This window comes from Acidovorax sp. (assembly GCF_016783915.1).
Classification (GTDB): domain Bacteria; phylum Pseudomonadota; class Gammaproteobacteria; order Burkholderiales; family Burkholderiaceae_C; genus Acidovorax.
In genome coordinates this window covers 1-55,057 of the sequence record NZ_JADHVT010000010.1, presented here as the reverse complement: position 1 = coordinate 55,057, position 55,057 = coordinate 1, and the positions used below count along the sequence as shown (strand labels likewise).

The 55,057-nt window shown below is 65.4% G+C and carries 55 protein-coding genes and 3 pseudogenes (1 of these 58 cut by a window edge); 32 read left to right on the top strand and 26 right to left on the bottom strand.

What is annotated here, in order from left to right; genetic code table 11:
* From ISS20_RS04110 to ISS20_RS04100, 3 genes are all read right to left on the bottom strand, one after another.
* A protein-coding gene (locus tag ISS20_RS04110) for a sulfurtransferase (protein ID WP_291433951.1) crosses the window boundary here: on the bottom strand, positions 1-528 show its 5' portion. It extends 375 nt beyond the left edge of the window; the window shows 528 of its 903 coding nt (coding positions 1-528); the start codon lies at positions 526-528; the stop codon falls past the left edge of the window.
* Positions 529-629: 101 nt separating this feature from the next.
* Positions 630-1,541 carry a DMT family transporter gene (locus ISS20_RS04105; RefSeq protein ID WP_291433949.1) on the bottom strand — a complete coding sequence of 304 codons (912 nt, stop codon included), beginning with the start codon at positions 1,539-1,541 and terminating at the stop codon, positions 630-632.
* Positions 1,542-1,680: 139 nt separating this feature from the next.
* Entirely contained in the window at positions 1,681-2,835 is a 1,155-nt protein-coding gene (locus tag ISS20_RS04100; RefSeq protein WP_291433948.1) for an aromatic ring-hydroxylating dioxygenase subunit alpha, read from the bottom strand.
* Positions 2,836-3,110: 275 nt separating this feature from the next.
* On the opposite strand from ISS20_RS04100, the gene xseB reads away from it, so the two are divergent.
* The 4 genes from xseB (at position 3,111) to ISS20_RS04080 (ending at position 7,640) form a co-directional block, all read left to right on the top strand.
* Complete coding sequence (xseB, locus tag ISS20_RS04095) at positions 3,111-3,353, top strand: exodeoxyribonuclease VII small subunit (protein ID WP_015015266.1); 243 nt, start codon at positions 3,111-3,113, stop codon at positions 3,351-3,353.
* 11 nt (positions 3,354-3,364) lie between these two features.
* Positions 3,365-4,324, top strand: a complete 960-nt coding sequence (locus ISS20_RS04090; protein WP_291433946.1) for a polyprenyl synthetase family protein — start codon at positions 3,365-3,367, stop codon at positions 4,322-4,324.
* 91 nt (positions 4,325-4,415) lie between these two features.
* Complete coding sequence (gene dxs, locus ISS20_RS04085) at positions 4,416-6,311, top strand: 1-deoxy-D-xylulose-5-phosphate synthase (RefSeq protein WP_291433944.1); 1,896 nt, start codon at positions 4,416-4,418, stop codon at positions 6,309-6,311.
* Between the two features lie 246 nt (positions 6,312-6,557).
* Positions 6,558-7,640: a TRAP transporter substrate-binding protein gene (locus tag ISS20_RS04080; protein ID WP_015015263.1), complete on the top strand. Its 1,083-nt coding sequence runs from the start codon at positions 6,558-6,560 to the stop codon at positions 7,638-7,640.
* A 540-nt stretch (positions 7,641-8,180) separates the two neighbouring features.
* Here the strand turns inward: ISS20_RS04080 and ISS20_RS04075 are convergent.
* The 3 genes from ISS20_RS04075 to ISS20_RS04065 all read right to left on the bottom strand — a co-directional run bounded on the left by ISS20_RS04075 (position 8,181) and on the right by ISS20_RS04065 (position 11,913).
* Entirely contained in the window at positions 8,181-9,968 is a 1,788-nt protein-coding gene (locus ISS20_RS04075) for a TRAP transporter large permease subunit (RefSeq protein ID WP_291433940.1), read from the bottom strand.
* A gap of 14 nt (positions 9,969-9,982) precedes the next feature.
* Positions 9,983-10,603: a TRAP transporter small permease subunit gene (locus ISS20_RS04070; protein WP_291433938.1), complete on the bottom strand. Its 621-nt coding sequence runs from the start codon at positions 10,601-10,603 to the stop codon at positions 9,983-9,985.
* A 182-nt stretch (positions 10,604-10,785) separates the two neighbouring features.
* Positions 10,786-11,913, bottom strand: coding sequence for a substrate-binding domain-containing protein (locus ISS20_RS04065; protein ID WP_291433936.1), 1,128 nt, complete (start codon positions 11,911-11,913; stop codon positions 10,786-10,788).
* Between the two features lie 63 nt (positions 11,914-11,976).
* On the opposite strand from ISS20_RS04065, the gene ISS20_RS04060 reads away from it, so the two are divergent.
* The 4 genes from ISS20_RS04060 to ISS20_RS04045 are packed head-to-tail and all read left to right on the top strand — an operon-like array spanning position 11,977 to position 15,115.
* On the top strand, positions 11,977-12,714 hold the full coding sequence (locus tag ISS20_RS04060; RefSeq protein WP_291433934.1) for an ABC transporter permease: 738 nt from the start codon (positions 11,977-11,979) through the stop codon (positions 12,712-12,714).
* On the top strand, positions 12,711-13,439 hold the full coding sequence (locus ISS20_RS04055) for a phosphate ABC transporter ATP-binding protein (protein ID WP_291433932.1): 729 nt from the start codon (positions 12,711-12,713) through the stop codon (positions 13,437-13,439). Before ISS20_RS04060 ends, ISS20_RS04055 begins: the two co-directional genes overlap by 4 nt.
* A complete protein-coding gene (locus ISS20_RS04050; protein ID WP_291433930.1) occupies positions 13,436-14,272 on the top strand; it encodes a substrate-binding domain-containing protein in 837 nt (278 codons plus the stop codon). Before ISS20_RS04055 ends, ISS20_RS04050 begins: the two co-directional genes overlap by 4 nt.
* A gap of 9 nt (positions 14,273-14,281) precedes the next feature.
* Positions 14,282-15,115: a molybdate ABC transporter substrate-binding protein gene (locus ISS20_RS04045; protein ID WP_291433929.1), complete on the top strand. Its 834-nt coding sequence runs from the start codon at positions 14,282-14,284 to the stop codon at positions 15,113-15,115.
* 87 nt (positions 15,116-15,202) lie between these two features.
* On the opposite strand, the gene ISS20_RS04040 is transcribed toward ISS20_RS04045, so the two are convergent.
* Genes ISS20_RS04040 through ISS20_RS04020 form a run of 5 tightly spaced genes read right to left on the bottom strand, consistent with a single transcriptional unit; the run spans position 15,203 to position 20,623 of the window.
* Positions 15,203-16,900, bottom strand: a complete 1,698-nt coding sequence (locus tag ISS20_RS04040; RefSeq protein WP_291433927.1) for an AarF/UbiB family protein — start codon at positions 16,898-16,900, stop codon at positions 15,203-15,205.
* Positions 16,901-16,915: 15 nt separating this feature from the next.
* Positions 16,916-17,410, bottom strand: a complete 495-nt coding sequence (locus ISS20_RS04035) for a DUF2269 domain-containing protein (protein ID WP_291433925.1) — start codon at positions 17,408-17,410, stop codon at positions 16,916-16,918.
* Positions 17,407-17,796 carry a DoxX-like family protein gene (locus ISS20_RS04030; RefSeq protein WP_291433923.1) on the bottom strand — a complete coding sequence of 130 codons (390 nt, stop codon included), beginning with the start codon at positions 17,794-17,796 and terminating at the stop codon, positions 17,407-17,409. Before ISS20_RS04030 ends, ISS20_RS04035 begins: the two co-directional genes overlap by 4 nt.
* Positions 17,793-18,920 (bottom strand): saccharopine dehydrogenase NADP-binding domain-containing protein, encoded by a 1,128-nt coding sequence (locus tag ISS20_RS04025; RefSeq protein ID WP_291433921.1) that lies wholly within the window; start codon positions 18,918-18,920, stop codon positions 17,793-17,795. The genes ISS20_RS04030 and ISS20_RS04025 overlap by 4 nt, the downstream gene beginning before the upstream one ends.
* A 5-nt stretch (positions 18,921-18,925) precedes the next feature.
* A complete protein-coding gene (locus ISS20_RS04020; RefSeq protein WP_291433919.1) occupies positions 18,926-20,623 on the bottom strand; it encodes an EAL domain-containing protein in 1,698 nt (565 codons plus the stop codon).
* A gap of 200 nt (positions 20,624-20,823) precedes the next feature.
* Between ISS20_RS04020 and ISS20_RS04015 the strand changes: the two genes are divergently transcribed.
* Genes ISS20_RS04015 through arsB form a run of 4 tightly spaced genes read left to right on the top strand, consistent with a single transcriptional unit; the run spans position 20,824 to position 23,263 of the window.
* Positions 20,824-21,150 (top strand): metalloregulator ArsR/SmtB family transcription factor, encoded by a 327-nt coding sequence (locus ISS20_RS04015; RefSeq protein WP_291433916.1) that lies wholly within the window; start codon positions 20,824-20,826, stop codon positions 21,148-21,150.
* A gap of 32 nt (positions 21,151-21,182) precedes the next feature.
* Positions 21,183-21,686: an ArsI/CadI family heavy metal resistance metalloenzyme gene (locus ISS20_RS04010; RefSeq protein ID WP_291433915.1), complete on the top strand. Its 504-nt coding sequence runs from the start codon at positions 21,183-21,185 to the stop codon at positions 21,684-21,686.
* A gap of 9 nt (positions 21,687-21,695) precedes the next feature.
* Complete coding sequence (locus tag ISS20_RS04005) at positions 21,696-22,202, top strand: arsenate reductase ArsC (protein ID WP_291433914.1); 507 nt, start codon at positions 21,696-21,698, stop codon at positions 22,200-22,202.
* Positions 22,199-23,263, top strand: coding sequence for an ACR3 family arsenite efflux transporter (gene arsB, locus ISS20_RS04000; RefSeq protein ID WP_291433913.1), 1,065 nt, complete (start codon positions 22,199-22,201; stop codon positions 23,261-23,263). Before ISS20_RS04005 ends, arsB begins: the two co-directional genes overlap by 4 nt.
* A 4-nt stretch (positions 23,264-23,267) precedes the next feature.
* Here the strand turns inward: arsB and ISS20_RS03995 are convergent, their stop codons facing one another.
* The 3 genes and pseudogenes from ISS20_RS03995 to ISS20_RS03985 form a co-directional block, all read right to left on the bottom strand.
* On the bottom strand, positions 23,268-23,501 hold the full coding sequence (locus tag ISS20_RS03995) for a DUF2798 domain-containing protein (protein ID WP_291433912.1): 234 nt from the start codon (positions 23,499-23,501) through the stop codon (positions 23,268-23,270).
* A pseudogene (locus ISS20_RS03990) lies at positions 23,498-24,121 on the bottom strand (flavodoxin family protein); the annotation flags it as partial. The pseudogene ISS20_RS03990 and the gene ISS20_RS03995, both read right to left, overlap by 4 nt.
* Positions 24,122-24,146: 25 nt before the next feature.
* The gene (locus ISS20_RS03985) at positions 24,147-24,644 is read right to left on the bottom strand and encodes a DUF2938 domain-containing protein (RefSeq protein WP_291433911.1); all 498 of its coding nucleotides are present in this window, start codon (positions 24,642-24,644) and stop codon (positions 24,147-24,149) included.
* An 83-nt stretch (positions 24,645-24,727) separates the two neighbouring features.
* Between ISS20_RS03985 and ISS20_RS03980 the strand changes: the two are divergent.
* A pseudogene (locus ISS20_RS03980) lies at positions 24,728-25,174 on the top strand (helix-turn-helix domain-containing protein).
* Between the two features lie 150 nt (positions 25,175-25,324).
* On the opposite strand, the gene ISS20_RS03975 reads toward ISS20_RS03980, so the two are convergent.
* Entirely contained in the window at positions 25,325-26,473 is a 1,149-nt protein-coding gene (locus tag ISS20_RS03975) for a helix-turn-helix domain-containing protein (protein WP_291433909.1), read from the bottom strand.
* Positions 26,474-26,650: 177 nt separating this feature from the next.
* On the opposite strand from ISS20_RS03975, the gene ISS20_RS03970 reads away from it, so the two are divergent.
* From ISS20_RS03970 to ISS20_RS03940, 7 genes are all read left to right on the top strand, one after another.
* Complete coding sequence (locus ISS20_RS03970) at positions 26,651-27,121, top strand: (2Fe-2S)-binding protein (RefSeq protein WP_056748178.1); 471 nt, start codon at positions 26,651-26,653, stop codon at positions 27,119-27,121.
* Positions 27,122-27,167: 46 nt separating this feature from the next.
* Positions 27,168-29,555, top strand: coding sequence for a xanthine dehydrogenase family protein molybdopterin-binding subunit (locus ISS20_RS03965; RefSeq protein WP_291433902.1), 2,388 nt, complete (start codon positions 27,168-27,170; stop codon positions 29,553-29,555).
* A gap of 11 nt (positions 29,556-29,566) precedes the next feature.
* On the top strand, positions 29,567-30,358 hold the full coding sequence (locus ISS20_RS03960) for a xanthine dehydrogenase family protein subunit M (RefSeq protein ID WP_291433900.1): 792 nt from the start codon (positions 29,567-29,569) through the stop codon (positions 30,356-30,358).
* A gap of 109 nt (positions 30,359-30,467) precedes the next feature.
* The gene (locus tag ISS20_RS03955) at positions 30,468-31,394 is read left to right on the top strand and encodes a MoxR family ATPase (protein WP_291433898.1); all 927 of its coding nucleotides are present in this window, start codon (positions 30,468-30,470) and stop codon (positions 31,392-31,394) included.
* 10 nt (positions 31,395-31,404) lie between these two features.
* A complete protein-coding gene (locus ISS20_RS03950) occupies positions 31,405-32,619 on the top strand; it encodes a VWA domain-containing protein (protein WP_291433972.1) in 1,215 nt (404 codons plus the stop codon).
* A 94-nt stretch (positions 32,620-32,713) separates the two neighbouring features.
* Positions 32,714-33,346, top strand: a complete 633-nt coding sequence (locus ISS20_RS03945) for a CoxG family protein (RefSeq protein ID WP_291433897.1) — start codon at positions 32,714-32,716, stop codon at positions 33,344-33,346.
* 29 nt (positions 33,347-33,375) lie between these two features.
* A complete protein-coding gene (locus ISS20_RS03940; protein ID WP_291433896.1) occupies positions 33,376-34,449 on the top strand; it encodes an XdhC family protein in 1,074 nt (357 codons plus the stop codon).
* An 18-nt stretch (positions 34,450-34,467) separates the two neighbouring features.
* On the opposite strand, the gene ISS20_RS03935 is transcribed toward ISS20_RS03940, so the two are convergent.
* From ISS20_RS03935 to ISS20_RS03915, 5 genes are all read right to left on the bottom strand, one after another.
* Positions 34,468-34,971 (bottom strand): low molecular weight protein-tyrosine-phosphatase, encoded by a 504-nt coding sequence (locus ISS20_RS03935; RefSeq protein ID WP_291433895.1) that lies wholly within the window; start codon positions 34,969-34,971, stop codon positions 34,468-34,470.
* A 24-nt stretch (positions 34,972-34,995) separates the two neighbouring features.
* Positions 34,996-35,685, bottom strand: a complete 690-nt coding sequence (locus ISS20_RS03930) for a glutathione S-transferase (RefSeq protein WP_291433893.1) — start codon at positions 35,683-35,685, stop codon at positions 34,996-34,998.
* A gap of 73 nt (positions 35,686-35,758) precedes the next feature.
* Complete coding sequence (locus ISS20_RS03925) at positions 35,759-36,526, bottom strand: MHYT domain-containing protein (RefSeq protein ID WP_291433891.1); 768 nt, start codon at positions 36,524-36,526, stop codon at positions 35,759-35,761.
* A gap of 241 nt (positions 36,527-36,767) precedes the next feature.
* Positions 36,768-37,481, bottom strand: coding sequence for a response regulator (locus ISS20_RS03920; RefSeq protein ID WP_291433970.1), 714 nt, complete (start codon positions 37,479-37,481; stop codon positions 36,768-36,770).
* Positions 37,482-37,499: 18 nt separating this feature from the next.
* Complete coding sequence (locus ISS20_RS03915) at positions 37,500-38,141, bottom strand: response regulator (protein ID WP_291433889.1); 642 nt, start codon at positions 38,139-38,141, stop codon at positions 37,500-37,502.
* Positions 38,142-38,322: 181 nt separating this feature from the next.
* Here ISS20_RS03915 and ISS20_RS03910 point away from each other — a divergent pair, with 181 nt between their 5' ends.
* The 4 genes and pseudogenes from ISS20_RS03910 to ISS20_RS03895 all read left to right on the top strand — a co-directional run bounded on the left by ISS20_RS03910 (position 38,323) and on the right by ISS20_RS03895 (position 42,886).
* Entirely contained in the window at positions 38,323-38,694 is a 372-nt protein-coding gene (locus ISS20_RS03910) for a response regulator (RefSeq protein ID WP_291433887.1), read from the top strand.
* Between the two features lie 77 nt (positions 38,695-38,771).
* Positions 38,772-39,468, top strand: a pseudogene (locus ISS20_RS03905) (HD-GYP domain-containing protein).
* A gap of 72 nt (positions 39,469-39,540) precedes the next feature.
* Complete coding sequence (locus ISS20_RS03900) at positions 39,541-40,350, top strand: ABC transporter substrate-binding protein (RefSeq protein WP_291433885.1); 810 nt, start codon at positions 39,541-39,543, stop codon at positions 40,348-40,350.
* Positions 40,351-40,399: 49 nt separating this feature from the next.
* Complete coding sequence (locus tag ISS20_RS03895; protein WP_291433968.1) at positions 40,400-42,886, top strand: PAS domain S-box protein; 2,487 nt, start codon at positions 40,400-40,402, stop codon at positions 42,884-42,886.
* Positions 42,887-42,971: 85 nt separating this feature from the next.
* On the opposite strand, the gene ISS20_RS03890 is transcribed toward ISS20_RS03895, so the two are convergent.
* The 6 genes from ISS20_RS03890 to ISS20_RS03865 form a co-directional block, all read right to left on the bottom strand.
* Positions 42,972-43,142: a hypothetical protein gene (locus ISS20_RS03890; protein WP_015015224.1), complete on the bottom strand. Its 171-nt coding sequence runs from the start codon at positions 43,140-43,142 to the stop codon at positions 42,972-42,974.
* Between the two features lie 116 nt (positions 43,143-43,258).
* Entirely contained in the window at positions 43,259-44,146 is an 888-nt protein-coding gene (locus tag ISS20_RS03885; RefSeq protein ID WP_291433966.1) for a transglutaminase family protein, read from the bottom strand.
* Positions 44,147-44,435: 289 nt separating this feature from the next.
* On the bottom strand, positions 44,436-45,098 hold the full coding sequence (locus ISS20_RS03880) for a histidine phosphatase family protein (protein ID WP_291433881.1): 663 nt from the start codon (positions 45,096-45,098) through the stop codon (positions 44,436-44,438).
* Positions 45,076-46,044, bottom strand: coding sequence for an MBL fold metallo-hydrolase (locus ISS20_RS03875; protein WP_291433879.1), 969 nt, complete (start codon positions 46,042-46,044; stop codon positions 45,076-45,078). Before ISS20_RS03875 ends, ISS20_RS03880 begins: the two co-directional genes overlap by 23 nt.
* A gap of 196 nt (positions 46,045-46,240) precedes the next feature.
* The gene (locus ISS20_RS03870) at positions 46,241-46,609 is read right to left on the bottom strand and encodes a hypothetical protein (RefSeq protein WP_291433877.1); all 369 of its coding nucleotides are present in this window, start codon (positions 46,607-46,609) and stop codon (positions 46,241-46,243) included.
* A gap of 147 nt (positions 46,610-46,756) precedes the next feature.
* On the bottom strand, positions 46,757-47,509 hold the full coding sequence (locus tag ISS20_RS03865) for an IclR family transcriptional regulator (protein WP_291433876.1): 753 nt from the start codon (positions 47,507-47,509) through the stop codon (positions 46,757-46,759).
* Between the two features lie 89 nt (positions 47,510-47,598).
* On the opposite strand from ISS20_RS03865, the gene ISS20_RS03860 reads away from it, so the two are divergent.
* From ISS20_RS03860 to ISS20_RS03825, 8 genes are all read left to right on the top strand, one after another.
* Positions 47,599-48,429, top strand: coding sequence for an SDR family oxidoreductase (locus ISS20_RS03860; RefSeq protein WP_291433874.1), 831 nt, complete (start codon positions 47,599-47,601; stop codon positions 48,427-48,429).
* A gap of 15 nt (positions 48,430-48,444) precedes the next feature.
* Entirely contained in the window at positions 48,445-49,806 is a 1,362-nt protein-coding gene (locus ISS20_RS03855; protein WP_291433872.1) for an NAD(P)-binding domain-containing protein, read from the top strand.
* Between the two features lie 13 nt (positions 49,807-49,819).
* Positions 49,820-50,755, top strand: coding sequence for a bile acid:sodium symporter family protein (locus ISS20_RS03850; RefSeq protein WP_291433871.1), 936 nt, complete (start codon positions 49,820-49,822; stop codon positions 50,753-50,755).
* Positions 50,752-51,762: an SDR family oxidoreductase gene (locus ISS20_RS03845; RefSeq protein ID WP_291433869.1), complete on the top strand. Its 1,011-nt coding sequence runs from the start codon at positions 50,752-50,754 to the stop codon at positions 51,760-51,762. The genes ISS20_RS03850 and ISS20_RS03845 overlap by 4 nt, the downstream gene beginning before the upstream one ends.
* Positions 51,759-52,676: an EamA family transporter gene (locus ISS20_RS03840; RefSeq protein ID WP_291433868.1), complete on the top strand. Its 918-nt coding sequence runs from the start codon at positions 51,759-51,761 to the stop codon at positions 52,674-52,676. The genes ISS20_RS03845 and ISS20_RS03840 overlap by 4 nt, the downstream gene beginning before the upstream one ends.
* A 90-nt stretch (positions 52,677-52,766) precedes the next feature.
* Entirely contained in the window at positions 52,767-53,327 is a 561-nt protein-coding gene (locus ISS20_RS03835) for an ATP-binding cassette domain-containing protein (protein ID WP_291433866.1), read from the top strand.
* Positions 53,328-53,742: 415 nt separating this feature from the next.
* Positions 53,743-54,384 carry a LysE family transporter gene (locus ISS20_RS03830; protein WP_291433863.1) on the top strand — a complete coding sequence of 214 codons (642 nt, stop codon included), beginning with the start codon at positions 53,743-53,745 and terminating at the stop codon, positions 54,382-54,384.
* A gap of 150 nt (positions 54,385-54,534) precedes the next feature.
* The coding region (locus ISS20_RS03825; RefSeq protein WP_291433861.1) for a biotin/lipoyl-binding protein at positions 54,535-55,057 on the top strand (523 nt) is incomplete at its 3' end.

The window sequence follows — 55,057 nt, the reverse complement described above, 5'->3', positions numbered from 1 at the left end:
CGTGGCCAGCTGGCGCAAGGGGGCGCCCAGTTGGAAGTTGGTCTGGAAGTGGGCGGGCTCTTTGCCGCTGTTCACCGCCCCGCCGGCGGCCTGCCAGGCTTGCAGCCCACCGTCGAGCACGGCCACGGCGTCATGACCGGCCCACTTGAGCATCCACCACAGGCGGCCGCAATAGTTGGCGCCCTGGCGGTCGTACACCACGGCCTGCATGCCGTTGGCAAAACCCACGCTGGACAGCCACATGGCAAAACGTTCGCGGCTGGGCAGCGGGTGGCGGCCGCCGGATGCGGGCTGGTCGGCCTCCTGCGCCGTCAAAGTGCCGGTGGCGCCGGGTGCACCGTGCTTGGCGCTCAGGTCGTTGTCGAGGTTGGCGTACACCGCGCCGGGAATATGGGCTTGCGCATATTGCTGCGCGCCAGCCGTGGGTTGCATGAGTTCGAAGCTGCAGTCAAACACCATCAGCGGCGCACCGCTGGCGATGAGGGCTTGGAGGTCGGGGGCAGAGATGAGCGTGGTGTGGGTGGTCATCGGCAGAGGTGGTGCGAAGCAACCTGTAGGACGGGTAGGCCTCCATTGTGGCCATCCCGATGGGGTCTGTCCTCGCCAGTGCGCATTGGTTTTTGTATCGGTCAATGTTCTTCTGCCGGTGCGCCGGGCGCAGCCCGGGCCCGCAAGATGGTGGCCACGATGCCGCTGCCTACGATGAGGGCCATGCCGACCCAGCCGATGGGCGGGATCTTGTCGCCAAACAACAGTACGCTGTAGACGGCGGCAAACACGATGCCCGAATACTGCAGATTGGCCACCACCAGCGTGCCGCGCTGGGTCTTGGCGCTGGCGTAGGCCCGGGTCATGCACAGCTGCCCGCCTGCAGCCAGCACGCCGATGGGCAGCAGCCACAGCGCCTGCCAGCCCGGCCAGTCCGACATGCCGGTGAACAGCATGGCCACGCCGCCCGCCACCGCGGAGCCCACCGCAAAGTAGAAGACGGTGCGCGACTCAGGCTCGCCCAGGCGCGACAGTGCCACCACCTGCATGTAGGCAAATGCTGCCGACAAGCCGGACATGAGTCCGATCATCCCGGCGAAGGCCTGGTTCTGGTCCAGGCTAGGGCGCAGCATCAGCACCACGCCCACAAACCCGGTGAGCACAGTGAGTACCAGCGGACCTTGCAGGGCAGGCCGGGGCGTTGCCACAGAGGGGCGCCAGGCCAGCAGCGTGCCGCCGACCAGGAAGGCCGCGATCCACACGCTGCTCATGTAGTTGAGCGTCATGGCAGTGGCCAGCGGCAGGTGGGCAATCGCATAGAACCAGGCGCCCAGCGACGCCACCCCCACCAGGCTGCGCCAGGCGTGCATGCCGGGGTATTGGGTGGCTAGCGTCACTTTTTGCGAGCGTGACAGTAGCCAGAGGATGAACATGCCGATCAGCCCCCGGTAGCACACCAGCTCGGCCGAGTTGAAGAAGTCCGAGGCGATCTTGACGCACACGCCCATGCTGGCAAAAAGAAACGCGGCCAACACCATCCAGAGGGCTTGCATCGGGTTGTGATCTTTTGATGAGCACCGGGTGGTGCAGAAACGAAAATAGCTGCCAGCGCTTATTTTTAAGCACTGGCAGCTATTGTAATGAGAGCAAGCCCAGGCGGGCCTGCGGATTGGCGGGGTTTTGCCGCGGTATTCAGCGTTTTGACGCAGCCGGGTCGATGGTGTCGCCGCCCATGGTCTGGCGGTACCACTCGTGGAAGTGCTGCATGCCATCTTCCATGGGGCTCTGGTAGGGGCCCACCTCGTTGTCGCCGCGTGCCATCAGGGCCTTGCGGCCTGCGTCCATGCGTTCACCGATCTCATCGTCCTCAATGCAGGTCTCCATGTAGGCGGCCTTCTGTGCCTCGACGAACTCGCGCTCGAACGCAGCGATCTCTTCGGGGTAGTAGAACTCCACCATGTTCAGCGTCTTGGTCGGGCTGATGGGGTGCAGCGTGGACACGGTGAGCACATGCGGGTACCACTCCACCATGATGTGCGGGTACAGCGTGAGCCAGATGGCGCCATGCTTGGGCGGCTTGCCCTCGCGGTAGGCCAGTAGGGCTTCGTGCCAGCGTTCGTACACGGGGCTGCCTGCCTTGCCCAGGCGGTTGGCCACGCCCACGGTCTGCACGGAGTAGTTCTTGCCGAACTCCCAGCGCAGGTCGTCGCAGGTCACGAAGCTGCCGAGGCCCGGGTGGAAGGGCCCGACGTGGTAATCCTCCAGATAGACCTCGATGAAGGTCTTCCAGTTGTAGTTGCACTCGTGCAGCTCCACGTGGTCGAGCACGTAGCCGTCAAAGTCCAGATCGGCGCGTGGTCCCATCTGGGCCAGGTCCGCCGCAACGTCGTAGCCGTTGTCTTCAAACAGAAGACCGTTCCACTCGCGCAGCTTGTAGTTGTTGAGGTTCAGGCATGGGTCGTGCGCGAAATGCGGTGCGCCCAGCAGTTCGCCCTTGGGGTTGTACGTCCAGCGGTGCAGCGGACACACGATGTTGCCGCCCGCGCTGCCCTTTTGCTGGGTGTTCAGCGACCCCTTGCCCTTGAGCATGACCGCCTGCCGGTGGCGGCAGACGTTGGAGACCAGCTCGATACCGCCCTGGGCGTTGCGCACCAGCGCGCGGCCCTCGCCCTCCTGGGGCAGTGCGTAGTAGTCGCCCGCGTTGGGCACAGCCAATTGATGCCCCACATAGCGGGGCCCGCGCTGGAAGATGGTCTCCAGCTCGCGCTGGAACAGCGCATCGTCAAAGTAGCTCGAAACTGGTAGTTGGCTTGCGGCCTGCTGCAGTTGAAGACTTAAATCAGACATGGGTGACCTGACCTAAAGACTCCCCACAGAAAGAGTGCGGGAGGTGCGCCAGAGAAGGCACATCTGGAAAAAGAAAACCGGCTAGGGTGGGTAGCCGGCTCGACGGGAATGGGATTATAGGCGGTGGGGTTATTCCCGCACCCCCGCTACGTGAATAGAAAACACCGGTTCCGGAAAAATAGGGGCGCCCCACGGATCGGCCCCTGTCTGACACGGGCGCCACAGCGCTGCGCCTAAAATCATTGGTTTTTCACCCGCGCACTGCCGCCCCCTTCATGCCCAAGGCCCCCGCAACCCCCGCTCCTCCCGCCGAACCTGCCAGCTACGAGGCGGCCCTGGAGGAGCTGGAGCAACTCGTGGCCCGCATCGAGTCGGGCCAGCTGCCGCTGGACCAGATGCTGGCTGGCTATCAGCGCGGCGCCACTTTGCTGGCCTTCTGCCGCCACCGGCTCGATGCCGTGCAGGACCAGATCAAGGTGCTGGACGACGGCCAGCTGCAACCATGGAATCAGGAATGAGCGCGTTGCCAATGACCCCTTCGACGGTGGGGGGGCAGCCCCTGGATACGAACCTCTGGAGCCAGAACCACCTGGCCAATGTGGAACAGGCCTTGTCCCGTTGGGTGGGAGACGGCGCCCCGGCAGGGCTCGGCGACGCCATGCGCTACGCCGTGCTGGATGGCGGCAAGCGCCTGCGGCCTCTGTTGGTACTGGCGGCGTATGAGGGCGCGCGCAGCGGCGCGTTGGATTCGGTGGCGTCTGATGTTGCGGTGGTTCACGCGGCCTTGGATGAAGCTGCCCTGCGTGCCGCGTGCGCGGTCGAATTGATTCACGCCTACTCGTTGGTCCACGATGACATGCCTTGCATGGACAACGACGTGCTGCGCCGTGGCAAGCCCACGGTGCATGTGCAGTTTGGCGAAGCCCAGGCTTTGCTGGCGGGTGATGCGCTGCAGGCCTTTGCGTTTGAATTGCTGACCCCCGACAACACCCTCATCCCCGCCGCCACGCAGGCAGCCCTGTGCAGGCTGCTAGCGCGGGCTGCGGGCTCGGCCGGCATGGCGGGCGGTCAGGCGATAGACCTGGCCAGCGTGGGCGTGGCGCTGACCGAGACGCAACTGCGCCAGATGCACCGCCTGAAGACCGGCGCGCTGCTCCAGGGCAGCGTGCTCATGGGGGCACTGTGTGGTCACGCGGCACCCACCGCCTACCAAGCCCTGTCAGACTATGGTGCTGCCATGGGTCTGGCGTTCCAGGTGGTGGACGATATCCTGGATGTGGTGGCCGACTCGGCCACCCTGGGGAAAACGGCGGGCAAGGACGCTGCTGCAGACAAACCCACCTACGTGTCTTTGCTCGGGCTGGAGCGTGCACAGGTCTTTGCGCAGGAGCTGCTGGCCGAGGCCCATGCGGCCCTGGGGCGCAGTGGTTTGCCCGACACCCGTGCCCTGGCAGCCCTGGCGGACATGGTCGTGCGCCGCTCTCACTGAGCCTGGCCCTGGTCCCTGGCGACTCTCTCAATGTCCAAATGCCTGCTGGTGCTTGAATTTCTTGCGCTGGTAGCTATCAAAAGAATAGTCAATGTCCACGACATCCTTTCCTCTGCTGCAGACCATCAATGACCCGGCAGACCTGCGCCGGCTCTCGCGTGCGGACCTCAAGGTGCTGGCGACCGAGTTGCGCGAGTTCGTGCTGCAGAGCGTCTCCCAGACCGGTGGCCACCTCAGTTCCAACCTGGGCACGGTGGAGCTGACCGTGGCCCTGCACCATGTCTTCAACACCCCCGAAGACCGCCTGGTGTGGGATGTGGGCCACCAGACCTATCCCCACAAGATTCTGACGGGCCGTCGCGACCGCATGCACACGCTGCGCCAGATGGGCGGTATCTCGGGCTTTCCGCAGCGGGCCGAGAGCATTTACGACACCTTTGGCACGGCGCATTCCAGCACCAGCATCTCGGCGGCGCTGGGCATGGCTCTGGCCGCCAAGCGCAAGGGCGACAACCGCCATGCGGTGGCCATCATCGGCGACGGCGCGATGAGCGCTGGCATGGCTTTCGAGGCGCTCAACAACGCGGGCGTGGCCGACTGCAACCTGCTGGTGGTGCTGAACGACAACGACATGAGCATCAGCCCGCCCGTAGGCGCGCTCAACCGCTATCTTGCGCAGCTGATGAGCGGTCAGTTCTACGCCGCCGCCAAGAACGTGGGCAAGACCGTGCTGCGCCCCGTGCCGCCCCTGCTCGAATTTGCCAAGCGCTTCGAGCAGCAGGCCAAGGGCATGGTGGTGCCCGCCACGCTGTTCGAGAAATTCGGCTTCAACTACATCGGCCCCATCGACGGGCACGACCTCGATTCGCTGATCCCCACGCTCGAGAACATCAAGAGCTTGAAGGGCCCGCAGTTCCTGCACGTGGTCACCAAGAAGGGCCAGGGCTACAAGCTGGCCGAGGCCGACCCCGTGGCCTACCACGGGCCCGGCAAGTTCGACCCCTCCGTGGGCCTGACCAAGCCCGCCACGCCCCCCAAGCAGACCTTCACCCAGGTGTTCGGCCAGTGGTTGTGCGACATGGCGGCGCAGGACCCGCGCCTGGTGGGCATCACGCCCGCCATGCGCGAAGGCTCGGGCATGGTCGAGTTTGAAAAACGCTTTCCGGACCGCTACTACGACGTGGGCATTGCCGAGCAGCATGCCGTCACGTTTGCCGCAGGCATGGCCTGCGAAGGCGTCAAGCCCGTGGTGGCCATCTACTCCACCTTCTTGCAGCGGGGCTATGACCAATTGATCCACGACGTGGCCCTGCAGAACCTGCCTGTGGTGTTTGCGCTGGACCGTGCTGGCCTGGTGGGTGCCGACGGTGCCACGCACGCAGGCGCTTATGACATCCCGTTCGTGCGCTGCATTCCGAACATGAGCATGGCCTGCCCCGCCGACGAGCGCGAATGCCGCCAGTTGCTCAGCAGTGCGTTTGAACAGGACCACCCAGTGGCCGTGCGTTACCCGCGTGGTAGCGGCGCGGGTGTGGCGCCGCTGGCAGCGCTCGATGGCCTGCCGTTCGGCAAGGGCGAGATCCGCCGCGAGCGCAAGGGTGATGCGGACGGCAAGGCGCCCCGTATTGCCATCCTGGCGTTTGGTACCTTGCTGTATCCCGCGCTGGAGGTGGGCGAGGCGATCGATGCCACCGTGGTCAACATGCGCTGGGCCAAGCCCATCGATGAGGCCTTGCTGCGCGAGGTGGCGGAGCGCCACGACGCTCTCGTGACGGTGGAAGAGGGGGCCATCATGGGCGGCGCGGGCAGCGCAGTGACCGAAGCGCTCAATGCCATGGGCATCGTGCGCCCCTTGCTGCAGCTCGGGCTGGGCGATGTCTTCATCGAGCACGGTGACCCGGCCAAGTTGCTGGCGTTGCAGGGGCTGGATGCAGCGGGTATCCGCGCATCGATTGCAGCGCGGTTTTTGCCTGGCAGCACGGTCTGAAACGGGGCGGGCAGCAGGCGGCGCATCGCGCTGGCCTGTGCGTGCGGTGATGGCTTTTGCGCCGCTGTCGCGCAGATGCTTGCAGAACCCTGAAGGTGTATGTTGGGGTCTGAAATTTCGCGGGAAAACCCGCAAAAGTCCTGGGGGTCATGTTCCTACAATGGTCCCGGCTGAAACATGTCCTTGGTCGGCCGTGCACAACGCGTGCGCACCAAGTTTTGCAATCAATATATCGGAGAGAACCTCATGGATCGTCGTTCAATCATCAAGCATGCTGGCATTGCCGGTGTGCTGGCTGCAGGCGCTGCGCCCGCCGTCCACGCCCAGGCTGCCATTCGCTGGCGTCTGGCCTCCAGCTTCCCCAAGTCGCTGGACACCATCTATGGCGGCGCTGATGTGTTCTCCAAGGCCGTCAAGGCCATGTCGGGCGGCAAGTTTGAAATCTCCGTGCACGCTGGTGGCGAGCTGATGCCTCCCTTCGGCGTGGTGGACGGCGTGCAACAAGGCACCGTGGAAATGGCACACACCGTGCCTTACTACTTCTACGGCAAGAACCCCGCCTTCGCGCTCGGCTCTGCTGTGCCGTTTGGCTTCAATGCCCGCCAGATGAACGCCTGGATGCTGCATGGCAACGGCCGCAAGCTCATGAACGAGTTCTACGGCGGCTTCAACATGATCAGCTTTGCAGGTGGCAACACCGGCACGCAGATGGGTGGCTGGTTCCGCAAGGAAATCAAGTCGCCTGCCGACTTCAAGGGCATGAAGATGCGCCTGGGTGGCGGCCTGATCGGTGAAGTGATGCAGAAGCTGGGTGCTGTGCCCCAGAGCATCCCAGGCGGCGAAATCTACCAAGCCCTCGAAAAGGGCACGCTGGACGCCGCCGAGTGGGTGGGTCCATACGATGACCAGAAGCTGGGCTTCAACAAGGTCGCTCCGTTCTACTACTACCCCGGCTGGTGGGAAGGCGGTCCTGAAGTGGACTTCTTCGTCAACCAGAAGGCGTTTGACGGCCTGTCGGCCGAGAACAAGGCCATCATCGAAGCCGCAACCAACGTGGCCCACGTGGACATGCTGGCCAAGTACGACGCGCTGAACCCCACGGCCTTGAAGCAACTCGTGGCTGCCAAGACCAAGGTGCTGCCTTTCTCGCAAGCCGTGATGGACGCTTCGTTCAAGGCTTCGATGGAAGTATTCGCCGAGAACGACGCCAAGAGCCCCGAGTGGAAGAAGATCTACGCCGACATGCGCGCCTTCCAGCGCGACCAGATCCTCTGGTTCCGCTTTGCCGAAGCCCGCTACGACACCTTCATGTCCGCACAAAAGATCTAATTGCATGGCTGCGGCGCAAGCCGCATGGCATGACCGATCAAATAACCCGCCCGGTTCGCCTGGCGGGTTTTTTTGCGTCTTGTCTCATGGGGCTCGTCGTCGGATCAGAGGTGGTTGAGGTGCAGAAGGGGTGCTGGACCAAGCGGCGATAAAAGAGTTGCCCCTGGCAGCCCTGAGCGGCGCCTGCGGCACGATCCTCCGGCTGGAGCGGGCCCTGATTCCAACTGTTGTCGGCACCAGAGCTTCGTGCCATGTTGAGCTCTATGGAGAGCCTGCTGGCGAACTCCCGCAAGGCGATTGAGAGGTTCGTATGGAGTGCCTCCTCAGTGCGGTGCGGTGCGGTGCGGTGTACAAGCTATGGGCCAGGTCAATTGCAGTGGCTCTGATCATCGCGCTTGTACTGCACTTCGTTGCCTGTTTGTGTCCGTGGTCTGTGGCGCCACCGTATCCGGAACGCCCATGAAAAAAGCCCCGGCAGAGGGCATCTGCCAGGGCTTCTCGTGCCTCAGAGGCTGGTCAACAGCCCCTGTTGGGTTCAGATCACTTTTTCTCGTTGGCCAGCGAGTCCTGCAGGGCCTTGAGTGGGTCGTCTGCAGCGGGGGCTGCAGCGTCTCCAGGGGCTGCTCCAGCGCCTTCCATACCGGCTGTGGGGTCGGTCGCCTCGGGGGCTCCGGCCGCGTCGGGCATGGTGGCTTCCATTTCCATGCGGACCTTGTCCAGGTCGTAGACCTCTTCCTTGTCCAGACCGCTGGAGACGATGCCAGGGAAGGCGATGATCAGGCCCACCATCATCAGCTGGATGATCAGGAAGGGGATCGCACCCCAGTAGATCTGGGGTGTCGTCACCGGCGCAATCATCTTCTTGGTGACCTTGTCCAGGTACTCCTTCGCCGGGGCCACGCTGCGCAGGTAGAACAGCGCAAAGCCGAACGGGGGGTGCATGAACGAGGTCTGCATGTTCACGGCCAGCAGCACACCGAACCAGATCAGGTCAATGCCCAGCTTGTTCGCCACCGGGGCCAGCAGTGGCACGACGATGAACGACAGCTCAAAGAAGTCCAGGAAGAATGCCAGGAAGAACACCATGATGTTCACGACGATCAGGAAGCCCAGCTGGCCACCGGGCAGGCCGGTCAGCAGGTGTTCCACCCACAGCGGGCCATCCACGCCCTGGAACGTCAGGCCGAACATGGTGGCACCCACCAGGATGAACACCACAAAACACGACAGCTTGGTGGTGGTGGTCACGGCCTGCTTGAGCAGCGAGAGGGTCAGGCGGCCGCGGATGATGGCCATGATGCCCGCGCCCAGTGCGCCCATGGCGCCGCCTTCGGTGGGGGTTGCAACGCCCAGGAAGATGGTGCCCAGCACCAGGAAGATCAGCAGCAGCGGGGGGATCAGCACAAAGGTCACACGCTCTGCAGCGCGGGACAGCAGGCCCAGGCGGGTGATCTTGTTGATGCTGGCGACCACGAAGGCCAGGGCCACGCCAAAGCACATGGCCACCACAATGGTCTCGTCCAGCGCCACGCGTTCCACCGTCTCGCCCGACCACCAGGTGTGCAGGGCGGGCATGTTCTTGGCCACATACATCGATGCGGCCACGCAGATGCCGGTCAGGACCAGCAGGGAGGTCACACCGCTCTTGCCGTTGTCGTCACGCAGCGTACGTGCTTCGGGTGGGATGGCAGGCACCCACTGGGGCTTGAAGATCGCCAGCAAGATGACATACAGGGCGTAGAAGCCGGTGAGCATCAGGCCGGGCAGGAAGGCGCCCTTGTACATATCGCCCACGCTGCGGCCCATCTGGTCGGCAATGATGATCAGCACCAGCGATGGAGGAATGATCTGCGCCAGTGTGCCGGATGCGGCAATCACGCCTGCAGCCAGTCGGCGGTCATAGCCGTAGCGCAGCATGATGGGCAGCGAGATCAGGCCCATCGAGATCACCGACGCGGCCACCACGCCCGTGGTGGCTGCCAGCAGCGCGCCCACAAAGATCACGGCCAGTGCCAGGCCACCCCGGATGGGGCCAAACAGCTGACCAATGGTGTCCAGCAGGTCTTCCGCCATCCCGCTTCGCTCCAATATGAGCCCCATGAGTGTGAAGAACGGAATGGCCAGCAGGGTGTCGTTCTGCATGATGCCGAAAATGCGCAGCGGCACGGCTTGCAGCAGCGCCTCGGGCAATACGCCCAGCTCGATACCAATGAAGGCGAAGAACAGTCCGCAGGCGCCCAGGCTGAAAGCGACCGGGAAACCCACCAGCAAGAAGCAGATGAGCCCCGCGAACATGATGGGGGCGAGGTTGTGAGTGAGAAATTCCATGGTGTGTGCTCCGCTCAGACGGCCTCGGTCTTGTTCTTGCCGTTGCCCTTGGCCGCTTCGGCCAGGTTGCGGATGGATTCAGCCAGTTCTTCCTCGGCCGTCTTTTCGACCTTCTTGACCGTGGGATCTTCGATCAGGCCTTGCAGGAAGCCCAGGCGCTTGATGAGTTCGGAAATACCTTGCAGCCACAGCAGCGTGAAGCCCAGGGGCATCATCAGGTACACGGGCCAGCGGATCAGGCCGCCAGCGTTGTTGGACATTTCACCCGACGCCAGGGCGCGCGTGAAGAACGGAACCCCGTACCAGAGCACGGCCAGGCACATGGGCGTCAGGAAGACGATGTAGCCGAACACGTCGATCCAGATTTGCGTGCGCTTGGAAAAGCGGCTGGAGATCACATCGACCTTGACGTGCTCCCCTTGCAGCAGCGTATAGCCGGCCGCCAGCAGGAACGATGCAGCGAACAGATACCACTGCACTTCCAGGAACGCGTTGGAGCTGATGTTGAACGCCTTGCGCACCACGGCGTTCACGCCGCTGATGACCGTGGAGGCCAGGATCAGCCAGACCACGTACTTGCCGACCTGGGTGTTAAGCCAGTCGATCCCTCTTGATAACTTCAATAGAGCCTGCATGGTGTCTCCAATAAAAAGGCTGTGTGTGCGAGATGCCTGTCCCCCGCGCGGGTAGGCGCTCGGGCTGGGCACACGTTGACGACGGCGCGATTCTACGGAGCACTGTAGGCGGAGTCTGACAGCAGCGTGACGGTGTTATCCCGCAGCGTTTGCTCATTCTTTAGCTATCAAAAATGTAGCAATTAGGGTTTCTGCCTAGGCGCTGAAGCGCGTTTTTTTCGCGCAAACTGCCACCAGGGCAGTACCGTGCTCATGGCCAGCACTTCACCGCAGTGCCAGGCGTTGTAACCCGGCAGGGTGGCCATGTGCGCCAGCCACTCGGGCGTCTGCAGCAGGGTGCGCAGTGCCAGCGTTGCCGGCTGGTCCAGGCTGGCTTTCAGGCAGGCCAGGTGGTAACGCTCATGCACCAGGGGCACAAAGTCCAGCCCCCGCGCGCGGGCCGCCAGCTCAATGCCCATGCCGACGTCGGCAGCCCCTGCAGCCACGGCCTGGGCAATGGCGGTGTGTGAGGGTTCGTTGAGGGCGTAGCCCACGATGCTCTGAGGGTCCATGCTGGCCTGGGCCAGCAGGTCGTCCAGCAGCACGCGCGTGCCCGAGCCCAGCGGGCGGTTGATGAAGCGGGCGCCGGTGCGCGCGACATCGGCCAGGCTGTTCAGGTCCAGCGGATTGCCGGGCGCCACGATGAGCCCCTGCGTGCGCTGCGCAAAGCCGATGATCTTGTGCAGCCCCGGCTGCAGCAGTGGCTGGTAGGTGCGTGCGGTGAGCGACTGCGCGGCCGCGTCCGCCACGGTGTGAAAGCCCGCCAGGGTGCAGCGTCCCTCGTTCAGCGCACGGATGGCGTCCACGCTGCCCGTAAATCTGATGTCGAGGTGCAGTGCGCCCACATCGGTCTGCGTTGCCGCATGGGCACGCAGCGCCGCCAGCGCATCGTCATGGCTGGCATACAGGGTGAGCACGTGGGCGTTGGGGTCAAACGCCACGGCAAACGCGCGCTCCAGGTCGGCGTGCAACGCCGCTATCTGCGGAGCCAGACGGGCCTGGGCCTGGCGTTCGGCCCACAGCAGCTTGCTCCCAAATTCGCTGAGCTGCGCTGACTGGCCCTTGCCCCAGATGATCAGTTCGCCGCCCAGCTGGTCTTCCCAGCGTTTGAGGGCGCCCCAGACGTGGCGGTAGGACAGATCCAGCGCGCGCGCTGCGCCCGATATGGAGCCGCGCTCGGCCACGGCCTGCAGCATTTCGGGCAGCGGGTTGCGGATGAGTGCATTGCCCGCATCGCGGCTGAGTGTGTAGTGAAGTTGGACCCTATGCACGGGATTTCATATCGCTGGATATTGGATGGGTGCCTACGATAGCCCAAACCGATCCCCTGGCCCATGTCTACCCTCACCGAAAGCGCGAGCACAGCGCTTGAACTCACCCTCTCAACCGACCCGGTCCTCTGGACCATCGTGGGCCGCTCCTTGTCCGTCAGCGCCACCGCCTGTGTCATGGCCTGTGGCGTGGGCCTGGTGCTGGGCGCCTGGCTGGGTGTGGCCCGCTTCGTTGGTCGCGGCGCAGTGCTGGCCGTGCTCAACACCTTGCTGGCTGTGCCTTCGGTGGTGGTCGGGCTGGTGGTGTACCTGGTGCTGTCACGCAGCGGGCCCCTGGGCTCGCTGGGCTGGCTGTTCAGCTTCAAGGCCATGGTGCTGGCGCAGGCCATTCTGGTGCTGCCCGTGGTCACCGCGCTCACGCGGCAGACGGTGGATGACGCCGAGCGCGCACATGGCGAGCAACTGCGGTCGATGGGCGCCGGGCCGCTGCTGCGCAGCCTGCTGCTGGCCTGGGATGAGCGCTATGCGCTGCTTACGGTGCTCTTGGCTTCGTTTGGCCGTGCGATCTCCGAGGTGGGCGCGGTGATGATCGTAGGCGGCAACATCGACGGCTTCACACGGGTGATGACCACCGCCATTGCGCTGGAGACCAGCAAGGGCGACCTGCCGCTGGCGCTGGCGCTGGGCATGATCCTGCTGGTCGTGGTGCTTGCTCTCAATGTGCTGATCGCTTTGGTGCGCCGCTGGCGTGAACGGGTGGATGGCTCTGCGTCCAGCACGCCGGTGGGGGTGGCAGCATGAGCGAGCCATTGCAAAACCCCTGGGTTGATCTGCGCCAGGTGACGGTGCGCTACGGTCGCGTGCAGGCGCTGGACCAGGTCACACTGCGCATCACGCCCGGCGAGCGCGTGGCGCTGGTGGGGGCCAACGGCAGCGGCAAAAGCACCTTGCTGCGCGTGCTGCATGGCCTGGCCGACACCCACGCGGGTGGTCTGCAATGCGATGCCTTGCTGCGCCAGGCCATGCTGTTCCAGCGCCCGCACATGCTGCGCACCAGCGCCCAGAACAATGTGGCCCTGGCCCTGTGGCTGCGCGGCACACGCTGGCGCGATGCGCGCCCCAAAGCCCTTACTGCCTTGCAGCGGGTAGGCCTGCAGGACATTGCTGCGCAGAATGCGCGCACCCTCTCGGGCGGCCAGCAGCAGCGTGTGGCGCTGGCCCGTGCCTGGGCGCTGCGGCCCGACGTGCTGCTGCTGGATGAGCCCACCGCCAGCCTCGACCCCCACGCCAAACGCGAGGTCGAGGCCCTGATGGCCGACTTTGCAGCCAGCCACGGCGCGGCCGGCCCGGCGCACCCGATGACCATGGTGTTCAGCAGCCACAACCTGGGCCAGGTCAAGCGCCTGGCCAGCCGCGTCATCTATATGGAGCACGGGCGCCTGGTGGCGGACTTGCCGGTGCACGATTTTTTCAACGGCCCCTTGCCGGAGGCCGCCCGTTTGTTTGTCAAAGGAGAGCTGGTATGACGAGTTTTAGGTCTTTTCGCGCGGTAGCGATAGTGTCCAAAGCGGTGGCAGCTATCGTTTTGGTAGCGTCTGGTTCTGCATTCGCGCAGAGCATCACCATGGCGTCCACCACCTCCACCGAGCAGTCGGGCCTGTTTGGCTACCTGCTGCCCGAGTTCAAGAAGGCCAGTGGCCTGGACATCAAGGTGGTGGCGCTGGGCACCGGCCAGGCGCTGGACATGGCGCGCCGGGGTGATGCCGATGTGCTGTTTGTGCACGATCAGGTGGCCGAAGAAAAGTTTGTGGCCGATGGCTGGGGCGTGAAGCGCTACCCGGTGATGTATAACGACTTCATCCTCATCGGTCCCAAGAACGACCCGGTGGGCACCAAAGGCAAGGACATCGTGCAGGCCCTGCAGAAGCTGTCTGCCGCCAATGGCAACTTCATCTCGCGTGGCGACAAGAGCGGCACCCACGCGGCCGAGCTGCGCTACTGGAAGCTCGCCGGTGCCGACGCCGCAAATACCTTAAAAGGCAGCGGCTACAAGGAATGCGGCTGCGGCATGGGCCCTGCGCTCAACATTGCGGCATCGAGCGGCGCCTATGTGTTGGCCGACCGTGGCACCTGGCTCAACTTCAAGAACCGTGCGGACCTGGCTGTGCTGGTGGAGGGCGATACCAGGCTCTTCAACCAGTACGGTGTGATGGCGGTCAACCCGGCCAAGCACCCGCATGTGAAGACGCAAGACGCGCAGAAGTTTGTGGACTGGATCGTGTCGCCCGCTGGCCAGACAGCCATTGCGGGCTACAAGATCGGCGGCGAGCAGCTGTTCTTCCCGAACGCAGCGCAGTGAGCGGCCTCTATGGCAACCCGTTCACAGGCTGCGTTAGCTGCAGCGGCCACCGGTCTGGCCTGGGCCCTGGCCGGTTGTGCGGTGGCGCCCGCCAAGGCTCCCATGGCTGACGCTGCTCCCGTGCAGGTGTACGCCGCCGGCAGCCTGCGTGAGGCTTTCACCGAGATCGCGCGCGACCACGAGGCCCGTACGGGTCAGAAGGTGGCGCTGACCTTTGGCGCCTCGGGCCTGCTGCGCGAGCGCATTGAAAAAGGCGAGCCCGCACAGGTCTTTGCTTCGGCCGACACCGACCACCCCCAGCGCCTGGCGGCCCGAGGCGGCTGGCAAGCGCCCGTGGTGTTCACGCGCAATGCGCTGTGTGCGCTGACCAGCGAGCAGATCAGCGCCACCCCTGACACCTTGCTGGCAACTATGCTGCGCAGCGATGTGCGCCTGGGCACCTCCACGCCCAAGGCCGACCCGTCGGGCGACTACGCCTGGGCGCTGTTCCGCCAGGCCGACCAGCTGCAGCCGGGTGCCTATGCCCAGCTGGATACCAAGGCCCTGAAGCTCACCGGCGGCGCGGATTCGCCCAAGCCGCCTGCGGGCCGGGGTACCTATGCCTGGGTGATGGAACAGCGCCAGGCAGATGTGTTTTTGACCTACTGCACCAACGCAGTGGCCGCCCAGGCCGAGGTGCCGCGCCTGCGCGTGGTGCAGCTGCCTGCGGCGCTGCAGGTGGGCGCTGCGTATGGCCTGACCGTACGCGCCGACGCGCCCGCTGCTGCGCAGGCGTTTGCCAGTGCGCTGCGCCAACCGGCCGCCCAGGCAGTGCTGCAGCGAATGGGGTTTGGGCAGCCCTGACCGCGTTGCAGTCAGTTGACGTACTGCGGGCGCACACACCCGCGACTGCCCACCTGGTGGGGCGGCGCGGCGTGTTTTTTGCAGCGCTCAGTCGTCATCGCGGTGATGGCTGCTGCGCCAGATGGCACGCACCAGCCACAGGCCACACACCACGGCACCAAAGAACCCCAGGAAGCCGAACGCTGGCAGGCCGAACAGCGTGGGCCCGCCTTTCACGGTCATCACGATGGACGAGCCGATGATGAGCGCGGCAATCACCAGCGCCATCGCCAGCCGGTTGGCCGACCGGTCGATCTGGTCGCCCACGCGCTTGAGGTGGGCCAGCTCGATCCCCACCTGCAGGTGCCCGCGCCGCGCATTGCGCAGCAGCCGCCCGATGTCGTCCGGCAACTGCTCCACCGTGGCCAGTGCACGCCGCAGGGTGCTCCACGCGCGCCCGGCGAGCACCTTGGGCTCGTAGCGCGCGCGCACCACCTGCTTGAGCAGCGGCAGCGCTTCGCTGGCCATATGGAAGTCCGGGTCCAGGTTGCGGCCCATGCCTTCGAGCGAGATGAAGGCCTTGATGAGCAGCGCGAGGTCGGACGGCAGCCCCAGGTGGTGTTCGCGCAGGATGGCTGTCACGTCGGCCAGCATCTGCCCCAGGCTCAGCTGTGCCAGCTGCACGCCGTGGTACTGGTCCACAAAGGCCTCGATCTCGGTTTCGAGCTGGCCCAGGTTCAGTCCCTGCGCGTCGCCCGTCCAGTCCAGCAGCACGTCGGCCACGGCCTGGGGCTGGTGTTCGACCAGGCCCAGCAGCAGTTGCAGCAGCTCGTCGCGCCGGCGCTGCGACAGGCGGCCCACCATGCCGAAGTCGATGAAGGCAATGCGGTTGCCGGGCAGGTAGAACACGTTACCGGGGTGCGGATCGGCATGGAAAACGCCGTCCTTCACGATCATCTGCAGCACTGCCTGCGCGCCCCGCTGTGCCAGCACCGTGCGGTCAAATCCTGCCTCGGGCGTCAGCGCAGCCAGGGCGCCGCCGGGTGTGCCGTCGATGAAATCCTGCACGTTGATGCGCTCGCGCGTGTAGGCCCAGTGCACGCGCGGGATCACGATGTGGGGCAGCGCGGCCATGTTGGTGGCAATGCGCTCGGCCTGGCGGCATTCGCCGGCCAGGTCCAGCTCGCGGCGCAATGAGCGCGCGAACTCGCGCACCAGTTGCTGGGGCCGGTAGGGTTTGAGCGCGGGCAGCTCGGCCTCGGCCATCGCTGCCAGGCGCTGCAGCAGGCGCAGGTCGGCCTGGATGGTGTCTGCAATGCCGGGGCGGCGGATCTTGACGATGACCTCGGTGCCGTCGTGCAAGCGGGCGCGGTGCACTTGTGCAATCGAGGCTGCAGCCAGTGGCGTCGTGTCGAACCAGGCAAACACCGCTTCGGGCTCGTCGCCCAGGTCCTCGCGCAGTTGCGGGCGCAATACGTCGATGGGCACGGCGGGCACGTGGCTGTGCAGCTTTTCGAACTCGGCAATCCACTCCGGGCCAAAAAGGTCGGCCCGGCCCGCGAGGATCTGGCCAAACTTGACGAACGCGGGGCCCAGCTCTTCGAGCGCCAGGCGCACCTGCACGGGCGGCTCCACGCGGGCCAGGTCTGCTGCGTGGGTCCAGTTCAGTGCCTGGCCCGCGCGCTCCAGCCGGTCGGCCAGGCCCAGGCGGCGCACGGTGTCGCCAAACCCGTGGCGCACCATCACGCCCAGGATTTCCTTCAGGCGCCCCAGGTCGCGGGCAGTGTCCAGGGTCTCGATCAGCATGGGGCGATGATAGGTTCAGAAGTTCAGGGTGGGTTTGTTCACCATCAGGTAGAACACCACGGCCATCGCCACAAAGGCCGGGTAGCCCAGGGCCTCCCACCAGCGGGCGTAGCGCCAGTACAGGGGCGGCAACACGCCGTCGCCTTGCGCGGACTGCGCCGCCTCTGCCGTCTCTATCGCCATGTCGCGCATGCGCAGCTGCAACCACACCACAGGCAGCCAGCAGGCACCGGCCACCAGGTACAGCGCGATGGACACCGCGAGCCACGGCGTGCTCCAGGGCATGCCCGCCATCGCAGCCATGGCCAGCCCCGTGGCGGGTTGGATGAACACCGTGGGCGTGGTGAACCACCAGTCCGCCCGCACCACCAGTCGCGTGACCACCGCCTGTGCCTGCACATTGCCGCTGCGGTTGGTAAAGAACATGTAGAACGCAGAGCCCAGCCCGGTGCCCACCAGCAGCACGCTGGAGATGATGTGCAGCCATTTGAGGGTGAGGTACAGGCTCATGGCTGGGGTGGTGTAGCGGGCGTGTCTTGCAGCAGCGCGAGCAGGATGGCGGCGATGGGCAGGTTTTTAGTCAGCGGACCCAGCGGGTGCAGCCACCAGGACGGATCAACGAAAGTAGCCAACAGCGTCATTGCCCCCATGAGCAGTAACGCCGCCAGGTACACGGCCCTGCCGGGCCGCCAGGCCATCCACAGGCCAACGAGGGCATCGGCGGTGGCGCCCGCAAGAATCAGCACGTGGGCCAGCCCTGGGCTGCTCCACGCGGCGGGCAGGCTGATCAGCAGTGCGCGGCTTTGCCCGTTCAGTTCAACCACGCTGACGATGGCCGTGGCCAGCCATACAAACACCAGGCTCCAACGCAGCAAGGCATGGGTAGCGGGTGTCATGTTTCCTCCACGATGTCTGTCACCATGCCCCACTTCGCAAGCTCGGGGGCAAAGGCCTCCAGAGTAAGCAGGCTGGTGCTGGTGTGCGCGCCTGTGGGCAACGTGTGCCCGGCCGCCAGTTGGCGGGCCAGCAGGATGGCGGCCATGCAGGGGATCTCGGGGCCGTGGTCGTGGTCTGCGGCAATGTGCCATGCGCGGCGGCGGGGCTGGCCCTGTCCATCGGCACCTGCCACGCGCACCACCATGCCGCCCAGTGGCGTGCCCAGAAAGTCCAGCGCGCCGCCCATGTGGTGCATCAGCCAGGCCAGCTTCTCAGGATGGGGTAATACGCCCCAATGGCGCAGCGCTGCAAGCGTGGCGAAGACTCTCTGTGCCAGGCCCACCTCCAGCGCGGCGCGGAAGGTGACGCGGTCGCGGGCTTTGTAATGGGCCGGGAAAATCTCCAGATCCGGGATGTCGCAGACCGCCCCCAGGCGCGGGCGCAGCCGCTGGAACCGGACCGCTGTGGGCTGCGCCCAGCCCCGCTGCAGCTGCCAGCGGCCACCATCCCACACTTCGATGGGCAGGCCACAGTAGCTCAGCACCGCCGCCAGCGTGGCCTGACCCCGTGGCGCCCTTTGCGCGGGGGCGATGCAGATGTCGATGCTGTCGATGCGCTGCCAGCCAGCGCACAGGTGGTCAATGACGGCCGATGACAGCGCGGGCACCGTGCTGGCACCGGCGACAGCAGTGCGCCCCGCGCTGGCGAATGCCGCCTGCATCGCGGCCGGAAAGTCGCACACAAAGCGTCTGCCGTCGGCCAGGTCGATGTAGTGCGCGCCCGCCTCGGCGGCCGCCTGGGCCACGTTGTAGGCCTGTGCCTGGAATGGGCCGGCCGTGTGGATGACCAGATCCACACCCCAGTGGCGCAAAGTGGTGACCAGGCCCGGCGCCTGGTGGTCCAGGGCGACCCCTTGGGTGCCATGGCCCAGGGTGGCTGCCAGGGCCTCCGCCGGCGATGCATTGCGGCCAGCCACGAGCAGGGCAATGTGGTGGCGCGTGGCCGCGTCGCCAACCAGTGCGCGGCAGATGCGTGCGCCAAAGTTGCCGTACCCGCCCAGAACCAGGGTTGTGAGGGCTGTCATGTTGGTCAGGTCCCCGGGGCCCATGGCTGGCCGGGCTGCGTGGGCATGAAGGATGTATCGCTGCCCTTGCCGCTGCCGGGTGGGTGCAGCAGTGCCTGAAGGGCTGCGCGCTGCGGCTGTAGTTGTGTGTGGTGCCAGTTGGGTACGTCGGGTGCCGCAATGGGGCGGCTGAACAGGTAGCCCTGGATGTGGTGCAGCCCGGCGGCTGCGAGGGCTCGCAGTTCTTCCGGTGTCTCCACGCCTTCGACCACCACCGACAGGCCCAGGTCTCGCGCCAGGGCGTTGATGTGCCGCAACAGCTTCTGGCGGCGCCGGTCCTGCGGCAGCTTGCGCACAAACAGGCGGTCGCACTTGATGCCAGCAATCGGCAGCTCGGCCAGCATGCCCAGGGACGAATACCCTGCGCCAAAGTCGTCCATCAGTACAGCCACTCCCAGGGTGCTCAGCGCGCGGATGGCCTCCACCATCTCGGGGCCGAGCGCAATGATGGCGTGTTCGGTCATTTCAAGTTTGAGGGCACGCGGGGGCAGGGCACGCTGGGCCAGCTGCAGGCTCAGCCAGGGTGCAAAGCTCTCGTGCATGAGCGTGACCGGCGCCACATTGACACTGATGCTCACTGTGTCCAGCCCCCGTGCCCGCCAGCTTTGCAGGTGGTCGAGCGCGTTGCACAGGATCATGCGGTCCACCTCTGCCGTCTTGCCTTGCAGCTCGCAAACCAGCAAAAAAGTCTCGGGGTTGATACGGCCCAGGGTGGTGTCGGTCAGGCGCAGCAGGGCCTCCAGCTGCACTCCGCTGCGCTCGGTGTGGACGATGGGCTGGAAGTGCAGCGCCAGGTTGTCGGGGTGCAGCAGGCGGTCCAGGTGGTCTGCAATCAGCGACTGCTGAATGTCGCTGCGGGCGTTGTGGGCTACCGCCGATGTGCGCATCATCGACAGCCCTCGGCGCAGCAGCTGCTGGCGTCCTGCATCCGACCGCAAGTTGCTCAGATGCTCCATGGCCACGGCCATCGCAAACACCAGCACGATGAAGAGCAGCGCAGCACCGTCGGACGCGCCCTCGGGGTCGCCCAGGTGCATGGCAAAGGTGTTGACCAAAAGCCAGTGCAGCACCAGGATCGCGCCGCCACAAAGCAACTTGTCAGCCCAGGTCTGGGATCGGTACCGGGGGGTGAGCACGCTGAGCTTGGCGGCGCGGTGACGGATCGCGCAGTAGCACGAAATACCCGTGGCGATGCCCAGCGACAGCACGGTGGCCAGCCCGTTGATCTGCGCAAAACTCTGCACATGGCTGCTGGTGATGGTGAAGTGCCCCGCCAGCGTGCCCAGCGCCAGCCAGGCGCTGGCCAGCGCGATACGGCGTTTGCTGGCGCTGGTGCTGAGGGTGGGAATGGTGAGCCGCGCACTCACCACCATGATGACCAAACCGCTGAGCGCTGGCACCAGCTCCAGCACATGATGCGACAGCTCGGTGTACATGAACAGGCCCACCACATCCAGCGCCCACACGATGGAGCCAATACACAGTGCCGCATGCGATGCGCTGATGCGGCGGCTAGAGGGGTCCACGGAATACGCTGTGTGTTCCACCAACTGCTGGCACACGTGCACGACCAGTGCCGCAAAAACCCAGAACAGCAAGCTCTGCAGCAGTGGCGGAAACCCCACCACAAACACCTGCATGGCGCCTTGCCAGATTGAAACCATATCGTCCACGTGCTCCCGCCCTTTTTTGATTGCGGGTCATCATACGACTGCGCGGCAGGGCCAAAGAGCAACTGCCTGTAAGGGGGGCGGCGGGTACGTGCTCCGGGGCGCTTCCTGGCCATCGCGGGAGTGTGTGGCCTTTCAGTGCAGTTTTTGGAGTGTTATTTTCAATAATTCAACAATTGTTGTATTATCGATGCATGCAAGAAACCGACGTCGTCCGAGCCCTCGCAGCCTTGGCCCAGGAGGTCCGCCTGCGGGTCTTTCGAGCGCTGGTGGTGGCGGGCCCTGCGGGCCTCACGCCAGGTGACCTGGCCGCTCAGCTGGAGGTGGCGCCCAACACCCTGTCCTTCCACCTCAAGGAGTTGTCGCATGCCGGGCTCATCAGCCAGGAGCGGCAGGGCCGCAACCTGATCTACCGCGCCGCATTCGACACCATGAATGGGCTGCTGGCCTACCTTACCGAAAACTGCTGCGAAGGCCAGACCTGTGCCCCTGCCGGCGCGGCTGCGTCCTGCCACTGCTGACCGTTGCTGACCGTTGCCCCAAGGAGAACCCCATGAAACGCTTCCACGCCCATGTGCATGTCGATGACCTGGCCCAGAGCATCGCCTTTTATTCCAAGCTGTTTGCCGAGGCCCCCACGCGGGTGGAGGCCGACTACGCCAAGTGGATGCTGGAGGACCCGCGCGTCAATTTCGCCATCTCCACCCGGGGTGCCAAACCAGGGCTGGACCACTTTGGCATGCAGACCGACGATGCCGCCGAGCTGGCTGAACTGAAGACCCGCGCCGAGGCCGCCGACATGGCCCTGCTCGATGAAGGCCGCACCACATGCTGCTATGCCCGCAGCGAAAAGCACTGGGTGACCGACCCACAGGGCATTGCGTGGGAACACTTTCACACCTTGGGCGACATCCCCGTCTTCAACGAAGCCCCACCGTCCGCTGTCGTGGGTGCCTGCTGCGCGCCTGCGGCGGTGGCAGCCCCTGCGGCTGCCGCCCCTCGTGCGGCGTGCTGCGGCCCGGCCACAGCCACAACCCCCAAGGCCAGCTGCTGCTGAGGGGGCCCCATGACAGCACTGAACGTTCTTTTCCTGTGCACCCACAACTCGGCCCGCAGCATCCTGGCCGAGGCCTTGCTCAACGACATGGCGCCAGGCCGGTTCCACGCGTACTCGGCGGGCAGCAGCCCGCGCGACAACCAGCAACCCAACCCGCTGGGCCTGGAGGTGCTGCGCGCCGCTGGCATCTCGACCGAAGGTCTGCGCAGCAAGGGCTGGGACGAGTTCGCCGCTCCCGGCGCCCCGGCCATGGACCTCATCATCACCGTCTGCGACAACGCGGCGGGCGAGGTCTGCCCCATCTGGCCCGGCCACCCAGCCACTGCGCACTGGGGCTACGCCGACCCGTCCGAAGGGGAGGGCTCGGACGATGAAAAACGCGAGGCTTTCCGCAAGACACTGCATGCCATCCACCAGCGGCTGGAGTTGCTGATCAACCTGCCCGCCGACAAGCTCGAAAAGACCTTGTTGCAGCACACGGCGCGCGAGCTGTCTCGCGCAGCCGCCACGCCATGACGGTGCAGTGCGAACCGGCCGGTGCGCCCGCCCCGGCCCCCATGAGCGTGTTCGAGCGCTATCTCACCGTGTGGGTGTTGTTGTGCATCGTGGTGGGTATCACGCTGGGGCAGTTCTTCCCCTCGGTGTTCCAGGCCGTGGGCCGTATGGAGATTGCAAAGGTCAACCTGCCCGTGGGCTTGCTGATCTGGGTGATGGTCATCCCCATGCTGGTGAAGGTGGACTTTGGTGCACTGGGCGAGGTGCGCAAACACGCCCGGGGCATTGGCGTGACGCTGGTAGTGAACTGGCTGGTCAAGCCGTTTTCGATGGCGTTTCTGGGCTGGCTATTCATCCGCCACTGGTTTGCGCCTTACCTGCCGGCCGACCAACTGGACAGCTACATCGCTGGCCTCATCCTGCTGGCGGCCGCACCGTGCACCGCCATGGTTTTTGTATGGAGCCGTCTCACCGGCGGCGACCCGCTGTTCACGCTGTCGCAGGTGGCGCTGAACGACAGCATCATGGTGATCGCGTTTGCGCCGCTGGTGGCGTTTTTGCTGGGCATCTCGGCCATCACCGTGCCGTGGGACACCTTGCTCACCTCGGTGGTGCTGTACATCGTGATTCCGGTGGTGCTGGCCCAGTGGTTGCGTCGGTCGCTGCTGGCCAAGGGGCAGGCGGTGTTCGATGCCGTCATGGCGGGCATGGGGCCCTGGTCCATTGCGGCACTGCTGGCCACGCTGGTGCTGCTGTTTGCCTTTCAGGGCCAGGCCATCCTGCAGCAGCCGCTGGTGATTGCGCTGCTGGCCGTGCCCATCCTGATCCAGGTGTTTTTCAACGCGGGGCTGGCCTACTGGCTCAACCGCGCGGTGGGGGAAAAGCACAGTGTGGCCTGCCCGTCGGCGCTGATCGGTGCCTCCAACTTTTTCGAGCTGGCGGTGGCCGCCGCGATCAGCCTGTTCGGCTTTCACTCCGGCGCCGCGCTGGCCACCGTGGTGGGCGTGCTGATCGAGGTGCCGGCGATGCTGCTGGTGGTGCACATCGTCAACCGCAGCAAGGGCTGGTACGAGCGGGCGTAAGCGCTCAACCCTTGGCGGTGGTGGTGAGCAGCGCCACCACCTTGCGGGCCAGTGGGGCCGCCAGCATCACTGCCGGGAAGGCGAACAGCCACCCGGTGAGCCATGCGCCCGCCCAGAGGCTCACCCAATCCTGCTGGGGCTGCAGAGCGCGAAAGGTGGAGATACCCGCCACCAGCAGCGACATCACCCCGGACAGGATCAGGCTGAACAGTACCGGGCCATAGCGGGCCGGGATCATGCTGCAATTTCCTCTCCGGCCTGGCGCGCAGCCACACCGCCCAGACGCTGCAGCGTCTCGGCGAAATGCTGGCCGAACATGCGGGCGGTCCTGGTGTCGCCGGGCACAAATGCATCGGCTGCCGCCCCGTGGCCCGCCTGCGCCATCAGGCCCGACCAGGAGCCCAGCCGGTTGGCCGCCTCGTCGTAAGGCACCCCGGCATGCTGCTCGGGCAGGGTGGGGTTGCCCACCCACACCATGCCGTGCTGCATGGCAAACACCCACATCGACATCAGCGTGGACTGCTTGTCGCCCGCCGGCAGCGACGACACGGTGAAGCCCGCCGCCAGCTTGTTCTTGAGCTGCTGCGTTTTCCAGAGGCGGCCGGTGGCATCCATGAAGGTCTTGAACGGCCCGGACACCCCACCCAGGTAGGTGGGCGAGCCGAGGATCAAACCGTCGTAGCGCAGCAGGCGGTCGGGCGCCTGCGCCAGGTCTTCAGCCCGGATCAGTTCAGCGAGGACGCCCGGCACGGCGCGCGCGCCGTCCAGCACATGGTGGGCAATGTGTGCGGTGTGGCCGTGGGCGCTGTGAAAAACGATGGCAATGTGTTGCATGGTGTGGATTCCTTGGGAGTGATTTCTGAGAGAAGAGGCGCCAGTGAGGTCATCGTGAAATCAGTGCGATGACCAGCGCGGAGAGATACAGGCCCAGGCCAAACACGGTGTGGTTGGCCAGGCTGCGCAGGCAGTTCTTGAGCGGGGTGGGCGTGCGCGATGCCGCAAAGCCCGAGCCCATGGCAGGCTGCATGACCAAGAGCGGCGCCGCCACGGTGCCCATGCCCACGGCCAGCGCGGGCCACAGGGTGGGGCTGTGGACCCAGGCGGCGCCCTGCAGGGACAGCAACACCCCGGCAAAGGCCACGCCCACGGCGTAGTGCGTGAGCCAGCCCCAGGCCAGCTCGCCGCGCACCGGAGCCGCCTTGGCGATGGCGGCGTGGGCGATCTGGCCGCGCACCAGGTGGCCTACCCAGCGGCCGATGAAGGCGAAGTTGAGCGTGGGCACCCCCAGCCTTTTGAGCAGCAACAGCCAGGCATCCATGACGGCGGTGGCGCCGATGCCCAGGAGCACGGCGAGGGGAATGTCTTGCAGTGAGAGAGTCATCAAAAGACCTCGGAAAGTTGACGGAAGAAGGTTTTGAAAGGAATATAGAAGTTCAAGTCAACTTGAGGTCAAGAGGTTTTTTCATGGACATTGCCGAAGTCGCCAAACGCTCCGGGCTGCGGGCGTCCACGCTGCGGTATTACGAAGAGAAGGGCTTGATCCAGTAGTTGGGGCAACACGGCGAGCTCCGAAGGTTTGCGCCCGGCGTTATGGACCAGCTTGCGCTGATTGCGCTGGGGCAATGGGCCGGGTTCTCGCTGGACGACATCCGGTCAATGTTCTTGCCCAGTGGCGAGCCGTACATCGATCGGCAGCTGCTATCGGCCAAGGCCGACGAACTCGACACCATGGTCAAGCGCCTCAAGGCCATGAGCAACGGCCTGCGGCATGCAGCCGCCTGCCCGGCCGAGAGCCATGCCCAGTGCCCGTCGTTCCAGCGGCTGCTGAAAGCCGCCGCTGACGGAGCGCTGGAACGCCAGCAGCGGCGCAGTGCGCAGCCCGTGGTGGGCCTGCGCCGGCCGCGTGCCTGAGCGGCCCGAGGCGCCTCGGTTGATTGGGTGATTGGTTTGCTACTTATTTGATAGCTGCTCAGGCTTATTGCACTAGCGCTATCGGCCAAAAAGGCTTGAAATGAAGTCGCCGGTCGCTTGCACGGCGGTGTGGGCAGCGTCGCGGGCCCGTCACCCGCCTTTGGGGGCGCTCAGCTTGCGGTACACCGTGGCGCGGCTGATGCCCAGCGCGCGCGCCGCCTCGGCCACGTTGCCGCGCGCTTCCTGCACCGCGCGGCGGATCATCGCGACTTCGGCCTCGCGCAGCGGGGCGGGCGCCGGTGCAATACCTGGCACCGCCGCCGTGTGGGTGTCGCCCACGTTGCGGGCGTGTGCGGGCAGCTGTGCCAGGGCATGCAGCCGCAGGCCCGACCACAGCGGCAAATCCAGCGGCTCCCTGCGCTGCTGGCGGGCCGCGTCGAACAGCATGGTCCAGGGCATGGCCAGCAGGTCGCTGCAGTGGGTGCGGGCGCCGGGCAGGCCGGGCGCGCGCAGGGGCTGCGGCACCAGTTGGCGGGCCATGCTGTTGGCGCCCACCACGCAGCCATCGGCGTCCAGCGTCAGCAGGCCGTCGCCTTCACCGCCCAGTGGGCAGCCCGGCCAGTTCACGCGCAGCAGCAGGGCGTGCGGCAGCTGCAGCAGCAGTGCGTCTTCCATGGCGCGGGCCGACCGGGCCACCAGGTGGCGCAGCTCGGGCCGTTCGGGCACATCCACGCCCGTCAGGTCCAGCATGCCCACGCATTGGCCCTGGGGATCGAACAGCGGCGCGCCAGCGCAGCTGTAGCTGCTGTTGTCGTCAAAAAAATGCTCGCCCCGGTGCAGCCACACCGGCTGCAGCTCCGCCAGGGCTGCGCCGATGGCGGTGGTGCCCACGGCGGCTTCCGACAGGTCAATGCCCACGCGGCCGATGGCACTGGCACGGGGGTCGCTCTGATCACAATGGCCCTGCACATCGACCACGATGCCGCGGGCGTCGGTCAGCATGGCGAAGTAGCGCATGCCCGCAATGGCCCGGGTCAGCTGCTCCAGCACCGGTCGGGCCGCGCGCAGCAGGTGGTGGTTCTGATCCTGGCTGTGCCGTAGCGAGGCGGCACTGACGGCGTCAAAAGCAACCCGCCGTGCGGGCTCCAGCCCGCGCGCCAGGCAGCGCTGCCAGGACCGCGCAATCCAGGGCTCCACCTCGGCGCGCGCGGGCGCAGCACCGTCCGTCAGCAGGCTCTGGCGCGCCTGCGCAATCAGCGCGTGGCGGTCAGCAGCGGGGTGGGGCGCGGAGATCAGCATGGTGAATAACTCCTGGAAGTCTGCATGATGCGCCGGTGTGCAGTGCAGCATGTTTCATTTTGAGAATATCCAGCCAGGGGCTCGGAAAATCTAGGGTTGTCCCTAGGGATGGGTGGTGGGGCGCGGCAGATGATGCGCGAGGTCAGTCCAGCCAAAACCATTCCAGGAGACAGCCAGATGCAAGTCCAGTTCACGGTCAACGGGCGCGCTGCCAGTGTTGACGTTCCCCCCAATACCCTGCTTGTGCATGCGCTGCGAGAGCACCTGCTGCTCACCGGCACCCATGTGGGTTGCGACACCAGCCAGTGCGGGGCGTGTACGGTGCATGTGAACGGCCGGGCCGTCAAATCCTGCGCCATGCTGGCGGTGCAGGCTCAAGGGGCCGAGGTGACCACCATTGAGGGCATGGCCACCCCTGACGGCACCATGCACCCCATGCAGGCCGCATTCAAGGAGTGCCATGGCCTGCAGTGCGGCTTCTGCACCCCGGGCATGGTGATGAGCGCCGTGGACCTGTGCAAGAACCACCCCAACGCCAGCGAAGGCGAGATCCGCGAGCTGCTGGAAGGCAACATCTGCCGCTGCACCGGCTACCAGAACATCGTGCGCGCAGTGCAGGTTGGCCAGAAGGCCATGGCCGGCGCCTGAGCGCGTCCGCCGTCCCAACGCCAGAAAAATCCAAGGAGACAAGACCATGGGTGCATCCGACTTTTCCAAGCTGCCGCACATCGGCGAATCGCTCAAGCGCAAGGAAGACTACCGCTTCCTGACCGGCGCGGGCCAATACACCGACGACGTGGTGCTGGCTGCGCAAAGCCATGCCGTGTTTGTGCGCTCGCCGCACGCCCACGCCAAGATCAACAGCATCAGCGTAGATGCTGCCAAGGCTGCGCCTGGTGTGCTGGGCGTGTTCGTCGGCGCCGATGTGGCCGCCGACAACATCAACGGCCTGCCCTGCGGCTGGCTCATCACCAGCACCGACGGCCAGCCCATGAAGGAGCCGCCGCACCCCATCCTGGCCCAGGGCAAGGTGCGCTACGTGGGCGACCACGTGGCCATGGTGGTGGCGCTGACCCAGCAGCAGGCGCGCGATGCGGCCGAGCTGGTAGAGGTGGACTACGACGTGCTGCCCGCAGTGGTCAATGTGGCCGATGCCGCGTCGGGCGCCGTGGCGGGCGCGGCGCTGCATGACATCGCCCCAGACAACCATTGCTTCAAGTGGGCCATTGGCGACAAGGGCGGTGTGGACGCAGCGTTTGCCAACGCAGCGCATGTCACCAAGCTCGACCTGATCAACAACCGTCTGATCCCCAATGCCATGGAGCCACGCGCGGCCATCGGCAGCTACAACCGGGCCAGCGATGAATACACGCTGTACGTCAGCAACCAGAACCCGCACGTCGAGCGCCTGCTCATGACCGCGTTTGTGATGGGCCTGCCCGAGCACAAGGTGCGCGTGATTGCACCCGATGTGGGCGGTGGCTTCGGCTCCAAGATCTATCTGTACGCCGAAGACGTGTGCCTGACCTGGGCCTCCAAAAAGCTCAACCGCAACATCAAGTGGGTGGCCGACCGCAGCGAGGCGTTCCTGAGCGACGCCCACGGCCGCGACCATGTGAGCCACGCCGAAATGGCGATGGACAAGGACGGCAAGTTTCTGGCGTTGCGTGTGCACACCCACGCCAACCTGGGCGCCTATCTCAGCACCTTTGCCAGCGCTGTACCCACCATCCTGTACGCCACGCTGCTGGCCGGCCAGTACAGCACCCCCCAGGTGTATGTGGAGGTGGATTCGTGGTTCACCAACACCGCGCCGGTGGATGCCTACCGGGGCGCGGGTCGCCCCGAGGCGACCTACCTGCTGGAGCGCCTGGTCACGCGTTGTGCGTGGGAGATGGGGCTTGCGCAGGACGAGATCCGCCGCCGCAACTTCATCAAGGCCTTCCCTTACCAGACGCCGGTGGCGCTGCAGTACGACACCGGCGATTTCCAGGCCTGCATGGATGGAGCGAACAAGCTGGCCGACGTGGCGGGCTTCGAGCAACGCAAGGCCGCCAGCGCGGCCAAGGGGCTGCTGCGGGGCGTGGGCTACTCGTCTTACATCGAGGCCTGCGGCATCGCGCCGTCCAACATCGCGGGCGCCCTGGGCGCACGCGCTGGGCTGTTTGAGTGCGGCGAGGTGCGCGTGCACCCCACGGGCAGCGTGACGGTCTTTACCGGCTCGCACAGCCACGGCCAGGGCCATGAGACCACCTTTGCGCAGGTGGTGGCGGCGCGCCTGGGCATCCCGGTGGAGAACGTGGACATCGTGCACGGCGACACGGGCCGCGTGCCTTTTGGCATGGGCACCTATGGCTCGCGTTCCATCAGCGTGGGCGGCGCGGCCATCATGAAGGCGCTGGACAAGATCGAGGCCAAGGCCAAGAAGATTGCCGCGCACCTGATGGAGGCGAGCGACGCCGACATCGACTTTGCCAACGGCGAGTTCACCGTGCGTGGCACCGACAAGAAGATCCCGTTCGGCCAGGTGTCGCTGGCGGCGTATGTGCCCCACAACTACCCGCTGGACGTGTTGGAGCCGGGCCTGAACGAAACCGCGTTCTACGACCCCACCAACTTCACCTTCCCTGCAGGCACCTACATCTGCGAGGTCGAGGTAGACCCCGCCACCGGTAGTACAAGGGTGGACAAGTTCACGGCCGTGGACGACTTCGGCACCATCATCAACCCCATGATCGTGGAAGGTCAGGTGCATGGCGGCCTGGTGCAAGGTATTGGCCAGGCAATGATGGAGAACTGCGTGTACGACCGCGAGACCGGCCAGCTGCTCACCGGCAGCTTCATGGACTACGCGATGCCGCGTGCCGATGACTTCCCTGAGTTCAAGCTGGGTCATGTGTGCACGCCCTGCACCCACAACCCGCTGGGCACCAAGGGCTGCGGCGAGGCGGGGGCCATCGGCTCACCACCGGCCGTCATTAACGCCGTGCTGGATGCACTGCGACCACTGGGCGTGAAGGAGTTCGACATGCCCGCTTCACCCCATCGCGTGTGGGAAGCGATTCAAAACGCCAAGGCATAAGGAGACCCACCATGTACGCATTCACCTTTGAGGCTCCTTCCTCCACCGCAGCTGCCGCGCAGCTCATTGCCCAGGGCGGCAAGCTGCTCGCGGGCGGGCAAAGCCTGTTGCCGTCCATGCGGCTGCGCCTGGCCAACCCCGAAAAGATCGTAGACCTGAACAGCATTGCCGAACTGGCGGGCATCCGCCGCGAGGGCAACGCGCTGGTCATCGGCGCCATGACGCGCCATGCCGACGTGGCATCCAGTGCGGAAGTGAAATCTGCGATCCCTGCGCTGGCCGATCTGGCCGCACACATCGGTGACCGCCAGGTGCGCGCACGCGGCACGCTGGGGGGCTCGGTGGCCAACAACGACCCTGCCGCCTGCTACCCCAGCGCGGTGTTGGGCCTGGGCGCCACCGTCATCACCAACCAGCGCGAGATCAAGGCCGATGACTTCTTTGTGGGCATGTACACCACGGCGCTGGAGGAGGGCGAGATCATCACAGCCATCCGCTTCCCGATCCCGAAACGCGCTGTGTACATGAAGTTCAAGCAGGCGGCATCGCGCTTCTCGCTGGTGGGGGTGTTTGTGGCGCAGACCGACAGCGGCGTGCGCGTGGCCGTCACCGGTGCGGCCAGCAGCGTGTTCCGCCATGCAGGGCTGGAGGCGGCGCTCAACCAGAGTTTCACGCCGCAGTCGGCTGCCAGCGTGAAGATCGACGCGAACGATCTCAACGCCGACATCCACGCCAGTGCCGCCTACCGCGCCAACCTCATCAGCGTGCAAACGCAGCGCGCTGTACAGCAGATGCTGGGATGAAGTGAAGCCGACCCCACCACCGTGGTGCGGCACCCGGTGGTGGGCTTTTGAGTGAAATTGGCTGCAAGCGCTAGAAAAATATGCGCTAGCAGCTATGAATTGGATAGCAATGAACTCGTTGAACGCCGCGCCGGTTCCGGCTTCCATCGACGCCTTGGTGCAGGCCTTGCAAAGCGTGGGCTACTTTGCGGACCGGCGCCTGGCCACAGCGGTGTTTCTGGCCCTCAAGCTGCAGCGGCCTTTGCTGCTGGAGGGCGAGCCCGGCGTGGGCAAAACGGCGCTGGCCAAAGCCCTCTCGGAAGTGCTGTCGCGCAGCCTGATACGCCTGCAGTGCTACGACGGCTTGGAGCAGCGCGAGGCGCTGTACGAATGGAATTACGCCGCCCAGCTCTTGCACATGCGGGCTGCAGAAGGCAAAGGCAGTGCCGACATGGCGCAGGTGGAGCGCGAGGTGTACCAGGACCGCTACCTCATCCGTCGCCCCTTGCTGCAGGCACTGCAGGCGCCAGCGCCTGGCGCCGTGCTGTTGATTGACGAGGTGGACCGTGCCGACGAGCCCTTCGAGGCCTTTTTGCTCGAGTACCTGGGCGAGTACCAGGTGAGCATCCCCGAGATCGGCACCGTGCGCGCCACGGCCACGCCGGTCACCCTCCTCACCAGCAACCGCACGCGCGACCTGCACGACGCCGTCAAGCGCCGCTGCCTGTACCACTGGCTGGACTACCCCGAGCGTGAGCGCGAGCTGGCCATCGTGCGCGCACAGGTGCCCGGCGCCAGCGAGACGCTGGCCGTGCAGGTGGCGGAGTTTGTGGGCCGGCTGCGCAGCCAGCCGTTTGTCAACGCGTTTCAGCGCGCACCAGGCATCGCCGAGAGCGTGGAATGGGCCAAGGCGCTGGTGGCGCTGGATACTATTGTGGTGGACCCTGAAGTGGTGTCCGACACGGCAGGCATCCTGTTCAAGCAGCGTGAGGATGTCGCGGCGCTCACCCGCGACATGGCTGTGCAGTTGCTGCAGCCCGCCGACACCGATGCATGAGAACCGCCCGATGGCCGAGGGCGCAATGTTCTCTCAACTCGGCGATGCCCGCGTTGGCAAGTTGGCCGACAACCTGAGCGGTTTTGGCCGCACGCTGCGCCGCGCTGGCGTGCGGGTGGACGCTGCCCGCATGGCGCTGGCCCAGCAGGCGGTGATGTTGGTGGGTTTGCAGCGCGACGACTTCAGCGCCGCACTGGAGGCCGTGCTGGTCAGCCGCGAGCAAGACCGCATGGTGTTCCGAGAGCTGTTCGACGCCTACTTTCGCAACCCCAACGTGGCGCAAAAGCTGCTGGCCCAGATGCTGCCCAGCGCAGAGTCCAAAGCCGAGCCCGTCAAGCGCCGCCCGCGCGTGAGCGAGGCATTGGCGCCCGTGCGTGCAGCCCGCAACGCACCACCCGCGCGCGAAGAAGACAAGATCGAATTCGATGCCGCCATGACGGCCAGTGACCTGCAGCGCCTGCGGCAGGCCGATTTCAACCAGCTCTCGGCCAGCGAATACATCCTGGTGGAGCGCCTGGCGCGCGACGTGTCCTTGCCGTTACCGCGCTACGCGGCCCGCCGCACCCGGCCGGGCGCACGCGGCAGCCGCCCGCACTGGCCTGGCGCCATGCACCATGCGTCGCGCAGTGGGGGCGAGGTGCTGCACATCCCCTTGCTGCAGCGCCGCCAGCAACCGCTGCCGCTACTGGTACTGGTAGACGTGTCGGGCTCCATGGAGCGCTACGCCCGGTTGCTGCTGGCCTTTTTGCACGCCGCCACCGCACCGCGCCACACCGGCGCCGCCGTGCGCCGTGATGTGTTTGCGTTTGGCACTGGCTTGACCGACCTCACGCCCGCCTTCCGGTTGGCCGACACCGACGCCATGCTGGAGACGGCCAGCCATGCCATCACCGACTTTGCGGGCGGCACCCGCATGGGCGACAGCCTGGGCCAGTTGCGCTTGCAGCACGCGCGGCGCCTGGTGGGGCGGCGCACGCTGGTGCTGCTGATCAGCGACGGGCTCGACACGGGCACCCCCGAGGTGCTGGAGCGTGAGCTGGCCTGGCTGCGCCGCCACTGTGGCCGCCTGCTGTGGCTCAACCCGCTGCTGCGCTACGAAGGGTATGCCCCCACGGCACGCGGCGCGTCGGCCTTGCACCGCCAGGCCCACGGCATGGTGGCCGTGCACAACCTGAGCCACCTGAAGGACCTGGCGACCAGCCTGGCAAGCGTGCTGCGGCAATGAGGACGCGGCCCCGCACCGCATCGAGCCCAGCCATGCAGCGGACCGATTGAACTCCCACAACATCCACACCAATTGAAGACCGAGAGGACCCACCATGGAAATGCAAGCCAGCCGAACCCTTGCCGTCAGCCAGCAACAGGCCTGGGAGGCGCTCAACGACCCCGAGGTGCTCAAGCTGTGCATTCCCGGCTGCGACAAGGTCGAGCCCACGGCCGAGAACCAGTATTCGGTGGCCATGGCGCTCAAGATCGGGCCCGTGTCGGCCAAGTTCGCCGGCAAGATCACGCTGTCCGACATCGTGCCGCCCGAGAGCTACAACATCGCCTTCGATGGCTCCGGCGGCGTGGCGGGCTTTGGCAAGGGCAATGCCCAGGTCAAGTTGGTGCCGTTGCCTGCCGATGCGGCGGGGCAGGCCAGCTGCGAGCTGCATTACACCGTGCATGCCTCCGTGGGCGGAAAGATCGCGCAGCTGGGCCAGCGCCTGATCGACGGCGCCGCCAAGAGCATGGCCGAGGACTTCTTCAAGCGGTTTGACGACGAGATGCAGCGCCGCTTTCCGCGCGCTGAAGCACCCCCGGCAGATGCAGCAGCCAGTGCCGATGCCATCACCCAGCCAGGCACCGTGGAAGGGGGGAGTGCCACCCAGGGCGGCGGTATCCCTGCGTGGATGTGGGGTGTTGGCGTGGCGGCACTCGTACTGCTGGCCTGGTGGTTCAATCGGGGCTGAGTGCTATGGGTACCGGAAGGAAGTGAGTCATGGAAAATTTGGACGTCGTCGTGCTGCGCACGCTGCAGGGCTGGCGTGCCGCAGGGCGCCGTGCGCTGCTGGCCACGGTGGTGCGCACCTGGGGCTCGTCGCCCCGGCCGGTGGGTTCGATCATGGCGCTGTGCGAAGACGGCGCGGTGGTGGGTTCGGTGTCAGGCGGGTGCATTGAGGACGACCTGATCGACCGCCATACCCGCGCCTATGCCCAGGCGGGCGCTGCGGCAGACGGTGCCGAGCACCGCATCCCCAGCGGGCCGCCATCGTTTGTCAAATACGGTATCAGCGCCGACGAAGCCCACCGCTTTGGCCTGCCCTGTGGCGGCACGCTGGAGCTGCTGCTGGAATACGACCCAGATCCCGCGCTGCTGGCCGATTTGATTGCCCAGCTGGCCGCCGGGCGCCTGGTGCAGCGCACCGTGCGCCTGTCCGATGGCGCCGTGACCTTGGCGCCTACGCAGGCACCCGAGGATCTGAAGGTGGATGCACAGCAGCTCACCAACACCTTCGGGCCCGAGTACCGCATGCTGCTGATCGGGGCGGGGCAGCTCACCGAGTACCTGGCCACCATGGCCTTGTTCAACGGCTTTGCCGTGACGGTGTGCGACCCGCGCGAGGAGTACCGGGGCAGCTGGAGCGTGCCGGGCGCCACGGTGGTGAGCGACATGCCCGACGATGTGGTGCTGGCCTTCAAGCCCGATCGCCGCACCTGCGTGGTGGCCCTCACGCACGACCCCAAGCTGGACGATCTGGCGCTGCTGGAGGCTTTGAGCACCGAGGCGTTCTACGTGGGTGGCATCGGCTCGCGCCGCAACAACGAGGCGCGGCGGGCCCGCATGATCGAGCACTTTGACCAGACCGAAGCCAGCCTGCAACGCCTGCGTGGGCCCATCGGCATCTACATCGGCAGCAAGACGCCCCCCGAAATCGCAGTGAGCGTGATGGCCGAGATCCTGGCCGTCAAAAACGGCGTGACCCTGCCGCGCGACATGGAAGTGGCCCAGGCCAAGAACGACCGCGAGCAGGCGCACAACGACCCCGGCGCCCTGGTGTGCGGCGTGCGGTAGCTCGGGTAGTCCCGGAGGTCAGCGCTTCATCGGTGGCACCTGCGCCTGCAGCTGCCGCTGCACATGCCTGAGCAGCCCTTCGCACGCGTCTTCCACCAGGTCCAGCACCTCCTCAAACCCCTGGCTGCCGCCGTAGTACGGGTCAGGCACCACCGGGCTGTCGAACTGCAGGCAGAACTCCGTCATGCGCCGCAGCTTGTGCGTGTGCGCGGGCGGGCACAGGTCCTGTGCCAGCGCCAGGTTGTCCCAGTCCATGGCCAGGATCAGGTCGTAGTGGGCAAAGTCCGCATCCGTGATCTGCCGGGCCCGCAGGTCCGACAGGTCATAGCCGCGCTGCGATGCATGGCGCTGGGTGCGGGTGTCGGGCGGCTCGCCGGGGTGGTAGTTGTGTGTGCCCGCCGAGTCCACCTGCACGCTGTGCGCCAGGCCGCTGTCAATGAGCTTGTGGCGGAACACGCCGTGGGCCGTGGGGCTGCGGCAGATGTTGCCCATGCACACAAACAGGATGGCGTAGTGGGTCATGTGGCTTGGGTTCGTTGTGTGAGGTCAGGTCTGGATCACCACCGGCCCGCCCTTGGCGATGCCGCGCTGGTAGGCGGGGCGTGCGTGCATGCGCTCCAGGTAAGCCTGCAGGTGTGGACAGCGGCTCGCATCGTTGGCGCGGGACATCAGCGCCTCCACCGCAAAGCTCATCTGAAAGTCCGCCATGGTCAGGTGCTCCCCCGCAAACCAGCGGTGGGTGCCCAGGTGTTGCTCAATGAACGCGAGCGCTGTATCCACGTTGGGGTCGATGAGCTTTTGCTGCACCGTGCCACACAGGGCACGCGCGATGGGCTTCACGAAGAACGGCATGGGCTGGGTGGGGATGGCCTTGAACACCAGCTTCATCACCAGCCAGTTCATCAGCGAGCCCTCGGCATAGTGCATCCAGAAGCGGCACTGGCGGTGCTCTGCAGTGCGGGGTGCGGGCTGCAGGTGGGCCAGGTCACCACGGGTCTGCTCGCCATAGGTTTCGGCCAGGTACTCGATGATGGCGCCCGATTCGGCAATCACTTCGTCACCATCGGTGATGACTGGCGACTTGCCCAGGGGGTGAATGGCCTTGAGCGCAGGCGGTGCCAGCTTGGTGGCCTTGTCGCGCGCGTAGATCTTGAGCTCGTAGGGCAGGCCCAGCTCTTCCAGCAGCCAAAGGATGCGCTGCGAGCGCGAGGTTTCGAGGTGGTGCAGGGTGATCATGGCCGCCATCTTATTGAAGAGTTGGCCGAATCCACCCTGGTACAGCCCTTGTTTCGCGCGAGCTTTGCGTGGTTCAGGTCGTGCGGCGGCGCTGCTGCCCAATGGAGCGTTGCATCCACTGCACATACAGGTCCACCGAAATCAGCACAGCCATGGCAAATGCGCAGGCGGCCACGATGGGGCCGAGGCCCAGCGAGCTCACCAGCCCGATGCCCTGCACGGTGGCAAAGCGGTTGGGGGTGGTGCAAATGAATTCGGCAGCACCCATGCCGGTGTAGTGCATGGCGCAAACTGCGGCAGCCATCAGCAGGGCTGCGCCCACGCGGCTGCCCAGGCGGCGGGTATTGAAAGCCAGCCACAAGGCGGCTGTGCCTGCTGCCACCGCGATCAGCACCGACAGGGCCACGGTGCGCAGGTCCCAGTTGATGTAGCCGCCAATCTTCATGCCGTACATGCCAAGGTAATGCATGCCCGCCACGCCCAGGCCCAGCAGCAGTCCTGCGCCCAGAATGCGTGCCGGCTCCCGGGGTGCCCTGGACACCACAATGAGTGCTGCCGAGGTGCAGGCCACGGCAGCCACCAGCGACACAGCGCTTTCGACGATGCCGTAACTGCTGGCTACATCCAGCCGCAGCGCCACCATGCCCACAAAGTGCATGGACCACACCCCAATGCCGCCCAGTGCCACACCCGCTGTTACGGCAGCTGCGCGGTTGAGCGAGCCGTCCGTGTGGCGGATGCGGCGAGTGACCATCAGCGCGATCAGCGAACCAATGAACGCCAAAGCAAACGAAATGGCGACGAGGTGGGGGCGGTATTCGGAGACGACGGTGGGGTCCATGTAGAGCTGCCTGTGAGGGGTGGAAGTGGCGTTTCACACCGCTCGCTGAGCAGTTGAAACCAATTGTTTCTATATTAGACCAATTGGTTATTTTTTGCTCTGAATGGTTATTTAGCGGAAAAGTGGCGCTATTGCCCGCTTGTGCAGGGTTCTCTATGTGGAGGTGGCAGGATGGTGAGATCGCCTGCTATCGGGCATCAGCGAGGCCAAGGGTCCGGCCTGCCGCGCCGCTGGCGCCGGATCAGAGCTGCAGCAGGAACGCCCGCAGCAGGCGCCAATGCCCCTGGCAGGCCTCGGCAGCAGACTCGGCGGCTGCGTTTTCCAACTGGCGGGCGCGCACGCTTTGGGCCGGGTGGCCCAGGGTGAGCAGCACGGTGGCTAGGCTGTGTGCCAGACGGCGCAGCGCAGGCCAGTCTTGCGCTGCACTGGCCGCGTCACCTTGCCGCACGTCGGTAGGGAACTGCTGCAGGCAGCTGGCTCGGTAGGCCTTGAACAGAAACTCGTCGCCAGCAAAGTGAGTGGCAATGGCCTGCGCCTCGTCGTCAGCCGCTTCATTGGCGAGCGTTGCAGCTGCTGCAGGTGCATTGGCGGGGGGCTCGGTCGCCAGTGCCAGCGCATCGGTCACGCAGGCCTCCAGTTCTGCCACCGACGCAGGTTTGGACACCATGCGCCACACCTTCATGGCCTGCAGTTGCTCGCGCACCGGCGGCGTCAGGCCTGCGCTGAACACCGCCACCGGAGTGCGGCGTTTGTGGACAGGCTCCTGCAGCAGCCGCTGTACCAGGTCAATGCCAGACTCGCCCGGCAACATGAGGTCGGTGATGATGAGTTCCACACCCCCCGCGTGCAGCGCATGCATGGCGTCGGGTACGTTGGTGCAGGTCACCAGCTCGATGGGCAGTTCTTCCAGTGCCATCTGCACAAAGCGCGCGATGGAGCTGTCGTCTTCGACCAGCAGGACCTTGGGGGGGGCTCATGCGGGCACCTGGGCCTGGGGAATACAGGCGGCCAGCGCGCTGGGTAGCTCGGCCACCAGCCGGGGTTTGTGGATCACCTTCACGCCCTGCAAGGCAAAAGCGTAGGGTTCGCGCTGCTGTTCGTCGAGCGAGGTGACCACGATGAGGTGGCTGCGCGAAAACTGGGGGTGCGAGCGCAGCGTGGTGATGAGGGTGGCGCCATCGATGCCCGGCAGCAGGATGTCCACGATCAGTACCTCGGGCTGTGTCTGTCCATACAGCGCCAGACCGGTGATGCCATCGTTGGCTACGTGTAGTTGAGCGCCCGGAAAGTGCTGCTGCACGATGAGACCCACAAGGTTCTGGAAGTGGATCGAATCCTCGATCAGCAGGATTTTGGGGGCACGCCCCTTGGCTGGAGCTACCGGCGTGGCCAGGGGCGGTCGGGTGGTCACCGGGGTGCCGGCGGCCAGTGCCTGGGGTGCACCACCTGCGCCATGGGCGGTCATCCACCGTTCCACCGATGCGCGGGAGATGCGGCGGTGTCCGCCTGGCGTCTTCCAGGCCTCCAGTTCGTTGCGGTCCACCATCAGCTGGACCGACCGCACGGCCATGCCCAGCATTTTGGCGACTTCCAGCGTGGTGTAGTGGTCGGCCATGGCGTGCTCCGCGTGGGAATTGTCAGATTGCATAGATCGCGCATTTTCTCCCAATTTTATTTCCTTCAGGCTTGCATTTGATAAAAATGATTGATATGATTCATGCAACAGCAAAAAAAATCTCCTTAGAACGATTTTTTTGTATTTGTCAGCTGCCTCCAGGCCTCAAACAGCTACCGTCATGAAAAAAATCCTCATCGTCGAAGACCACATCGATATCCGCAAACTGCTCAAGATGACGCTGGAGTTTGATGACTTCGAGATCCACGAAGCTGCCACGGGCGATGCTGGCTGGCTACTGGCCTGCGAGTTACAGCCCGACATCGTGCTGCTCGATGTGATGATGCCTGGCACCCTGAACGGCCTGGACGTGTGCCGCCGCATCAAGTCCGACCCTGGCATGCGCCACACCAAGGTGATCATGCTGACGGCCCGGGTGCAGTCCAGCGACAAGGAGGCGGGCTTTGCTGCGGGGGTCGACGACTACCTGATGAAGCCCTTCAGCACCCTGCAGGTACTGGAAACCATCTACCGCATGGAGGCATCGCAGTGACCTCACTGTCATCTCTGGAGCCTGCGCCCCTGGCATTCACGGACACTCGCTGCTTTGACGAGGCAGCGGCGGCGCAGATGGAGCGGTTTGTGCGCGACTTCGGGCGCATGTACCGAGAGCGCAACGAAGCCCTGCGCGAGGTCACCCGCGCACACCATGCGGCATTGCTGCACTTGTCGGCAGCGGCTGACCTCAAGGACGACGACACCGGCGTGCATATCGTGCGCATTGGCTACCTGGCGGAGGCCCTGGCTCTGGCCCTGGGGCAAACCGCAGGCTATGCGCGCATTCTGCGCAAGGCTGCACCGATGCATGACATCGGCAAGATTGGCACACGCAGACAGCGTGCTCAAAAAGCCCGGCAAGCTCACCCCCGAAGAGCGGCAGACCATGAACTGCCACGCTGCCATGGGCGCCGAGATACTGGGGCGATCGAACATACCGGTGTTTCGCATGGCGGCCGAGGTGGCGCTCACGCACCACGAGCGTTACGACGGCCAGGGCTACCCTGCTGGGCTGTCTGGCGATGCGATTCCTCTGTCGGGCCGCATCACGGCAGTGGTGGATTTTTTTGACGCGCTGACCATGGACCGGGTGTACCGTCCCGCCTTTGCGGTGCCGGTGGCGCTGGAGATGCTGGCTGCTGAGCGCGGACGCGCTTTTGACCCGGTGATCGTGGACACATTTTTGGAACATGCTGAGGCCATCGATGCGCTGCGGTGCAAGATCACGCAGGAATGCCCTTCTTTTGATGCACTGATCGACGCCCCCTGACGCCTCTTTCTACCAACCGCTGTGTGGCGGCCCCCGCAGCACTGGCAGCTTTTGTTGATCCAAGGATTTCTCATGACGAAAACGACGAAGTGGCTGAAGCACTGGGTGTTGACTGCCGTCAGTATTGCGCTGGTCGCCCATGCCACCGGTGCGCAGGCTGGGCCCGTGGCCGACCGGGTACAGAGCCAGTCGGTGTTGCGCGTGTGTGTGTGGCCCGACTACTATGGCGTGACCTATCGCCACCCGCGTACGCAGCAGATGGTGGGCATCGACATTGACCTGTCTGTCGAGCTGGCCCGCGACCTCAAGGCCAAGGTGGAGTACGTGGACTCGTCCTTTCCCACTCTTATCGAAGACCTGAACCAGGACAGGTGTGACGTGGCCATGTTTGCCATCGGCATGCTGCCCCAGCGCATGGAAAAACTGGCTTTTACCCAGCCCTACATGCGCAGCGACATCTACGGCATCACCACCAAGACCAATGCGGTCGTCAAACAGTGGGCCGACATCGACAAGCCGGGCGTGCTGGTGGGTGTACAGGCGGGCACGTTCATGGAGCCCATCATGGCCCAGCGCCTCAAGCAGGCCACCCTGGTGCGTATCCAGCTGCCCGCTACTCGCGAGCGCGAACTCACAGCAGGGCGCATTGATGTGTTCATGACCGACTACCCCTACAGCCGACGTCTGATGGATAACGCCGACTGGGCCCGGCTCATCGAGTCGCCCGAACCGTTCTCGGTGCTGCCCTATGGCTATGCGGTCAAACGTGGCGATACCGCCTGGCTGGCCACTGTAGAGGCCTTCGTGGCGCGCATCAAGGCCGACGGCCGCCTGCAGCGTGCTGCTTCCCAAAATGGCCTGAACGCCGTCGTGGTGCGCTGATATGGCGGGTCTCCCGCTCCCTCTGGTCTGGGTGAAGCTACGTGCGTGGGTGTTGCAAACCAGCCATCTGGTCCTCATCACCGGAGGACTGTCGGCATTAGCGGCTCTGGTGGCCGTCAGCGCATTGGCCGTAAACGACTTCCGCACCGTGCGCATCAGCCACCAAAACCATGCCGCCGTGCTGGCCCGGGTGCTGGAGGATCAGGCCACGCGCACCATGCAGACGGCCGAGCTGGCCCTGGAGTCGCTGGCCACATCGACAGCCCTCACGGCTGTGGTCTCTGAGCCCCGGCGCATGCAAGATGCACTGGGCCAGTCATTGGCGGCGCTGCCATTCTTGCGGGGACTGGCCGTGGTGGATGCCGGTGGTCGTGTGGTCGCAAGCACCTTCCCCGGCGATACCGAGAGTTTTGTGGACTTGGCCAGGCTCGGCCCCCCGGTTGCCGTGGGGCGGATGGTTCAGGGCGACCTCACACCCGGCCGCAGCCTGCAAAGTGTGCGCCTTGGAGGCGCAGCGGTGGCGGCCCCTGCGGGCGTGGCTTTCATCCCCGTGATGCACGGCTACAGGAATGAAGCCGGGCAGACGCTGGTGCTGGTGGCGCTGGTCAACCCCGATTCGCTGTCCAACTTTCAGCATCTGACGCTGGAGTCCGAAATTTTTGATTCGGTGGTGACCTCGTACAACGGCCAGGTGCTGGCCACCTCGGGCGCAGCGGCCGCGCTGACAGGTACGCGAGTGAACAGCATCCCCGTGTTCAGCCAGTTTCTGCCAAGGCACGAGCACGCGACGTACTTGGGCGCAGGCGTGCTGGGCGATCGGCAGATTGTCAGCTTCCGAACTTCATCTGCCATGCCGCTGGTGGTCGTGGTCGAGACCTCGTACCGGGCTGCCGTGCAGAGCTGGCTGGCGGATGCCCACGCGCTGATCGGTATTGGCCTGGCCGTGGTGGCCCTGGTGCTGGGCCTGACCTTTGCAGTGTGGCGGGGCCAGCGCACCCGTGATCGGGCTCGGCTGGCCATTGATGCGGCACAGGCCCGCATTGCCCGCAACGAGCGGGATCTGTCTGTGCTGATGCGCAGCGTGCAGGAGCTGATTTTTCGCACCGATGCCCAGGGCGTTATCACCTATGTGAATGCGCATTGGACGGTGGTGACGGGCACAGCGCCTGATCGCGCCATAGGCAAGCGCCTGCACGACCTGGTAGAGCCACAAAGCCGCAACGATGTGGTCCGGGCCATCGACTCCCGGTCGCCGGATGGAGTGCGGGTATGCCAGGTGGTGTCCCGTTCTGCCGAGGGCAGGGAGATGATGTTTCAGGTGGCGGTGGTGCCCCTGGTGGCTGCCGGGCGTGTTATCGGTTTTGCAGGCAGCGCGGTGGATGAGACCCAGCGCTGGATGGCCCAGCAGCAGCTGCAGGCGCAGATCGCTTTCCAGGACCTGCTGCTGGAGACCAACCCGCTGCCCATCTCTGTAACCGACGCACAGGACCGGTTCGTGCGCGTGAACAAGGCCTGGGAAGAATACAAGGGCCGTGCGCGCTCCACCGTGCTGGGTAAGGCCGTGGCCGAGTGCCTGCCGCCGGACGAGGTCAAGGTGCACTTGTCGGCGAACAAACAGCTCTTGCGCTGGGGTGGGCGTGCCCTGGTCGAAGCCAAAATACGCCATGGCGACGGATCGCGCCGCGACACACGCGTGGTCAAGGCGGCGATTGCCGATGAGCATGGTCAGGTCACAGGTGTGCTCACCATCCTGATGGATGTGAGCGAATTCCGCGAGGCAGAGCGTGCTACCCAGGAGGCACGCGATGCGGCCGAAGAGGCGTCTCGTGCCAAGTCGGAGTTTGTGGCCAACATGAGCCACGAGCTTCGCACGCCGCTGCAGTCCATTCTGGGCTTTGCCGAACTGGGCATGCTGCGTGGGCGCGCGCAGCCCAAGCTGGCGGACATGTTTGAAGACATCCATTCGGCGGGCCAGCGCATGCTTATGCTGGTGAACGACCTGTTGGAGGTTTCCAAGCTGGAGAGCACTGTGGGCACTTTCCACATGGAGCGTATCGACCTGCGCGGCGTGGTGCGCCCGGTGATCCGCGAGCTGGAGCCTTTGCTCGAACGCAGCCACCTGATGTTGGACTTGCGCATGCCCGACCTTCCGCTGGTGGCCAAGGCCGACCCGCTGCGCTTTCAGCAGGTGATCCGGAACGTGGTGGCCAATGCCATCAAGTTTTCCCCGCCTGGCAGCACGATCACGCTGGAAGGATACGCGGATTCCCTGGGCCAGACGCATCTGGTGGTGCGCGACGAGGGCCCGGGCATCCCTCCGTCAGAGCTGCAAAGCATATTTGAGGCCTTTGTGCAGTCCAGCAAAACCAAGGATGGATCAGGCGGCACGGGCCTGGGCCTGGCCATTTGCCGCAAGATCGTCGAGGCCATGGGTGGACGGATCTTTGCCGAGAACGTTCCGGCCAGCGGTGCGGCATTTCACATCGTCCTGCCCGCCAGAGGACAGGTGGAAACCATGCCTGCACCGTTGGAGTAAGCGGTGCACCGCCCACAAAAAAGCCCTCTGACGAGGGCTTTTTTCTGGATGCTGGCGGGGCGCCGCAGCGCCCCCGGAGGACTGATCAGCCGCCCTTGCGCGAACGCTTGCCAGGGTTCTTCTTGCTGCGCGTGGCGACACCACGCTCCAGGCTCACGCGCTGGCCACGGCCGGGGGTGTTCAGCGTCACACCGGGCAACGGCTTGGGTTGGGGGGTGCGCTTGCGGTCTGCTTCGGTGACGATCTTGTTGCCCATGGTAGGTCTCTGAGAAAGTGGAGAAAAGGGGCATATTAGGCCACAGCCGCAATCAGGGGCGGCCAGCAGGCCTTTCTAAGGCCTTGTTGTGGTGGCAGAGGGAGGGCCAAAAATCCCTATTGCGCGACGAAGCGGGCCCCGTACGACGTACCCTGGTCGGTGGACAGTGCCTCGGCACAGTGGTAGGGCAGCACCCACCCCTGGGTGGGGTCTTCGACCGCAAGGGTGTGGATGGTGGGAGGCTGTGCGCGCACCCCGCCAAAGATGGTGGCAAATGCCACGTCGGCGGCATCACGGCCGGTGCCAAAACGCAGCAGCCCCATGGGGATGGCCGTGCCTGAGGGGTCGAACAGATACCACCGGTCGCCCAGGTACACCTCCACATAGGCATGAAAGTCCGGCGGGCCCAGTGCAGGGTCGGCGCCGTAGTCTGTGCCCGTGGTGAAGCGGGCCGGAATGTTCACCGCACGGCACAGTGCAATCATCAGGTGGGCGAAATCGCGGCACACCCCCACCTGTTCCACCAGCGTATCGACAGCCGAGGTGTTGGAGTTGGAGGTGTTGGACGTGAACGCCACATGCCGGTTCACCCAGTCGCGGATCGCCTGCACGCGGCTGTGGCCCTGCCACAAGGCGCCAAACTCGTTCAGCGCCAGCCGCAGCAGGCGGTCGGACTGGCAATAGCGGCTGGGGTAGATGTAGCCCATCACATGCGGCGGCAGGTGTCGCACAGGCACCTCCGCCAGCTGGGTGGGATCGGTGCGGTGGTGGCGGATGTCCACCGTGGCGCTGTAGGTCAGCGCCAGCGTGCCAGGCTCGCCATGCAGGCGCAGATAGCGGTTGCCCGTCGCCGGATCGGTGTGGATCTGGTGAGGAATGTCCTGGCTGAGCACCAGGCGCTCGTTGTGGACGATCTGGTGGGGTGTTTGTGCGGCGTGGATGTTGAACACGAAATCGGCGCCATAGCTGTCGATCTCATAGCGCAGGTCGATCTGCAGCTCCATGCGAACACCACGCTGGCTGCCGGGGATGGTCTGTGCTGACGGTGCGCCGGCGTTCGCAGGCCATGGCGCTGGCTCGTTGGACGCGGTGGTGAGGCGAGGGGTGCTGGAGAGGAATGCCATGGCAGCTCTCAGTGGCAGTGCCCGCAAGGCGCGGGCTCACCCAGTGTGTGGGACGGTGTCATCGGCAGCTCCTGGGTGTGCGCCGCGCCGGGGTATCCGGCAGGGCAAAGAACCTTCAGGATACGCCCCGGCACATCGCCCGCGTGTAGGCCGAAGGCCCCAGTCGGGCTCAGCCCGTCACTGATAGTTTGGCCAACACCTGCAACTCGCCGGCTCGAGGGGCGCGCAGTATCAGCGCCTCGCCCGAGCTGGTGCTGTCGCGTGCCAGATCAGACTGCACAAACATGTGGCTGAACCACACTTCAAACCGGCCATTGCGCGCAGACGCCCCAGCCAGCGCCTGGCGCAGCTCGCGCAAGTGGCTCTCACCCGTGGTATCGGAGTAACCTCTGGGCGAGCCCAGAGCGGCCCACACCTGCGGCGTACCAAAGGCCAGGGTGGCACTGTCGATGCAGCGGCACCAGGGGCTTGAGAGCACCTTCTCTGGCTGCAGTTGCCGCGCCTGGAACCACTCACCGATGCGCCGGGCCTGGGCCCGGCCTTCATCGTTCAGGTTGCGCTGGGTGCTGCAGTCGCCCAGGCGAAACCCCGGCGGATCGAAAGTGCCGGGGGCCAGCGCGTGGCGAAACAACGCCACCACCCCGCCTTGGCGCAGCAAGGCCTCGGCACCAGCATCCTGGGCCGCCCAGGTCTGCAGGGCTGTGAGGGCCAGGCCGCTGCCCAGTGCGCCCGCCGCGCCCCTGCCCAGCAGGGTGCGCCGTGTGACGCGCGTGCCTGTGGTCGCCGCAGTACCCGCAGCAGCCTCGGTATCAGGCGCCAGGCTGGAAGGCATAGCCGTTGCCCGCCGCCGCAACGCGGCCAAACGCAGGGAAGGGGAAGTGGAAGCCGCCCAGCATGGCGTTGCTGGCGGTGATGCGCTGGAACACCTCGCGGCGTACCTTGCGGGCTGCCTCTGCATCCATGTCAAAAGTCACGGCCCAATCGGGGTTGCGGGCGAACAGGGCGGGAACGTTGGTCAGGTCTGCCACATAGAAGAAGTTCTGGCCTGCAGACTTCAGCTCGAACAACGTGTGGCCGGGCGTATGGCCGTAAGCAGCCACCGACTGGATGCCCGGTGCCACTTCAGCGCCCGCTGCAAACTGCACCAGCGTGTCGGCCGGCATGGTGGCAAAGGTGCGGCGCACGTTGTCAAACGCGCCCTTCATGCCGGCGGGGGCCGCGGCCATGCGCGCATCGTCCATCCAGAAGGCATGTTCGGCAGCAGGCACCATCACTTTGGCCTTCGGGAACACCAGCTCACCCGCCTTGTTGCGAATGCCATTGATGTGGTCGCCGTGGTAGTGGCTGATGAGTACGGTGTCGATGTCGGAAGCCTGCATGCCTGCCGCACGCAGGCTATCCAGCAGCTTGCCGGTCGTTGCGCCACCAAACTCGCCCAGGCCGGTATCGATGAGGATCTTGCGTGCGCCCGCCACCACCAGGAAGGGGGTGTAAGGCACGTCGATGTACTCGGTCGGCAGGCCCTGCGACGCGAGCAGCGCACGCACTTCGGCCAGCGGTGCGTTCTTCACAAATTCTTCCCCCAAAGGGCGGCGCGTGATGCCGTCGTTCAGGGCGATCACTTCCACATCCCCCACCTTCATGCGACGGAAGCCTGGGCTGGGCAGGGTGGGCGTACCGAAATTGGGTGCGTTCTGCGCCCACACGGGCACAAACGATCCCGCAGCGTAAACGGTGGTGGCCAGGCTTGCGCCCAGGAAGTGACGGCGTGACAGCATGAAACTCTCCAGTCTCGGGTTGAACTAATGAGTCGCAACTGTAACGTTCTGCCCAGCGAAAGCGCAGCCCAGCGTGCTAACCTGTTTGCAACGTGGGGCCTTTTGCCGCTAACTGGGGTTAACCCTTGACCAGTGTCTGCGCAGGGTGTCTCTTTCAAGGCTTTTGCGGAGTTCTGCCAGGATCGCCAGCCGCGTTTCAACCCATGTCGAAGGCTTCGCGCAGGGCGGCGCAAAAGTCGCTGCTCCCGCTGAGGGTGAGCGTCAGGGTCGTGCGCGGCGGTGCCGTGTTGCCCACCGCCACGCGCAGCTGCCCGGTGGCTTCATCAAACGCCAGGTCCAGCGGGCTTTGGACTTCCTGCACGCCTTGCAGGTCGAAGTGCCAGCTGCCGCCATCTTCCAGCGGCGCGCAGGTGCCCGGCCAGTGCGCATGCGCCCAGGCCAATACGCCCGTGATCTCGCCCTGTAACGCTGGCAGCTGCGGGGGCAATGCGCTGGCCATGGCATCCAATGTGCCGTTGCCGTCGGCGTCTTCGCTGTATTCAAAGTCGAGGTAGTTCAATTGCATGGTGAGAGTGGGCTTTGAGAACCTGTTCAAGATCTTTTCGGGGTCGCACAAGTACCTTGCCGGGAGGGGATGCAAGGTAGGGTGGGCGGCACGATAGCTCGTGCTATCGGCAAGCGCCGGGTTCTTGAAGTGCCGGGTGTTCATGGTTCACGCCCAGGTGCGGCCCAGGGCCTGTGCGGACTCCCCCAGGCGGGGCACCAGTTGCAGGGCCCGAGCCAGCGGCATGCGGGCAGAGGGCGCCTGCAATGCCACGGCGCTGCGCACCTGTCGCCGCCCCCCCGCCATCACGGGCACGGCCACGCAGACGAGGCCGTCCACAAATTCCTCGGCGTCGGTGGCATAGCCTTGCCTCAGGATCTGCTCGAGCTCAGCCTCCAGTGCGGCGCGGTCGGTCAGTGTGGTGGACGTGTGGCGGGTGAGGGGCAGGCCGTCGAGGATGGCTGCCCTGCGCGAGGCGGACAGGTGGGCCAGAAACAGCTTGCCGCTGGCCGAGCAGTGGATAGGCACACGGGTGCCGGGCCGCAGTTCCATACGCAGCGGAAAGGCCGACTCCACCCGGTCCAGGTAGATCACTTCGGCGCCACTCAACGCCGTCAGGTTGCAGCTCTCGCCAATGTCCGCCACCAGCTGGCGCAGCACGGCGTGGCGCACCCCATGCTGGGTGCCAGCGCTCAGTGTGCTCTCGGCCAGGTGGAGCAGGCGCGGAGCGGGCGTATAGCGTCGACCGTCTGGCTCGCGCGCCAGCAGGCCGCCGGCCTCCAACTGGCCCAGCATGCGGTGCACGCTGGGTTTGGGCCAACCGGTGGCCTCGATGGCGTCGGCCAGGCTGAAGGGCTGGCCCTGGGCGCACATCGTCTCCAGCAATTCAAACAAGCGCAGGCTGGGCGGTGTACTGTTCATAAATCTCGGAATTCGAGACGAATTCATAAAACATTTCGGGATTATTCAGCATTGTGGCTAAGCTGCAAACCCAATTCACCAGGAGCTTCATGACCGTCTCATTCCAGAACGTAGTGCTCACTGGCGCCTGTGGCGGACTGGGCCAGGCGCTGGCGCGCGAGCTGATCGGCAAGGGTGCTGCCGTGGCGTTGGTAGGCCTGGACACACCCGTGCTGCAAGCACTGGCGGCGCTGGCGCCAGAACGTTGCGCTGTCTATACCCCCGACGTGGCGGACACCGCCGCCATGCAGGCAATGGCCGCGGACTGGATGGGCAGCCGGGGAACGCCCGACCTCGTCATCGCCAACGCGGGGGTGGCTGGGGGCTTTGACACGGCGCAGACCGATGACCTGGCCGTGATGCGGCGCATGCTGGAGATCAACCTGCTGGGCGCAGCCACCACCTTTCAGCCTTTTGTGACTGCCATGCGCGCTCAGCGGCGCGGCGCGCTGGTGGGGGTGGCCAGCATTGCGGGCTGGCGGGGTATGCCCGGCAATGGGGCGTATTGCGCGAGTAAGGGCGGGCTGATCCGTTACCTGGAGAGTCTGCGTGCCGAGCTGCGCAGTGATTCCATCGTGGTCAGCACGGTCAGCCCCGGCTATCTGCGCACCGCGCTGACCGCCGGTAACCGCTTTGCCATGCCCGGCCTGATGGAGCCCGAGGACGCAGCGCATGCCCTGCTGGCCGCGGTGGCCCGGGGGCGCACCCACATCGTGCTGCCTGCGCGCATCGGTTGGCTGGCGCGCCTGCTGAACCTGTTGCCCGAAGCACTGCACGACCGGCTGCTTCTGGGTCAGCCGCGCAAGCCACGCGTGGGCGAGGCTGGGGCAACGGCCATCCCCGGTCTACCCGTTTCCGTCGACAAGACGATCGACCCCTGAAAGAGAAAAAAGCGAATGACGACAACAACAATGACGCCGGAGACAGAAACCGCCATGCCTTTGGCAGCAGAGGACACGCGCAGCCGCATCGCACTCATCGGTGCGGGCCCGAGTGGCCTGGCCGCTGCACGCAATTTGCAGAAGCTCGGCATATCTTTCCAGGGCTTCGAGGCCCATACCGATGTAGGTGGGCTGTGGAACATCGACAACCCGCGCAGCACGGTCTATGAGTCGGCCCACCTGATCTCCAGCAAGCACACCACGGAGTTCACCGAGTTTCCCATGCGCCCCGACGTGGCCGACTACCCGAGCCACCGGGACATGCGCCAGTATTTCTTCGATTTTTCGGAGCACTTCGGCCTGCGCCCGCACTACTGGTTCGGCACTCGCGTGCTCAAGGTCGAGCCGGTGGGCGAGGGCGCCGCGCCGCTTTGGCGAGTGACATGGACGCAGCGCGGCGGCCCTGCACAGACGGCGGAGTTCAAGGGCGTGGTGATTGCCAATGGCACGCTGGCAGAGCCCAACATGCCCCGCTTCGAGGGCCAGTTTGACGGCGAGCTGTTGCACACCAGTGCCTACAAAAGTGCCGAGCTGTTCAAGGGCAAACGCGTGCTGGTGGTGGGCGCGGGCAACTCGGGCTGCGACATTGCGGTGGATGCGGTGCACTACGCGCGCAGCGTGGACATCTCGGTGCGGCGCGGCTACTACTTCGTGCCCAAGTACGTGTTCGGAAAGCCGGCCGATACGCTGGGGGGAAAGTTCAAGATGCCGCCCTGGCTCAAGCAAAAGGTCGACAGCGTTGTGTTGCAGTGGTTCACCGGCGACCCTGTGCGCTTTGGCCTGCCCAAGCCCGACTACAAGATGTACGAGTCGCACCCGGTAGTGAACTCGCTGGTGCTGCACCACCTGGGCCACGGCGACATCCACGTCAGGCCCGACATTGCGCGTTTCGAGGGCCATACGGTGCGCTTCAAGGACGGCAGCGCGCAGGACTACGACCTGGTGCTCTGCGCCACGGGCTACAAGCTGCATTACCCCTTCATCGACCACAGCCTGCTCAACTGGCAGGGCATGGCGCCGCAGCTTTACCTCAACATCCTGTCGCCCCGTTTCGACAATCTGGCCGTGATGGGCATGATCGAGGCCAGTGGCATTGGCTGGCAGGGGCGCTATGAGCAGGCCGAGCTGGTGGCGCGCTTCTTCAAGGCGCAGGCAGAGGGCTCGCCGCGCGCCGAGGCCCTGCGTCAGGCCAAGGCCGGCCCGCAGCCTGACCTGTCGGGCGGCTTCAAATACCTGAAGCTCGAACGCATGGCGTACTACGTGCACAAAGACACCTACCGCAACGCCGTGCGCGCAGCCTCAGCTGGCCTGGCCTGAAAGGACCGACGCCATGCTGCCCGTCGACGAAATACGCCTGAACTTCAACCCTGCATCGCTCGTGGTGCTCAACGTGGTGCTCGGTTTCCTCATGTTCGGCATTGCGCTTGACACGCGCGTGGCGGACTTCAAGCGCGTGCTGCGCATGCCTGGCGCCATGGCGGTGGGCATTGCCGCTCAGTTCATCGTGCTGCCTGCGGTGACCTTCGCGCTCACGCTGCTGCTAAAGCCTGGCCCCAGCATTGCGCTGGGCATGATCCTGGTGGCCTGCTGTCCGCCGGGCAATGTGAGCAACATCCTCACGCACCGGGCCGGGGGCAATGTGGCGCTCTCGGTGTCGATGACGGCCATCTCGAATGCGCTGGCCATCGTGCTCATGCCGCTCAATTTCGCCTTCTGGGGGGGCATGCACCCCACGGCGGCGACGCTGCTGCGCAGCATTGCGCTCGACCCCCTGGAGATGGCTGGGCACATAGTGGTGATCATCGGGCTGCCCTTTGTACTGGGCATCCTGTGCGCAGAAAAGCTGCCGCGCTTCACGCAGCGCGTGAACAAGCCCGTGCGCATCCTCAGCTTTCTGTGTCTCATCGGTTTCATCGTGGGCGCGGTGGCGGGCAACTGGCGCTATTTCCTCGACTACGTGGGCCTGGTGCTGCTGGCCGTGGCGCTGCACGATGCGCTGGCCTTTGGCACCGGCTACGCCTGCGCAAGGCTCAGTGGCTTGCCGGACTACGACCGGCGCGCGGTGAGCATCGAGGTGGGTATCCGCAACGCAGGGCTGGGTCTGGTGCTGATCTTCAGCTTCTTTGGCGGGCTGGGGGGCATGGCCGTAGTGGCGGGTGTCTGGGGCTTCTGGGACATCATCGCGGGGCTGGCGCTGGCAGGCTGGTGGGGGCGCCGGCCCGCCGAACTACCGGCGGCCGATGCCCGCAAGGAGCAGCGCACATGACCGGCATGGGGTGGATAAGCCGCCGCATTCTGGTCACAGGCGCCGACGGTTTTCTGGGCCGCAGCGTGGTGGCTGCACTGGCGCGTGAAGGGGTCGGGACCATTGTGGCGACCGATGTGCGCGATGTGCCCGCCGAGCGCCGCCTGCCCGGTGTGACCTATCGGGTCCAAGACGTGCGCGACCCCGGTCTGGCGCAGACGCTGGCAGACACCGCCATCGACAGCGTGGTGCACCTGGCGTCCATCGTCACCCCCGGCAAGGGTTCCAGCCGCGAGTTTGAATATTCGGTGGACGTGCTGGGCAGCCAGAACGTGCTGGATGCCTGTGTGGCCACCGGCGTGAAGCAGCTCGTCGTCAGCTCCAGTGGCGCGGCCTATGGCTACCACGCCGACAACCCCGCGTGGCTGCGCGAGACGGATGCTCTGCGGGGCAACGAGGTTTTTGCCTATTCGCACCACAAGCGGCTGGTGGAGGAGATGCTGGCGCAGTACCGCATGCGGCACCCGGCGCTGGCGCAGACGGTGCTGCGCATCGGCACCATCCTGGGCGAACGGGTGGACAACCAGATCACCGCGCTCTTTGAAAAACCGCGCCTGCTGGCCATCCGGGGCAGTGCCAGTCCCTTTGTTTTTATCTGGGACGACGACGTGACCGGCGCCATCCTGCATGCGCTGCGCATGCAGCGCGCCGGGTGCTTCAACCTGGCCGGTGACGGCGCCTTGCCCCTGCGCGAGATCGCCCAGCGCCTGGGCAAGCCTGTGCTGGAGCTGCCTGCCGGGTTGCTGCGCACCGCACTGGCCGTGGGCTCCGCGCTGGGGATGAGCCGCTATGGCCCTGAGCAGCTCGACTTTCTGCGCTACCGGCCGGTGCTGCTGAATACCGCGCTCAAGGAAGTACTGGGCTATGTGCCGGGCAAAACCAGCGCCCAGGCGTTCGAGGCCTTTGTCGCTGCCCGGGCGCGGCAGGGCCGTCCGGTGGCTGCGGGCACTGCGGTGGCGGCCGCATGAGTGCGCCAGCGGCCTTGAGCCGTGGCGACCTGTTGCGCGCCCTGGCGGTGGTGGTCATCTGGGGGCTGAACTTTGTGGTGATGAAGCTCGGCTTGCAAGGCCTGAGCCCCATGCTGTTGGGCGCGCTGCGCTTCACAGCGGCATCGTTGCCCTTTTTGCTCTTCGTGCCGCGCCCGGCTTTGCCCAGGCGCTTTGTGGTGGGCTATGGGCTGGCGCAGGGGCTGGGGCAGTTCGGCTTTCTGTTTCTGGGGCTGCAGTTGGGCATGACGGCGGGCATGGCGTCGGTGGTGATGCAAACCCAGGCGTTCTTCACCTTGCTGCTGGCCGCGCCGTTGCTGGGGGAGCGCGCCAAGCCCTGGCAGTGGGGGGGCTTGTTGCTGGCGTTCGGCGGCTTGCTGACCATTGGCCTTGCGCATGGCGAGGGACCGGGCCAGATGACGCTGGCGGGGTTTGTGCTCACGCTGGGGGCGGCGTTCATGTGGGCGGTGTCCAACCTCGTGGCACGCCGCGCGGCGCTGGCCGGGGCGTATGCGCCGTTTCCGTTCATCGTGTGGAGCAGCGTGGTGCCCATTGGGCCGTTCTTTGCGCTGGCGTTGTGGAGCGAGGGCTCCGCCGCCGTGTGGGCACAGCTGCAATCTTTGAATGGCACGGGGCTCTTGGCCGTGGCCTACCTGGCCTTTCTGGCCACACTGCTGGCCTACACGCTGTGGACGCAACTGCTGCAACGCCATGCGGCGGGACGGGTCACGCCGTTCTCACTGCTGGTACCGGTGGTGGGGCTGTGGGCAGCCTATGTGTTTCTGGGTGAAACACCGGCGCCTGTTCAGTGGTTGGGCGCTGCGGCAGTGCTCTGCGGGCTGGTGGTCAACCAGGTAGGGGGCTGGTGGTGGGCCCGGCGTGCTGCAGCTTCCTAGAATGCTCGCTTTACGCATCGAGGAGGCAGGGTGGCTGAGAGCGCGTTTTTGTTGGTGAAGGGGTTGCGTTTTTCGTACCCGGAGTGTGCGGTGCTGGATACCCTGTCGCTGGCATGGCCCCCGGGCCTGGCTTTGGTGCGGGGCGATGAAAGCACCGGCAAGACCACGTTGCTGCGCCTGCTGGCTGGCGAGCTGACGGCGCAGGGTGGCAGCATCACGCTGCAAGGGGTGGACCTGAACAAAACCGCCAAGGCCTCGGCACCGCTGGTCTTCTGGGCGGACCCGCGTTCCAGCGAGTGGGACCCGCTCACGGCCCGGGGGTGGCTCCACAGCCTGCCCGCGCGCTGCCCCCATTGGGATGCGGCAGCCTTGGTGGGCCACATCGAGGGGTTTAGCCTGCAAGAGCATCTGGACAAGCCTTTTTATGCCCTGTCCACCGGCAGCAAGCGCAAGGTGCTCATGGCAGGGGCCTTGGCGTCGAATGCACCGCTGACCTTGATCGACGAGCCAGTGGGCGGGCTGGACAAGCCCTCCATTCGCTACCTGGCGCAGGTCCTGGCGTCCCAGGCGGCCCGACCAGACCGCCTGACCGTGGTGGCGCACTACGAAGCCCTGCCTGATGTGCCCTGGGGCTCGGTGTTGGATCTGTAAGAACCTGTTCAAAGTCTTTTTGGAGTCACACAAGTACCTTGCCGGGATGGGATGCAAGGCGCGGGGTGCAGCCAATAGCCCGTGCTATTGGCAAGCGCCGCAACGCCGCAGACTTGCCCGGCAAGGCGCTTGCCCGAAGGGTTGGAGTGAAATCGGGCCGATGAACTCGGAGTTTTGGCGCCCCGGCTGCTTGCATGGGCACGAGCCCATGCGGCGCACCCGAAGCATCCACTCATCCCGATTGCACTCCAATGCAACCTCCAAAAAGACTTTGAACAGGTTCTAAGGCGTTGTGAGGTGGTAGAGGGCGCCTTGGGGGCATGTGCCTTGGCGTCGGCTGTGTAGGCAGGGTCTGCCGTAGACTGCAGAGCTGCGTCTCGCCCTCACACACGCCTCACCCTGCAAGGATCGCACCATGGATGCGCTGCTATTTGTTCCAGTTGCCATCGCCATCTCGCTCACCCCTGGGCCCAACAACTTCTGTGGTCTCAACAACGGCATCCGCGCAGGCGTGGGCCCCGCGATGATCGCCACGGTAGGCCGTGCAGCGGCGTTTGCGATCTTCCTCACAGTGTCTGCGGTGGGGTTGGGCGCGATGCTGCTGGCGTCCGAGGCAGCATTCACAGCGGTGAAATGGGTGGGCGCCGCCTACCTGTTCTGGCTGGGCTGGAAGGCCTGGCACAGCCGTGAATTCAACGGCCTGGCGCTCGATGAAGCGCCAGCGGGTGGTCTGTCAGGTGGCGTGGCAGCACCTGTGCGCCTGCGCGCGCTCATTGCGCAAGAGTTTTTGCTGGGCATCACCAACCCCAAGGCGATCATCCTGTTCGCGGCGATCTTTCCGCAGTTCATCGACCCCGCGCAGCCTGCAGCGCGCCAGTTTCTGGTGCTCGGCTCCATCTACTTGGGCAGCGAATTCGTCTCGACGGCCGTGTACGCCAGCTTCGGGCGCCAGATTCGCCGCTTCATCCGCACCTCGCGCGGTGTGGCCCGCCTGAACAAGGCCACCGGCGGTTTCTTCATGGGTGCTGGCGGCCTTCTGCTGGCCACCAACCGCTGATTGCTGCCCCCTGGCGGGGCTGAGCCGATACATCGGTAAACCCCGCCCAAAGCACGCGTAAATCCCCGGTAAAGGGTACCTGCCCGGCGGCAGACCCAGAGGGGACGCTGGCTACCATACCCCTTCGCCCATTCCTTGTTGCGCCTCACCATGCCCCTGAACCGTTCGTTTGCCCGTCCACAGAGGCCCGCCAGATTGCAGTCCGGCAAGCTGCGTTGGCTTCCCGCGTTGTTGATGGCCGCCGTGGCGCTGGCGGTGGTCGGGGGTGGTGCCTGGTGGTGGAAGCAGCGCCAGGATGCAGCGGCCGCTGCCGCCGCTGGGGGGGCAGCCCCCGGCCCCAACTCAGCACGCAAGCCGGGTGGCGGACCTGGCCGCTTTGGTGGCGGCAACGTACAGCCCGTATCGGTGGGCACGGTGCAGCGGGGAGATGTGCGGGTGGTGGTCAGCGCCATTGGCACCATGAGCGCCCGTGCGACTGCCGTGGTGCGCGCCAAGGTCGGCGGCGAGCTGATGTCGATGCGCTTCAAGGAGGGCGACGAGGTGCGTGCAGGCCAGGTGCTGGCCGAGATCGATCCGCGCAGCTACCAGGCGGCGCTCTCGCAGGCACAGGGTACGTTGCAGCGCGACCAGGCCCTGCTCAAGAACGCGCAGCTCGACCTCAAGCGTTATCAGG

Excerpts from the sequence above, each read along its gene's own strand:
- ISS20_RS03845 (WP_291433869.1), top strand. The coding sequence starts at position 50,752 with ATGACCGGCATGGGGTGGATAAGCCGCCGCATTCTGGTCACAGGCGCC.
- ISS20_RS03855 (WP_291433872.1), top strand. The coding sequence starts at position 48,445 with ATGACGACAACAACAATGACGCCGGAGACAGAAACCGCCATGCCTTTG.
- ISS20_RS04070 (WP_291433938.1), bottom strand. The coding sequence starts at position 10,603 with ATGCAGGCTCTATTGAAGTTATCAAGAGGGATCGACTGGCTTAACACC.
- ISS20_RS04060 (WP_291433934.1), top strand. The coding sequence starts at position 11,977 with ATGTCTACCCTCACCGAAAGCGCGAGCACAGCGCTTGAACTCACCCTC.
- ISS20_RS03860 (WP_291433874.1), top strand. The coding sequence starts at position 47,599 with ATGACCGTCTCATTCCAGAACGTAGTGCTCACTGGCGCCTGTGGCGGA.
- ISS20_RS04045 (WP_291433929.1), top strand. The coding sequence starts at position 14,282 with ATGGCAACCCGTTCACAGGCTGCGTTAGCTGCAGCGGCCACCGGTCTG.
- ISS20_RS04100 (WP_291433948.1), bottom strand. The coding sequence starts at position 2,835 with ATGTCTGATTTAAGTCTTCAACTGCAGCAGGCCGCAAGCCAACTACCA.
- xseB (WP_015015266.1), top strand. The coding sequence starts at position 3,111 with ATGCCCAAGGCCCCCGCAACCCCCGCTCCTCCCGCCGAACCTGCCAGC.
- ISS20_RS03875 (WP_291433879.1), bottom strand. The coding sequence starts at position 46,044 with ATGCTGTCACGCCGTCACTTCCTGGGCGCAAGCCTGGCCACCACCGTT.
- ISS20_RS03840 (WP_291433868.1), top strand. The coding sequence starts at position 51,759 with ATGAGTGCGCCAGCGGCCTTGAGCCGTGGCGACCTGTTGCGCGCCCTG.
- ISS20_RS03910 (WP_291433887.1), top strand. The coding sequence starts at position 38,323 with ATGAAAAAAATCCTCATCGTCGAAGACCACATCGATATCCGCAAACTG.
- ISS20_RS03900 (WP_291433885.1), top strand. The coding sequence starts at position 39,541 with ATGACGAAAACGACGAAGTGGCTGAAGCACTGGGTGTTGACTGCCGTC.
- ISS20_RS04105 (WP_291433949.1), bottom strand. The coding sequence starts at position 1,541 with ATGCAAGCCCTCTGGATGGTGTTGGCCGCGTTTCTTTTTGCCAGCATG.
- ISS20_RS03950 (WP_291433972.1), top strand. The coding sequence starts at position 31,405 with ATGGCCGAGGGCGCAATGTTCTCTCAACTCGGCGATGCCCGCGTTGGC.
- arsB (WP_291433913.1), top strand. The coding sequence starts at position 22,199 with ATGACGGTGCAGTGCGAACCGGCCGGTGCGCCCGCCCCGGCCCCCATG.
- ISS20_RS03970 (WP_056748178.1), top strand. The coding sequence starts at position 26,651 with ATGCAAGTCCAGTTCACGGTCAACGGGCGCGCTGCCAGTGTTGACGTT.
- ISS20_RS03995 (WP_291433912.1), bottom strand. The coding sequence starts at position 23,501 with ATGATCCCGGCCCGCTATGGCCCGGTACTGTTCAGCCTGATCCTGTCC.
- ISS20_RS03945 (WP_291433897.1), top strand. The coding sequence starts at position 32,714 with ATGGAAATGCAAGCCAGCCGAACCCTTGCCGTCAGCCAGCAACAGGCC.
- ISS20_RS03965 (WP_291433902.1), top strand. The coding sequence starts at position 27,168 with ATGGGTGCATCCGACTTTTCCAAGCTGCCGCACATCGGCGAATCGCTC.
- ISS20_RS04050 (WP_291433930.1), top strand. The coding sequence starts at position 13,436 with ATGACGAGTTTTAGGTCTTTTCGCGCGGTAGCGATAGTGTCCAAAGCG.
- ISS20_RS04025 (WP_291433921.1), bottom strand. The coding sequence starts at position 18,920 with ATGACAGCCCTCACAACCCTGGTTCTGGGCGGGTACGGCAACTTTGGC.
- ISS20_RS04090 (WP_291433946.1), top strand. The coding sequence starts at position 3,365 with ATGACCCCTTCGACGGTGGGGGGGCAGCCCCTGGATACGAACCTCTGG.
- ISS20_RS03925 (WP_291433891.1), bottom strand. The coding sequence starts at position 36,526 with ATGGACCCCACCGTCGTCTCCGAATACCGCCCCCACCTCGTCGCCATT.
- ISS20_RS04015 (WP_291433916.1), top strand. The coding sequence starts at position 20,824 with ATGCAAGAAACCGACGTCGTCCGAGCCCTCGCAGCCTTGGCCCAGGAG.
- ISS20_RS03850 (WP_291433871.1), top strand. The coding sequence starts at position 49,820 with ATGCTGCCCGTCGACGAAATACGCCTGAACTTCAACCCTGCATCGCTC.
- ISS20_RS04010 (WP_291433915.1), top strand. The coding sequence starts at position 21,183 with ATGAAACGCTTCCACGCCCATGTGCATGTCGATGACCTGGCCCAGAGC.
- ISS20_RS03955 (WP_291433898.1), top strand. The coding sequence starts at position 30,468 with ATGAACTCGTTGAACGCCGCGCCGGTTCCGGCTTCCATCGACGCCTTG.
- ISS20_RS03935 (WP_291433895.1), bottom strand. The coding sequence starts at position 34,971 with ATGACCCACTACGCCATCCTGTTTGTGTGCATGGGCAACATCTGCCGC.
- ISS20_RS03890 (WP_015015224.1), bottom strand. The coding sequence starts at position 43,142 with ATGGGCAACAAGATCGTCACCGAAGCAGACCGCAAGCGCACCCCCCAA.
- ISS20_RS03830 (WP_291433863.1), top strand. The coding sequence starts at position 53,743 with ATGGATGCGCTGCTATTTGTTCCAGTTGCCATCGCCATCTCGCTCACC.
- ISS20_RS03865 (WP_291433876.1), bottom strand. The coding sequence starts at position 47,509 with ATGAACAGTACACCGCCCAGCCTGCGCTTGTTTGAATTGCTGGAGACG.
- ISS20_RS03975 (WP_291433909.1), bottom strand. The coding sequence starts at position 26,473 with ATGCTGATCTCCGCGCCCCACCCCGCTGCTGACCGCCACGCGCTGATT.
- ISS20_RS03915 (WP_291433889.1), bottom strand. The coding sequence starts at position 38,141 with ATGGCCGACCACTACACCACGCTGGAAGTCGCCAAAATGCTGGGCATG.
- dxs (WP_291433944.1), top strand. The coding sequence starts at position 4,416 with ATGTCCACGACATCCTTTCCTCTGCTGCAGACCATCAATGACCCGGCA.
- ISS20_RS04080 (WP_015015263.1), top strand. The coding sequence starts at position 6,558 with ATGGATCGTCGTTCAATCATCAAGCATGCTGGCATTGCCGGTGTGCTG.
- ISS20_RS03880 (WP_291433881.1), bottom strand. The coding sequence starts at position 45,098 with ATGCCTTCCAGCCTGGCGCCTGATACCGAGGCTGCTGCGGGTACTGCG.
- ISS20_RS03985 (WP_291433911.1), bottom strand. The coding sequence starts at position 24,644 with ATGACTCTCTCACTGCAAGACATTCCCCTCGCCGTGCTCCTGGGCATC.
- ISS20_RS04005 (WP_291433914.1), top strand. The coding sequence starts at position 21,696 with ATGACAGCACTGAACGTTCTTTTCCTGTGCACCCACAACTCGGCCCGC.
- ISS20_RS03870 (WP_291433877.1), bottom strand. The coding sequence starts at position 46,609 with ATGCAATTGAACTACCTCGACTTTGAATACAGCGAAGACGCCGACGGC.
- ISS20_RS03885 (WP_291433966.1), bottom strand. The coding sequence starts at position 44,146 with ATGGAGCTGCAGATCGACCTGCGCTATGAGATCGACAGCTATGGCGCC.
- ISS20_RS03940 (WP_291433896.1), top strand. The coding sequence starts at position 33,376 with ATGGAAAATTTGGACGTCGTCGTGCTGCGCACGCTGCAGGGCTGGCGT.
- ISS20_RS04040 (WP_291433927.1), bottom strand. The coding sequence starts at position 16,900 with ATGCTGATCGAGACCCTGGACACTGCCCGCGACCTGGGGCGCCTGAAG.
- ISS20_RS04075 (WP_291433940.1), bottom strand. The coding sequence starts at position 9,968 with ATGGAATTTCTCACTCACAACCTCGCCCCCATCATGTTCGCGGGGCTC.
- ISS20_RS04055 (WP_291433932.1), top strand. The coding sequence starts at position 12,711 with ATGAGCGAGCCATTGCAAAACCCCTGGGTTGATCTGCGCCAGGTGACG.
- ISS20_RS04035 (WP_291433925.1), bottom strand. The coding sequence starts at position 17,410 with ATGAGCCTGTACCTCACCCTCAAATGGCTGCACATCATCTCCAGCGTG.
- ISS20_RS03930 (WP_291433893.1), bottom strand. The coding sequence starts at position 35,685 with ATGATCACCCTGCACCACCTCGAAACCTCGCGCTCGCAGCGCATCCTT.
- ISS20_RS04030 (WP_291433923.1), bottom strand. The coding sequence starts at position 17,796 with ATGACACCCGCTACCCATGCCTTGCTGCGTTGGAGCCTGGTGTTTGTA.
- ISS20_RS04020 (WP_291433919.1), bottom strand. The coding sequence starts at position 20,623 with ATGGTTTCAATCTGGCAAGGCGCCATGCAGGTGTTTGTGGTGGGGTTT.
- ISS20_RS03960 (WP_291433900.1), top strand. The coding sequence starts at position 29,567 with ATGTACGCATTCACCTTTGAGGCTCCTTCCTCCACCGCAGCTGCCGCG.